The 57,536-nt window shown below is 59.4% G+C and carries 51 protein-coding genes and 2 pseudogenes (1 of these 53 running past the window's edge); 29 read left to right on the top strand and 24 right to left on the bottom strand.

Features of this window, described 5'->3' with window-relative positions; all coding sequences use genetic code 11:
- From ACCC96_RS05370 to ACCC96_RS05400, 7 genes and pseudogenes are all read left to right on the top strand, one after another.
- A pseudogene (locus ACCC96_RS05370) lies at positions 1-441 on the top strand (type IV secretion protein Rhs); the annotation flags it as partial.
- Positions 442-1,596 (top strand): ankyrin repeat domain-containing protein, encoded by a 1,155-nt coding sequence (locus ACCC96_RS05375; protein ID WP_018927406.1) that lies wholly within the window; start codon positions 442-444, stop codon positions 1,594-1,596. It abuts the pseudogene before it with no gap.
- A 77-nt stretch (positions 1,597-1,673) separates the two neighbouring features.
- On the top strand, positions 1,674-2,147 hold the full coding sequence (locus ACCC96_RS05380; RefSeq protein WP_258671677.1) for an SMI1/KNR4 family protein: 474 nt from the start codon (positions 1,674-1,676) through the stop codon (positions 2,145-2,147).
- A 195-nt stretch (positions 2,148-2,342) separates the two neighbouring features.
- Positions 2,343-2,599, top strand: a pseudogene (locus ACCC96_RS05385) (hypothetical protein); the annotation flags it as partial.
- A gap of 35 nt (positions 2,600-2,634) precedes the next feature.
- Positions 2,635-3,069, top strand: a complete 435-nt coding sequence (locus tag ACCC96_RS05390; protein WP_018927403.1) for a hypothetical protein — start codon at positions 2,635-2,637, stop codon at positions 3,067-3,069.
- Positions 3,070-3,136: 67 nt separating this feature from the next.
- Positions 3,137-3,616: a competence protein ComJ gene (gene comJ / locus ACCC96_RS05395; RefSeq protein WP_018927402.1), complete on the top strand. Its 480-nt coding sequence runs from the start codon at positions 3,137-3,139 to the stop codon at positions 3,614-3,616.
- A 611-nt stretch (positions 3,617-4,227) separates the two neighbouring features.
- Positions 4,228-4,623, top strand: coding sequence for a DUF6124 family protein (locus ACCC96_RS05400; RefSeq protein WP_413695157.1), 396 nt, complete (start codon positions 4,228-4,230; stop codon positions 4,621-4,623).
- An 88-nt stretch (positions 4,624-4,711) separates the two neighbouring features.
- Here the strand turns inward: ACCC96_RS05400 and ACCC96_RS05405 are convergent, their stop codons facing one another.
- From ACCC96_RS05405 to ACCC96_RS05415, 3 genes are all read right to left on the bottom strand, one after another.
- Positions 4,712-4,987, bottom strand: coding sequence for an HU family DNA-binding protein (locus ACCC96_RS05405; protein ID WP_003213368.1), 276 nt, complete (start codon positions 4,985-4,987; stop codon positions 4,712-4,714).
- Positions 4,988-5,179: 192 nt separating this feature from the next.
- Positions 5,180-6,328, bottom strand: a complete 1,149-nt coding sequence (locus ACCC96_RS05410) for an NAD(P)/FAD-dependent oxidoreductase (protein ID WP_007934519.1) — start codon at positions 6,326-6,328, stop codon at positions 5,180-5,182.
- 18 nt (positions 6,329-6,346) lie between these two features.
- On the bottom strand, positions 6,347-6,514 hold the full coding sequence (locus ACCC96_RS05415; protein WP_007896465.1) for a rubredoxin: 168 nt from the start codon (positions 6,512-6,514) through the stop codon (positions 6,347-6,349).
- Positions 6,515-6,714: 200 nt separating this feature from the next.
- Between ACCC96_RS05415 and ACCC96_RS05420 the strand changes: the two genes are divergently transcribed.
- Together ACCC96_RS05420 and ubiA are read left to right on the top strand one after the other, a co-directional pair.
- Complete coding sequence (locus ACCC96_RS05420) at positions 6,715-7,278, top strand: chorismate--pyruvate lyase family protein (RefSeq protein WP_064621149.1); 564 nt, start codon at positions 6,715-6,717, stop codon at positions 7,276-7,278.
- Complete coding sequence (gene ubiA, locus ACCC96_RS05425; protein WP_258671683.1) at positions 7,278-8,168, top strand: 4-hydroxybenzoate octaprenyltransferase; 891 nt, start codon at positions 7,278-7,280, stop codon at positions 8,166-8,168. The genes ACCC96_RS05420 and ubiA overlap by 1 nt, the downstream gene beginning before the upstream one ends.
- An 89-nt stretch (positions 8,169-8,257) precedes the next feature.
- Here ubiA and ACCC96_RS05430 read toward each other — a convergent pair whose 3' ends face one another.
- Entirely contained in the window at positions 8,258-8,641 is a 384-nt protein-coding gene (locus ACCC96_RS05430; protein WP_019651310.1) for a hypothetical protein, read from the bottom strand.
- Positions 8,642-8,793: 152 nt separating this feature from the next.
- On the opposite strand from ACCC96_RS05430, the gene phoB reads away from it, so the two are divergent.
- The 3 genes from phoB (at position 8,794) to ACCC96_RS05445 (ending at position 12,309) form a co-directional block, all read left to right on the top strand.
- Positions 8,794-9,483 (top strand): phosphate regulon transcriptional regulator PhoB, encoded by a 690-nt coding sequence (gene phoB, locus ACCC96_RS05435; RefSeq protein ID WP_003229608.1) that lies wholly within the window; start codon positions 8,794-8,796, stop codon positions 9,481-9,483.
- Between the two features lie 75 nt (positions 9,484-9,558).
- Complete coding sequence (gene phoR / locus ACCC96_RS05440; protein ID WP_258674233.1) at positions 9,559-10,845, top strand: phosphate regulon sensor histidine kinase PhoR; 1,287 nt, start codon at positions 9,559-9,561, stop codon at positions 10,843-10,845.
- A gap of 123 nt (positions 10,846-10,968) precedes the next feature.
- Positions 10,969-12,309, top strand: coding sequence for a hemolysin family protein (locus ACCC96_RS05445; protein WP_007934513.1), 1,341 nt, complete (start codon positions 10,969-10,971; stop codon positions 12,307-12,309).
- A 159-nt stretch (positions 12,310-12,468) separates the two neighbouring features.
- Here ACCC96_RS05445 and ACCC96_RS05450 read toward each other — a convergent pair whose 3' ends face one another.
- From ACCC96_RS05450 to ACCC96_RS05480, 7 genes are all read right to left on the bottom strand, one after another.
- Positions 12,469-13,365: a peptidoglycan DD-metalloendopeptidase family protein gene (locus tag ACCC96_RS05450; protein WP_413695158.1), complete on the bottom strand. Its 897-nt coding sequence runs from the start codon at positions 13,363-13,365 to the stop codon at positions 12,469-12,471.
- Between the two features lie 121 nt (positions 13,366-13,486).
- Positions 13,487-14,431 carry a response regulator gene (locus tag ACCC96_RS05455; RefSeq protein ID WP_413695159.1) on the bottom strand — a complete coding sequence of 315 codons (945 nt, stop codon included), beginning with the start codon at positions 14,429-14,431 and terminating at the stop codon, positions 13,487-13,489.
- Between the two features lie 181 nt (positions 14,432-14,612).
- Positions 14,613-15,374 (bottom strand): phosphate signaling complex protein PhoU, encoded by a 762-nt coding sequence (phoU, locus tag ACCC96_RS05460; protein ID WP_007934507.1) that lies wholly within the window; start codon positions 15,372-15,374, stop codon positions 14,613-14,615.
- 71 nt (positions 15,375-15,445) lie between these two features.
- Complete coding sequence (gene pstB / locus ACCC96_RS05465) at positions 15,446-16,279, bottom strand: phosphate ABC transporter ATP-binding protein PstB (protein WP_008150054.1); 834 nt, start codon at positions 16,277-16,279, stop codon at positions 15,446-15,448.
- Positions 16,280-16,372: 93 nt separating this feature from the next.
- Positions 16,373-18,043, bottom strand: coding sequence for a phosphate ABC transporter permease PstA (pstA, locus tag ACCC96_RS05470; protein WP_413695160.1), 1,671 nt, complete (start codon positions 18,041-18,043; stop codon positions 16,373-16,375).
- Between the two features lie 15 nt (positions 18,044-18,058).
- Positions 18,059-20,092 (bottom strand): ABC transporter permease subunit, encoded by a 2,034-nt coding sequence (locus ACCC96_RS05475; protein WP_413695245.1) that lies wholly within the window; start codon positions 20,090-20,092, stop codon positions 18,059-18,061.
- Positions 20,093-20,542: 450 nt separating this feature from the next.
- Positions 20,543-21,544, bottom strand: a complete 1,002-nt coding sequence (locus tag ACCC96_RS05480; protein ID WP_019580399.1) for a phosphate ABC transporter substrate-binding protein PstS — start codon at positions 21,542-21,544, stop codon at positions 20,543-20,545.
- Between the two features lie 187 nt (positions 21,545-21,731).
- Between ACCC96_RS05480 and ACCC96_RS05485 the strand changes: the two genes are divergently transcribed.
- Positions 21,732-22,790 carry a helix-turn-helix domain-containing protein gene (locus tag ACCC96_RS05485; protein WP_413695161.1) on the top strand — a complete coding sequence of 353 codons (1,059 nt, stop codon included), beginning with the start codon at positions 21,732-21,734 and terminating at the stop codon, positions 22,788-22,790.
- Entirely contained in the window at positions 22,787-23,278 is a 492-nt protein-coding gene (locus ACCC96_RS05490; RefSeq protein ID WP_413695162.1) for a type II toxin-antitoxin system VapC family toxin, read from the top strand. The genes ACCC96_RS05485 and ACCC96_RS05490 overlap by 4 nt, the downstream gene beginning before the upstream one ends.
- Positions 23,279-23,291: 13 nt before the next feature.
- Here ACCC96_RS05490 and ACCC96_RS05495 read toward each other — a convergent pair whose 3' ends face one another.
- Positions 23,292-24,590: an MFS transporter gene (locus tag ACCC96_RS05495; protein WP_413695163.1), complete on the bottom strand. Its 1,299-nt coding sequence runs from the start codon at positions 24,588-24,590 to the stop codon at positions 23,292-23,294.
- A gap of 522 nt (positions 24,591-25,112) precedes the next feature.
- Here ACCC96_RS05495 and ACCC96_RS05500 point away from each other — a divergent pair.
- Both ACCC96_RS05500 and ACCC96_RS05505 read left to right on the top strand, forming a co-directional pair.
- Positions 25,113-25,517 (top strand): acyl-CoA thioesterase, encoded by a 405-nt coding sequence (locus tag ACCC96_RS05500; protein ID WP_007896491.1) that lies wholly within the window; start codon positions 25,113-25,115, stop codon positions 25,515-25,517.
- A 73-nt stretch (positions 25,518-25,590) separates the two neighbouring features.
- Positions 25,591-26,490: a D-hexose-6-phosphate mutarotase gene (locus tag ACCC96_RS05505; protein WP_413695164.1), complete on the top strand. Its 900-nt coding sequence runs from the start codon at positions 25,591-25,593 to the stop codon at positions 26,488-26,490.
- Between the two features lie 87 nt (positions 26,491-26,577).
- On the opposite strand, the gene ACCC96_RS05510 is transcribed toward ACCC96_RS05505, so the two are convergent.
- From ACCC96_RS05510 to ACCC96_RS05530, 5 genes are all read right to left on the bottom strand, one after another.
- Complete coding sequence (locus ACCC96_RS05510; RefSeq protein ID WP_413695165.1) at positions 26,578-27,114, bottom strand: DUF3299 domain-containing protein; 537 nt, start codon at positions 27,112-27,114, stop codon at positions 26,578-26,580.
- 88 nt (positions 27,115-27,202) lie between these two features.
- Positions 27,203-27,448 (bottom strand): GlsB/YeaQ/YmgE family stress response membrane protein, encoded by a 246-nt coding sequence (locus ACCC96_RS05515; protein ID WP_007934492.1) that lies wholly within the window; start codon positions 27,446-27,448, stop codon positions 27,203-27,205.
- Positions 27,449-27,554: 106 nt separating this feature from the next.
- Positions 27,555-28,637 (bottom strand): 5-(carboxyamino)imidazole ribonucleotide synthase, encoded by a 1,083-nt coding sequence (locus ACCC96_RS05520; RefSeq protein WP_258671690.1) that lies wholly within the window; start codon positions 28,635-28,637, stop codon positions 27,555-27,557.
- Positions 28,638-28,648: 11 nt separating this feature from the next.
- Complete coding sequence (gene purE, locus ACCC96_RS05525; RefSeq protein WP_003196369.1) at positions 28,649-29,140, bottom strand: 5-(carboxyamino)imidazole ribonucleotide mutase; 492 nt, start codon at positions 29,138-29,140, stop codon at positions 28,649-28,651.
- 303 nt (positions 29,141-29,443) lie between these two features.
- Positions 29,444-30,352 carry a LysR substrate-binding domain-containing protein gene (locus ACCC96_RS05530; RefSeq protein ID WP_413695166.1) on the bottom strand — a complete coding sequence of 303 codons (909 nt, stop codon included), beginning with the start codon at positions 30,350-30,352 and terminating at the stop codon, positions 29,444-29,446.
- Positions 30,353-30,532: 180 nt separating this feature from the next.
- Between ACCC96_RS05530 and aspA the strand changes: the two genes are divergently transcribed.
- The 6 genes from aspA (at position 30,533) to ACCC96_RS05560 (ending at position 38,709) form a co-directional block, all read left to right on the top strand.
- Complete coding sequence (aspA, locus tag ACCC96_RS05535) at positions 30,533-31,957, top strand: aspartate ammonia-lyase (RefSeq protein ID WP_007934488.1); 1,425 nt, start codon at positions 30,533-30,535, stop codon at positions 31,955-31,957.
- A 489-nt stretch (positions 31,958-32,446) separates the two neighbouring features.
- Entirely contained in the window at positions 32,447-33,898 is a 1,452-nt protein-coding gene (locus ACCC96_RS05540; protein ID WP_028940109.1) for an alanine/glycine:cation symporter family protein, read from the top strand.
- A 179-nt stretch (positions 33,899-34,077) separates the two neighbouring features.
- A complete protein-coding gene (locus ACCC96_RS05545; protein WP_413695167.1) occupies positions 34,078-35,082 on the top strand; it encodes an asparaginase in 1,005 nt (334 codons plus the stop codon).
- A gap of 226 nt (positions 35,083-35,308) precedes the next feature.
- Positions 35,309-36,301 carry an AraC family transcriptional regulator gene (locus tag ACCC96_RS05550; protein ID WP_413695168.1) on the top strand — a complete coding sequence of 331 codons (993 nt, stop codon included), beginning with the start codon at positions 35,309-35,311 and terminating at the stop codon, positions 36,299-36,301.
- A 263-nt stretch (positions 36,302-36,564) separates the two neighbouring features.
- Positions 36,565-37,596 carry a histone deacetylase family protein gene (locus tag ACCC96_RS05555; protein WP_413695169.1) on the top strand — a complete coding sequence of 344 codons (1,032 nt, stop codon included), beginning with the start codon at positions 36,565-36,567 and terminating at the stop codon, positions 37,594-37,596.
- 12 nt (positions 37,597-37,608) lie between these two features.
- Entirely contained in the window at positions 37,609-38,709 is a 1,101-nt protein-coding gene (locus tag ACCC96_RS05560) for a polyamine ABC transporter substrate-binding protein (RefSeq protein WP_258671694.1), read from the top strand.
- A 194-nt stretch (positions 38,710-38,903) separates the two neighbouring features.
- Here the strand turns inward: ACCC96_RS05560 and ACCC96_RS05565 are convergent, their stop codons facing one another.
- A complete protein-coding gene (locus tag ACCC96_RS05565) occupies positions 38,904-40,454 on the bottom strand; it encodes a PLP-dependent aminotransferase family protein (protein WP_413695170.1) in 1,551 nt (516 codons plus the stop codon).
- A gap of 125 nt (positions 40,455-40,579) precedes the next feature.
- Between ACCC96_RS05565 and ACCC96_RS05570 the strand changes: the two genes are divergently transcribed.
- Complete coding sequence (locus ACCC96_RS05570) at positions 40,580-41,026, top strand: N-acetyltransferase family protein (protein WP_413695171.1); 447 nt, start codon at positions 40,580-40,582, stop codon at positions 41,024-41,026.
- A 17-nt stretch (positions 41,027-41,043) separates the two neighbouring features.
- A complete protein-coding gene (locus tag ACCC96_RS05575) occupies positions 41,044-41,715 on the top strand; it encodes a GNAT family N-acetyltransferase (protein WP_413695172.1) in 672 nt (223 codons plus the stop codon).
- Positions 41,716-41,816: 101 nt separating this feature from the next.
- Here the strand turns inward: ACCC96_RS05575 and ACCC96_RS05580 are convergent, their stop codons facing one another.
- A complete protein-coding gene (locus tag ACCC96_RS05580; protein ID WP_413695173.1) occupies positions 41,817-42,716 on the bottom strand; it encodes a homocysteine S-methyltransferase family protein in 900 nt (299 codons plus the stop codon).
- A 110-nt stretch (positions 42,717-42,826) separates the two neighbouring features.
- On the opposite strand from ACCC96_RS05580, the gene ACCC96_RS05585 reads away from it, so the two are divergent.
- From ACCC96_RS05585 to ACCC96_RS05595, 3 genes are all read left to right on the top strand, one after another.
- On the top strand, positions 42,827-43,648 hold the full coding sequence (locus ACCC96_RS05585) for an ABC transporter substrate-binding protein (protein ID WP_019651293.1): 822 nt from the start codon (positions 42,827-42,829) through the stop codon (positions 43,646-43,648).
- The gene (locus tag ACCC96_RS05590; RefSeq protein WP_413695174.1) at positions 43,645-44,481 is read left to right on the top strand and encodes an amino acid ABC transporter permease; all 837 of its coding nucleotides are present in this window, start codon (positions 43,645-43,647) and stop codon (positions 44,479-44,481) included. Before ACCC96_RS05585 ends, ACCC96_RS05590 begins: the two co-directional genes overlap by 4 nt.
- Before the next feature lie 298 nt (positions 44,482-44,779).
- A complete protein-coding gene (locus tag ACCC96_RS05595; RefSeq protein WP_413695175.1) occupies positions 44,780-46,933 on the top strand; it encodes an autotransporter domain-containing protein in 2,154 nt (717 codons plus the stop codon).
- Positions 46,934-47,062: 129 nt separating this feature from the next.
- Here the strand turns inward: ACCC96_RS05595 and oadA are convergent, their stop codons facing one another.
- A complete protein-coding gene (oadA, locus tag ACCC96_RS05600) occupies positions 47,063-48,871 on the bottom strand; it encodes a sodium-extruding oxaloacetate decarboxylase subunit alpha (protein WP_413695176.1) in 1,809 nt (602 codons plus the stop codon).
- An 11-nt stretch (positions 48,872-48,882) separates the two neighbouring features.
- A complete protein-coding gene (locus ACCC96_RS05605; RefSeq protein WP_007896523.1) occupies positions 48,883-50,298 on the bottom strand; it encodes an acetyl-CoA carboxylase biotin carboxylase subunit in 1,416 nt (471 codons plus the stop codon).
- A 190-nt stretch (positions 50,299-50,488) separates the two neighbouring features.
- Here ACCC96_RS05605 and ACCC96_RS05610 point away from each other — a divergent pair, with 190 nt between their 5' ends.
- Positions 50,489-51,451 (top strand): LysR family transcriptional regulator, encoded by a 963-nt coding sequence (locus tag ACCC96_RS05610; protein ID WP_413695177.1) that lies wholly within the window; start codon positions 50,489-50,491, stop codon positions 51,449-51,451.
- Here ACCC96_RS05610 and ACCC96_RS05615 read toward each other — a convergent pair.
- The 3 genes from ACCC96_RS05615 to ACCC96_RS05625 all read right to left on the bottom strand — a co-directional run bounded on the left by ACCC96_RS05615 (position 51,393) and on the right by ACCC96_RS05625 (position 55,696).
- Entirely contained in the window at positions 51,393-51,605 is a 213-nt protein-coding gene (locus ACCC96_RS05615) for a PA3496 family putative envelope integrity protein (protein WP_026346042.1), read from the bottom strand. The two genes, ACCC96_RS05610 and ACCC96_RS05615, sit on opposite strands and share 59 nt — an antisense overlap.
- A gap of 215 nt (positions 51,606-51,820) precedes the next feature.
- Positions 51,821-52,687, bottom strand: a complete 867-nt coding sequence (gene hexR, locus ACCC96_RS05620) for a transcriptional regulator HexR (RefSeq protein ID WP_003187110.1) — start codon at positions 52,685-52,687, stop codon at positions 51,821-51,823.
- A 135-nt stretch (positions 52,688-52,822) separates the two neighbouring features.
- The gene (locus ACCC96_RS05625; RefSeq protein ID WP_413695178.1) at positions 52,823-55,696 is read right to left on the bottom strand and encodes an EAL domain-containing protein; all 2,874 of its coding nucleotides are present in this window, start codon (positions 55,694-55,696) and stop codon (positions 52,823-52,825) included.
- Positions 55,697-55,955: 259 nt separating this feature from the next.
- Between ACCC96_RS05625 and uvrD the strand changes: the two genes are divergently transcribed.
- Positions 55,956-57,536 carry the 5' portion of a DNA helicase II gene (gene uvrD, locus ACCC96_RS05630; RefSeq protein ID WP_007934438.1) on the top strand. 603 nt of this gene lie beyond the right edge of the window, so the window shows 1,581 of its 2,184 coding nt (coding positions 1-1,581); its start codon is at positions 55,956-55,958; its stop codon lies off the right edge, out of view.

The following is a 57,536-nucleotide window of genomic DNA, read 5'->3' on the forward strand; positions in this document are numbered from 1 at the left end:
TTTTCGTCGCCGTTTCTGTTTGGGTTGGCGGGGGTATTAAACCTCTATAAATACGCACCTATTCGGTTTGGGTGGGTGGTTCCGTGGGGGTGGGAAGTTTGTCGACTCAGCGCCTCACAGAAGAGAGCAATGGGGCCTGCACCTAAGGGTATGGTAAAGCCGCATTACCATCATATCGTCCGCGAAAAAGCTCCGAAAAGCTGGAAAGCTCAAAATCAAAAGTACATTACCGACTCGCAAAAAATTCTGGCCAAACACAAAATTGGCCTAAACAACGACCCGCGCAACTTCACCTGGGCCCAAAATGGTGGAGGGAATCACTCGATAGCCAGCGCCAAAAAAGTCTATGAAATACTACAGAAAGCAGACGTCGGCGGGCTGGCCAGTGTCCAAAACGCATTAAAAAACATGGGTGCTCAAATGACAAAAGGTATTTTTTAAATGAACAACCCAGAAGAAATTTATGAAAAGAACATTAAAACTTTATTAGCCATTCACGCAGACATCGCGTCGGGAAATGCAGCCTCACTAAAAAAGTGCCTAGAGAAAAATTCCGTTCTATTGCACTTGCCCATGTATGGTCTTGATGGGCATGAAACCCTGCTGCACATGGCCGCTGAACAGGGGCAAACCGAAATTTGCCGCTTATTGGTGTCTTTAGGTATTGCGCTGGACCAGCCTGCCGCCAGTTCCGGCAATAGCACGCCACTTGCCGCAGCCGCTGGCAATGGACACTTACAAACATGCCAATGGTTTCTTGAGGCCGGTGCTTTGGTGGATGGGTGGCCTAACAGCATAACCACCCCGCTGATTGACGCGATTACCTTTGGGCATCAGGACGTCGTCAATCTTCTTGTAGAACACCATGCCAACATCAATCGACTGCACACCAGGCTGAATACTGCGCCATTGGACATCGCCAACACCTGGGGATTTACAGAGATTGCGTCCACCTTAAGAAAATCCGGGGCGGTCAGTATCATGGACGTTGAAAGCCAGCCTGAGGAATTTGGTGGTTCTATAGTCACTTTCGTCCACAACACCGCTGGCTGGGTTCTACCCGCGCAACTGAGTCCCATCACTAATGAAGAGGGGCTGGAGCTGCGTATCAGCTGTATTGATGGCAAAAGCAAGTTCAAGTTACTCTTCACCATCGGACTTTTTGCCAAAAGTCCTCATACCGAATTATTCGTATGCTTACCTGGCGACTGGCCTCTTACGCAGCATGGTTTTCCCCCCCACAGTCCTTGGGTTTTTCCGGTTGAGTTGCTGTCTCTGCTCGCTCGCCACACGTTCGATAATGGCCCCTTGTCGGAAGGCTTCTTGATTCGTCGTTCCGATGCCATGTATGCCAACCTGGCCTGGCCAGACGAAGTGGATGCTTTCGTGGCCGTGGATAAAGCCTGGGATACGAAAACTGAAAAAGAGATCATCCCCGACGATGAAAAGGTGATGCTCTATGTTTTGGTGCCTGTCAAATTCACGAAAAAAGGCGAACCCGACGCAGCAGCATTGCGTGTTCTGACACAACGCAAACGTACAGCCAGTTGGGCGAGCGTGGTCATTCCGGCTCCGGATCCAGGGATAATGCAGTAGAAAAGTGGAACGGCAAAGAATCAGCCAAATACCTGCTGGCCCCAAACTTGGACGCTGCTCATGACCGGAGATAACGAGTGCTTGAAAACACATTCTCAAATGACGAAGCGACCATTACGCCAGCGGATCTGGATCATCTGGAATCCGCAATTGGTAAGAAGCTACCGACGCCCTTTAGAAACCATTACCTCAAGTACAACGGCGGCGTACCGGAGCGGACCTATTGGGTCAGCGAAGATTTTGACGAGCCACTGGAAGTGGCTGCATTCAAGCCGATTACCGGTGGCGACTCCACGCTGCTGTCCACCTACCAGTTGATGCTAAAAAAACAGGTACTTCCTGCACACCTCCTGCCTTTCGCGAACGACTGGGGTGGCAACTTCTTTTGCTTGAATCTTGATACGGAGGCCGTTAGTTATTTTACGACTGATAGCTTTGATAGCGACCTAAGCCCTGAAGAAAATCAGGCTGAATCCGAAAAGCTGGTCTGCTCGAATTTCCTTCGGTTTGTTCAAGGGCTGATCGATGAGGAAGATCTGGACGAAGAGTGAATGAGCCAATGCCGCACAAGTAGCGGACTTGATTAGAAACGCAGATCCCCTGTGGCGAGGGAGCTTGCTCCCGTTGGGTGGCGCAGCCGCCCCAAAAGGGTTGATACATTCTTACAGGTAGACCGCATCAGCCGGTTTACGACGGCTGCGCCGCCGAGCGGGAGCAAGCTCCCTCGCCACGAACTGCAGGGCAGCCCGAAGCATGGCGCCGGGCTGGTGGTGCACAACAAACTGCTGACCTACCGGGATAAGCATTACCGCTATGACGCGTCTGGCCGGATGATCGAAAAACGCAGCGCTAAACGGGGCCTGTAGCGCTTAGGTTACGACGCCGAGAGTCGATTGATTGAAGTGCGCAACAAAAACGGCAGCGTGGTCAGGATGACCTACGACCCGCTGGGCCGGCGCATCGAAAAAACGAGCACGACACCAACGGCTACTCACTCGGCGAGGTTGAAAACCCCATATATCAGGAAAGGATTGTTATATGAAAGATTTAGCAGATAAAAACCCCACGTTGGCAGATGAGATAATGGCCATCATGGCCTCGGGCAATGAGCTCGATGAGCAAAACAAAAAAAATGAAGCCCAGGCCTTGTACCAAAAAGCATGGGACTTGCTTCCTGAGCCAAAACTTGAATGGACACCTTTGTCGTCATGGGTCACAGGTTCTTTTTTCAACCTGCACTTCGACAACGGTGACTTCGAGGCCGCTAAAGATTGGGCACAAAAGACCCTGGATGGCCGAGAGTCAGATATCGATACAGGTCCGTTGATCAACTTGGGAATGGTCTACTTTGAACTGGAAGATTATTCACAGGCTTATAAATACTTTGACGATGCTTATAGCTTCGGTAAGGCGCGAGCCTTTCAAGAAAGACCAAAAAAATATCTGAAATTCTATTTAGAGAAAAAAGCTTGAGCAAGGCCGGGGACTCTAGGACCAATGCGTCGGAGAAACCGAGCAGGATACCGATCGAGGTTTATGGATGAAAAAGACAGCTCAAGTTATGGACCTATTAATCTCCCACAGCCAGATTCAATTCCGCTCACGGCCCTTCGACGAAGCCTCAAGCCAATGGGGCAAGATTAACCTAGAGCAGGGTGCGGTCCTCCATAGTGACTATGTTGTGTTTGACCCTCTACCTGAAGACGCATTCGGGGCAAACGTACACCTGAAACTGGAAGACAGTTTCAACCTCGACCCCACTGCCCAGCGCTGCATCGTCGTGCCGTTTCATGTCACGGATCCCAGTCATGTGGAAATTGCATCCGCTGCTGAAAAATTCAGGGTCGAGCTCGATCTAGATAAACGCGACTATGCGTTGTACTTCGAGGTTTGCGAGGGTGAAGAAATCTTTTACAAAATCACTCTGGTCCCATCAGACAGCAAAGTTTCAGCCAAGTACCTGCTGGACGATCCTTGGGGCGGCGAGAAAGACAAGGTACTGGTAGAGGGACTTCGTTAGAAACTCATCTCTGCGTCCAACAAAAATGGGCACCTGATCCAGTCGGTGTGCCCATTTTTCCAGCTCGGGCTCATCATGTTCCCTCGCTATCCGGTCAGTCGAATCCATCGCTTCTTTACCTACGACGCCCTCGGTCAGTTGCTGCCGATCACAGTGCGGCCAGCAGCCTGCACCATCATTACGACGAACTCGGCAACCTGATTCAGCCCCCCCAATCCTGATCAAAAATGGTTTTCCAATCGGTCCCACGCCAATGCCTGACAGTGCTTGTTTAAAAGCCTTGTAGGTAACGTCGTGAAAGCTACAACACCTTGCGTCGTTGCCTACGGCTACGCCAGAATCCGCCGGCTTGTGCGCTTTGGGGTCGGTCGGTAACTTGATTCGTGTCACTGATCGTCAGTGGTCGGGTTTAGTCGCCCGCTGGTAATTGAAGTTGTACAAGCGTCCGTCAGACAGGTACTTGCTACCTGCATTTTGATGGTGGCTGTGCGTAGGGCACCTTTGGGTGCGCCGGCTTCTTCAATTCCCCGGTCCGACTAACCTGCGTACAGCCGCCACCCCTTCGTTTAGTCGGCGAAGGGGTGTCAGCATCACTCATGGAATTGAAGATCATGTTCAAAGTTACACCTAACCCACCGGACACCGATCCGGTCTCCCCATACGAAAGCCCCGATTCAAAAAAACTCAACGACGCCGCCGAACGCGCCCTCGACCATCACTTCCCGCCAGCCGAACCAAAGCCACCGAAACGCAAAGGCCAGCTCTTCAGCGTCTGCCCGGGCATCAACACTGAAGCCCTCCTCGCCAATGCCTCGGAAGATATCTTGTCCATCAGCGCCATCGCCGCCGACCTCGCCGACGACGTGGACGGTTCACGCCGCTCCGTAGCCCTGGCGCTCAGCCGCCTGGCCGACGGGGTGCATTTGTTGGTAGAGCGCGCGCTGGATCACCTGAATGAGCCGGAAATAGCAGCGATTCTCGCCAGGAAACAAAGCCGAGTCGGCTGATCCGCCAGACAGAAAAAATGGGCACCCAACCTCGTTGGCGTGCCCATTTTTTATCCCGCTCGCCCGCTGTGCGGGAAGTCGGTGCGTGTTACGGATTAACGCTGTCTTTCAACGACTTGCCTGGCTTGAACGCAACAGTATTGCTGGCCTTGATCTTCACCGGCTCACCGGTTTGCGGGTTTTTGCCGGTGCGGGCACCGCGATGGCGTTGCAGGAAGGTGCCGAAGCCCACCAGCGTGACGCTATCCTTGCGATGCAGAGCGCCGGTGATTTCTTCGAGAACGGCGTTGAGAACGCGATTGGCCTGTTCTTTGGTGAGATCTGCTTTTTCCGCGATGGCAGCGGCGAGTTCTGGTTTACGCATGAGTGAAGCCCCTTTGACGGTTTTTTGTTGTTATGTCCGTGCTGTTCTCGTTGGAACAGCGCCCAAGGCGCCGCAGGTGCTCTACTCTGCGGCAGACGGGAATGAGGATGGCATGCGCGCAAGAGCGGCGCCAGTCTCCCCGCGACCTTTGTGGGGGCAAAAACGGGGTGATTCCGACAGAACGACCGGCATTTACGCCAACAGGGCCGGAAGTTCTTTGTTCAGGGCGAGTTTTTCCATCACCGCCGCGCCGGTCAGCGCATAGCCCAGCAATTTGCCGGCGCTGTCGCGGCACAGCACCTTGATGTCCGCGCCCTGCCCTTCGACCGTCCAGACGCCCTCCGCGCCCCGTGGCGGCGGCGAAACCACCAATGGGCAGACCGGGGTTTTCACAGTGATCGGCATCGGGCCATAACTCACCGCCGTAGGGTTTCCGGCGAGGGTCTGGGCCAGCGCTCTCGCACAGCTCATGAGGGGCATGACGTACAACAGATTCAGCCCGTCGACCTCGGCGCAATCGCCCAGGGCGTAGATGTTGGCGTGAGAGGTTTTCAGGTGGCGGTCGACCACCACACCACGATTGACCTGCACCCCTGCCGCAGCCGCCAGGTCGATGCGCGGACGCAGGCCGATGGCCGACACCACTACGTCGCAAGGGATGACCTGGCCGTCAGACAGATGCGCTTCCAGGCCGTCAGCCACTCGCTGCAAGCGATTGAGCACCGGCCCGAGGTGGAAGCGCGCGCCCAAGCTTTCCAGGCCGGCCTGGACCGCAGCGGCCGCCGCCGGGTGGAGCAAGGTCGGCATGACTTGTTCGCAGGGGGCAACCAGTTGCACTTCGTAGCCACCGAGAATCAGGTCGTTGGCAAATTCGCAGCCAATCAAACCGGCGCCCAGCAGCAGCACCCGACGCTTGCCGGCCGCGGCTGCGCGAAAACGTGCGTAGTCTTCAAGGTCGTTGATCGGGAAAACCGCGTCGGCCGCGTCGCCTTCAATCGGCACCCGCACGGTTTCCGCACCCCAGGCCAGGATCAGGTCACGGTAGATCACTGATTCTTCGCCGATCCACAGGCGCTTGTGGCCCGGATCGATGCCGCTGATGCGCGTGTGGGTGCGCACTTCGGCCTTCAATTGCTCGGCCATGGCGCCCGGTTCGGCCATGCTCAGGCCATCGGCGTCTTTATTCTTGCCAAAGCCGGTGGAAAGCATCGGCTTGGAGTAGGAGCGTCCGTCATCTGCGGTAATCAACAGCAGCGGGGTTTCGCCATCGAGTTTGCGAAACTCCCGGGCCAGGTTGTAGCCAGCCAGCCCAGTGCCGACGATCACGACAGGTGCGTTCATTCCTAGCTCCTTGGATGCTTAGTTGATTTCAATCATTTCAAAATCCATTTTGCCCACTCCGCAGTCCGGGCACAGCCAGTCTTCCGGCACGTCCTGCCACGGTGTGCCCGCCGCAATACCGTCGTCCGGCCAGCCTTCGGCTTCGTTATAGATCAGGCCGCAGACCACACATTGCCACTTTTTCATTCAGGTACTTCCTCGGGATTCAGGCTTTTGCCGGCGCGAACGGTCGATAGATGAAGCGTTGCCGTCCGGCTCAGGGCGTTTTGTACTGATCGGGCCCGACAGATGCAAGCCTGTTCGGCGCAACGGCAGGCCGGATCAATCAAACTCGCCGCCTGACATGGTAAGCTCGCCGCCTCATTTGCTGCCAATAATGACTCACTGTGCCGCACTCAAAAGCCCCCTCCCCGACGCCGCTCTGGCTTTCTCAAAGCCAACTGATGCCCCGCCCCGACACGTCTACGCTCGATTGGTTGTTCGATGAAGGGTCACTGACCCGACGCCTGACCCGTTTGTCGAATGACGGTTTCAGCGTCACGCCGCTGTTCGAAGGCTGGCAATCGCTGCGCGCCGACGAATGTGCCGCGCTGGAGCTGGCCGAAGGCAGCGAAGGCTGGGTGCGCGAGGTGTATCTGCGCGGCCACGGTGAAGCTTGGGTGTTTGCCCGCAGCGTGGCGGCGCGTAGCGCGCTGCAGGGCGACGGATTGCATATGGATGAGCTGGGTAGCCGCTCCCTGGGCGAACTGCTGTTTTGCGATCGGGCGTTTCAGCGCCGGGCCATCGAGGTTTGTCACTATCCCCAAGCGTGGTTGCCGATGGAGGCTCAGGCGCCTGAACTGTGGGGCCGGCGCTCGCGTTTCGACCGTGGCGCCCTGAGCGTGCTGGTGGCCGAGGTTTTCCTGCCGACCCTGTGGAGCGCCGCCCGCGCGCATCCGGAGAACTGCTGATGTACCAGAACCTGCTCAAGTCTCTGAACCGCGTGAATCCTCGGGCCTGGGATTTCATTCAGCTGACCCGCATGGACAAGCCGATCGGCATTTACCTGCTGCTGTGGCCGACATTGTGGGCACTGTGGATTGCCGGTGAAGGTTCGCCATCACTGGCCAATATCGTGATTTTCGTGCTCGGCGTGGTGCTGACCCGTGCCGGCGGTTGTGTGATCAACGATTGGGCGGACCGCAAGGTCGATGGCCATGTGAAACGCACCGAGCAACGGCCGCTGGTGAGCGGCAAGATCAGCTCAAAAGAAGCCCTGGTGTTCTTCGCGGTGCTGATGGGCGTGAGCTTCCTGCTGGTGCTGTGCACCAACGCGGCGACTGTCGGGTTGTCGCTGGGCGGTTTGGCCCTGGCCTTCACGTATCCGTTCATGAAGCGTTACACCTATTACCCGCAAGTGGTGCTGGGCGCGGCGTTCTCCTGGGGCATGCCGATGGCGTTCACTGCCGAGACCGGTGAGTTGCCGGCGACAGCCTGGTTGCTGTGGATCGCCAACTTGCTGTGGACCGTGGGCTACGACACCTATTACGCCATGACCGACCGCGACGATGACCTGAAGATCGGGGTGAAATCCACCGCGATCCTGTTTGGCGATGCCGACCGGGTGATCATTCTGACCTTGCAAGGCCTGGCGCTGGGCTGCCTGTTGCTGGCTGGCTCGAAATTCCATCTCGGTGGCTGGTTCCACCTTGGGTTGCTGGTGGCGGCAGGCTGCTTTGCGTGGGAGTTCTGGTACACCCGCAGCAAGGACCGGATGCGCTGCTTCCAGGCTTTTTTGCATAACCACTGGGCGGGGTTGGCGATTTTCGTGGGGATTGTGCTGGATTACGCGTTGCGTTGACCGTTGGAAAAGATCGCAGCCTGTGCCAGCTCCAACAGGGGGATGGAGCGACTGCAGGCCGCGAACTGTTTACGGCGCAGGCGAATCGCTTATTTATGCTCGCGCATGATGTGCCAGACGTTCTTCATATTGTCGCCCGCCATGTCACCGGGTTTTTTGTCCTTCATGAAGGTGTAAAGCGGCTTGCCATCATAGGCCCACTGCATCTTACCGTCGTCACGCTTGATCGTGCTCCACTTGCCTTCGGGCTTGGCGCCCGCCGGCGCCATCATTGGCGGCCAGTATTCAGCGCACTCGCCGTTGCACATCGACTTACCGCCTGAGTCCTTGTCGTAGGTGTAAACCGTCATGCCCTTGTGATCGACCATCATCCCGTCTTTCATCATGGCCGGTTCTGCCGCGAAGGCCAGGGACGGCAGCGTTAGCGCGGCGGTGACCAGCAGGACCTTCCAGGATTGAACAATGTGATTCATGGAAACCTTCCTTTTGTGGTTGTCAGGATTCGGAATTAAAGCTTAGTTCAGGATCGCGACAATCGCAGGCTGGCTAAAATACTGTCACACGACTGCAATAATTCCGTTATCTAATGCGGCGCAAGACAGTTAAATGACAAGAGGATTAAGGCATGGTTGGCAGGAGCATTCTGATCGTCGACGACGAAGCGCCCATTCGCGAAATGATCGCCGTTGCGTTGGAAATGGCCGGCTATGACTGCCTGGAGGCGGAGAACTCCCAGCAGGCCCATGCCATTATCGTCGATCGCAAACCGGACCTGATTCTGCTCGACTGGATGCTGCCCGGCACCTCCGGCATCGAGTTGGCCCGCCGCCTCAAGCGCGATGAGCTGACCGGGGACATCCCGATCATCATGCTCACCGCCAAGGGCGAGGAAGACAACAAGATCCAGGGCCTGGAAGTCGGCGCCGACGACTACATCACCAAACCGTTTTCCCCCCGTGAGCTGGTTGCGCGCCTCAAAGCCGTGCTACGCCGCGCCGGCCCGACCGATGGCGAAGCGCCGATTGAAGTCGGCGGCCTGCTGCTGGACCCGATCAGCCACCGCGTGACCATCGACGGCAGACCCGCCGAGATGGGCCCGACCGAGTACCGCTTGCTGCAATTCTTCATGACCCACCAGGAACGCGCCTACACCCGCGGCCAGTTGCTGGATCAGGTCTGGGGCGGCAATGTCTACGTCGAAGAGCGCACTGTCGACGTGCACATCCGTCGCCTGCGCAAAGCCCTCGGCGATGCCTACGAAAATCTGGTACAAACCGTGCGCGGCACCGGCTACCGGTTTTCCACCAAGGCCTGAACAGACCGCCAGCCTCGCTGACAAGGACGCATATTTTCCGTGAACCAAAACTGGCATGGCACCCTGATTCGCCACATGCTGTTGCTGGTCACCGCCTGCCTGGTGATCGGCCTGATTTCCGGCTACTACGGCTGGAGTCTCGCCGTGGGCCTGGGTGTTTACCTGGCCTGGACCCTCAAACAGCTGCTGCGCCTGCACGAATGGCTGCGCCTGCACCAACCCGATGAAGCACCGCCCGACGGCTATGGCCTGTGGGGCGAAGTGTTCGACAGCATCTATCACCTGCAACGCCGCGACCAACGGGTACGCGGGCGCCTGCAAGCGGTGATCGACCGGGTCCAGGAATCCACTGCCGCGCTGAAAGACGCAGTGATCATGCTCGACAGCGACGGCAACCTCGAGTGGTGGAACCGCGCCGCCGAAACCCTGCTCGGCCTCAAGACTCCTCAGGACAGCGGCCAGCCGGTGACCAACCTGGTGCGCCATCCGCGCTTCAAGGAATACTTCGAGCAGGACAGTTACGCCGAGCCGTTGGAAATTCCGTCGCCGATCAACGATCGCCTGCGCATTCAGCTATACATCACCCGCTACGGCAACAACGAACACTTGATGCTGGTGCGCGATGTGACGCGTATCCATCAGCTGGAGCAGATGCGCAAAGACTTTATCGCCAACGTGTCCCACGAGCTGCGCACGCCCCTGACAGTGATTTGCGGCTACCTGGAAACCCTGCTCGATAACGTCGAGGACGTGAATCCACGCTGGACCCGTGCCCTGCAGCAAATGCAGCAGCAAGGCGGGCGCATGCAGACCTTGCTTAACGATTTGCTGCTGCTGGCCAAACTGGAAGCCACCGATTACCCGTCGGACAACCAACCAGTGTCCATCGACAGCCTGCTGCAATCGATCAAGAGCGATGCTCAGCAGCTGTCGGGGCAGAAAAATCAGCGCATCACCCTCGAAGCCGATCCGACGATTCTGCTCAAGGGCAGTGAAGCCGAACTGCGCAGTGCGTTTTCCAATCTGGTGTTCAACGCGGTGAAATACACCCCGGCCGAAGGCAATATCCGCATTCGCTGGTGGGGTGACGAGCAAGGTGCACACCTGAGCGTGCAGGATTCGGGAATCGGCATCGACAGCAAACACCTGCCGCGCCTGACCGAACGCTTCTATCGCGTCGATTCCAGCCGCAATTCCAACACCGGCGGCACCGGGCTGGGGCTGGCCATCGTCAAGCACGTGTTGCTGCGCCACCGGGCACGCATGGAAATCAGCAGTGTGCCGGGGCATGGCAGCACGTTTACCTGCCATTTCGCGCCGGCCCAGGTCACCAAATCCCGCGTGATCAGCGCCGCGGACTGATACCGACTAGCACTCGCCACTAGGCAATCGATCAGTCAGCCGCTACATTGGCTGACTTGTGCCTGCCCTTCAGGCACTGCATTTCCCCCTTTTTTGAATACACGGAACCCGCAAAACTCCATCATGGACCCTTCCCCTGGCTTGACCCTCGCAACAATATTCGCCGACTTCGGCATGATTCTTTTTGCTTTGATCCTGGTTTTGCTCAACGGCTTTTTCGTTGCGGCAGAATTTGCCATGGTCAAACTGCGCTCGACCCGGGTCGAAGCCATCGCTGAACAGCACGGCTGGCGCGGACATATCCTGCGCACCGTACACAGTCAGCTCGATGCTTACCTGTCAGCGTGCCAATTGGGTATCACCCTCGCTTCTCTCGGCCTGGGTTGGGTCGGTGAACCGGCGTTCGCGCACCTTCTGGAGCCTGTGCTGAGTGCCGTGGGCGTAGATTCCGCTGAAGTGGTCAAGGCGGTTTCGTTCTTCACGGCGTTCTTCATCATTTCGTACCTGCACATCGTGGTCGGTGAGCTGGCGCCGAAATCCTGGGCCATCCGCAAACCCGAGTTGCTGTCGCTGTGGACGGCGGTGCCGCTGTACTTGTTCTACTGGGCCATGTACCCGGCCATCTACCTGCTCAACGCCAGCGCCAACCAGATCCTGCGCATTGCCGGGCAAGGTGAGCCCGGCCCGCACCACGAGCACCATTACAGCCGTGAAGAACTGAAACTGATCCTGCACTCCAGCCGTGGCCAGGACCCGAGCGACCAAGGCATGCGCGTACTGGCCTCGGCGGTGGAAATGGGCGAGCTGGAAGTGGTCGACTGGGCCAACTCCCGGGAAGACCTGGTCACACTTGAGTTCAACGCTCCGCTCAAGGAAATCCTGGCGTTGTTCCGTCGCCACAAGTTCAGCCGCTACCCGGTGTACGACAGCGAGCGCCAAGAGTTCGTCGGCCTGCTGCACATCAAGGATCTGCTGCTGGAACTGGCTGCCCTTGATCACATTCCCGAGTCGTTCAACCTCGCCGAACTGACCCGGCCGCTGGAGCGCGTGTCGCGGCACATGCCGCTGTCGCAACTCCTGGAACAGTTCCGCAAGGGCGGCTCGCACTTCGCCGTGGTCGAGGAAGCCGACGGCAACATCATCGGCTACCTGACCATGGAAGATGTGCTGGAAGTGCTGGTGGGCGACATTCAGGACGAACACCGCAAGGCTGAACGCGGGATCCTCGCGTATCAGCCGGGCAAGCTGCTGGTGCGCGGCGATACGCCGCTGTTCAAGGTGGAACGCCTGTTGGGCATCGACCTGGACCACATCGAAGCCGAAACCCTCGCCGGGCTGGTCTACGAAACCCTGAAACGGGTGCCCGAAGAGGAAGAAGTGCTGGAAGTCGAAGGTTTGCGGATCATCATCAAAAAGATGAAAGGGCCGAAGATCATATTGGCCAAGGTGTTGATGCTCGATTAAGCGTGCTTTCGGTGGTGAGGGGGCTTGCCCCCGTTGGGCTGCGGAGCGGCCCCAAAACCGGCTGCCGCGTTTACTCAGGCAGACCGCGTTGGCTGAATGGCGACTGCTGCGCAGCCGAGCGGGAGCAAGCTCCCTCGCCACAGTAGATCTCCATCGCCTTCACTTCTTGCCCAACGCAAAGTTGGGCAACGCCCCCACCGGTTGATTGAACTGGTACGGAATCGACACCAGCCCCAATCCGGTATTGCGCTGCACCACGAAGTGCAGGTGCGGGCCGCTGCTGTTGCCGGTGTTGCCCGACAGCGCCAGCGCACTGCCCACCACCACCCGCTGACCTTCCCGTACGCAGACTGAACCCTTCTTGAGGTGCAGGTACACGCCCATGGTCCCGTCATCGTGCAACACCCGCACGAAATTGCCCGACGGATCGTTGCCGCGCCCGGTCTGGCCATTCTCGGTTTTCACCACCACCCCGCCGCGCGCAGCGATGATCGGCGTGCCTTCGGGCATGGCGATGTCCATCGCGTAACGGTTCTTCGGCCCATAATGGCTGTATTGACCGTTGGCGCCCTGGGTCAGCCGAAACGGACCGCCACGCCAGGGCAATGGATATCGATAGGCCATGGCAGCCCCTGAGGGGTCGCCCAGGGAATATTCGAACCTTGGGTTATACACGATCGGCCTTCCAGCCTTCGTCGGCGTGAGCAGGGCCAGACGAAGGTTACTGCGCGCCGGCATCACCCGCCGGATCGGTCGGCTCGGCGCACCGCTTACGTTCTGCAGCCCGTCGAAACTCAGCTCGATCTCGACCGGCGCATACAGGTCATTGCGCACGAACACGCTGTCGATGCCATTCATCCTCTTGATGTCGAGGTACACCTGCCGCTCAAGGTGTTCGACCATTCGGTCGCGAAAAACGAACACCTTCGCACCTTTGGTGGGGCGGTCACTGTAAGAGACCACGCCACTGGCATCAGTGGACCTGTAGATCGTCATGGCCACAGCCGAGGTGGAGGCCATGAAAAGACCACAGAAAAACAGCAGGCGCGCGAGCATGGGCAAAATTCTGTTGAGTAGGCCTGGGAAGGAGCCTAGCAGCAGAAATGGACCTGCGTAGTCGACAGATGTTTCAAATGATCATTCCCACGCTCTGCGTGGGAATGATCAGCGGTACACGTTACGCACCCGGTACGAAGTGCTTCTGCGCGGTGCCACGGGCGATCAGGCGGGAGATGTAGTCGAGCTTCTGTGCATCCTGGTCGACAAAGCGGAACGTCAGTTGCAGCCACTCGCTGTCCGGCTTCGGCTCGTGGGCGACGATGGCGTGCAAGTAGCCGTTAAGACGGGCAGTTTCGGCGTTGTCGCCCTGCTCCAGGTCGAGTACGGCGTTGTCGAGGACTTGCGGCAAGGTCTCGGTGCGTTTCACCACCAGCAGCGCTTCCTTGATGCTCAAGGCCTTGATCACGCATTGCTGTGTGCCGCTCGACAGGCGCAGTTGGCCTTGGCCACGACCGCCAGCGGAGGCAGCGGCTGGCGCCTTGACCGGTGGATTGTTGAGCAGGCCGCGAGACGGCGCCGCAGCCGGGGCTGGCGCGGCGGCGGCAGGTTTGGCAAACGGGTTGACCGCAGCAGCCGCGGGTGCGACTACCGCCGCTTTGCCACCGGTCAATGCGCTCAGGGAATCGTTGCCGAACGCCGAGTTCATTTTGGTCGGCGCGCTGTTCATCAAGGTATCGAGCTTGCCGACCTTGTTCAGGGCCTGCTTGACCTTGGTCAACAGCTGCTCGTTGGTGAATGGCTTGCTGACGTAGCCGGAAACCCCGGCCTGGATCGCCTGGACCACGTTCTCTTTATCGCCACGGCTGGTCACCATCACGAACGGCATGGTCTTGAGGTTGTCCTGCTCGCGGCACCAGGTCAGCAACTCCAGACCGGACATTTCCGGCATTTCCCAGTCACACAGGACCAGGTCGAACGCTTCCTTGGCCAGCATGGCCTGGGCCTTTTTACCGTTGACTGCATCTTCGGTCCGGATCCCCGGGAAGTAGTTGCGCAGGCACTTTTTTACCAGGTCACGAATGAACGACGCATCGTCCACGACCAACACACTGATCTTGCTCATCCAACACCCCTTTAAATATCCCGGCAAGCATAACGCTGGCTGATGGCACTTTGCCAAAACTCTTCAGTCACGCCGGGACTTTTCGTTCGCGGGTGCTGCTTTTCAATTCGGCTTTTCAGTTCAAAAGCCACACAAACAAAAACGCCCGGCCAAGGGGCCGGGCGCTTTTTCTTGGGCAACCTTACTTATCGTCAGCTTTGTCCGGAACATTAGCGGTTTCGGCACTTGTGCCTTCCACTTCTTCCTTCATGCGCTTGAGGCCCAGGTGACGCACGTCGGTGCCGCGCACCAGGTAAATCACCAGTTCCGAGATATTGCGCGCGTGGTCGCCGATTCGTTCAAGGGAACGCAGCACCCAGATAATGCTCAAGACACGCGAGATAGAGCGCGGGTCTTCCATCATGTAGGTGGCGAGTTCGCGCAGCGCGGTCTTGTATTCGCGGTCGATGATCTTATCGTACTGCGCCACCGACAGTGCCAGGTCGGCGTCGAAGCGGGCAAACGCGTCCAGGGCATCGCGAACCATGTTGCGCACCTGGTCGCCGATGTGGCGAACCTCGACATAACCGCGCGGCGCTTCGCCTTCTTCGCACAACTGAATGGCGCGACGGGCGATCTTGGTGGCTTCGTCGCCGATACGCTCGAGGTCGATCACCGATTTGGAGATGCTGATGATCAGCCGCAAGTCCGACGCCGCCGGCTGACGACGGGCCAGAATGCGCAGGCATTCTTCGTCGATATTGCGTTCCATCTGGTTGATCTGGTCGTCGACCTCGCGCACTTGCTGGGCCAGGCCGGAGTCGGCCTCGATCAGCGCGGTGACCGCGTCGTTGACCTGCTTCTCGACCAGCCCGCCCATGGCCAGGAGGTGGCTGCGCACTTCCTCGAGCTCAGCGTTGAACTGCTGGGAGATGTGATGGGTAAGGCCTTCTTTACTAATCATGTTGGCGTCCTTGGAGCGTCCGGTAAGGTGCGGTGGGCCGCAGCGTCAGTTCAGTGAGCAACAACAGCTTCCTAGCCGTAACGACCGGTGATGTAGTCTTCGGTCTGCTTCTTCGCCGGATTGGTGAACAGGGTGTCGGTGTCGCCGAACTCCACCAGTTTGCCCATATACATGAACGCCGTGTAGTCGGAAACCCGCGCGGCCTGTTGCATGTTGTGGGTCACGATAACAATGGTGAACTTGGATTTCAGTTCGTAGATCAGCTCTTCGACTTTCAGCGTGGAGATCGGGTCGAGGGCCGAGCACGGTTCGTCGAGCAGCAGCACTTCCGGCTCCACGGCGATGGTGCGGGCAATCACCAGACGTTGCTGCTGACCGCCGGACAAACCGAGTGCCGACTCGTGCAGACGATCCTTGACTTCATCCCACAGCGCCGCGCCTTTCAACGCCCACTCGACGGCTTCGTCGAGGATGCGCTTTTTGTTGATGCCCTGGATGCGCAAGCCGTAAACCACGTTTTCATAGATGGTTTTCGGGAACGGGTTGGGCTTCTGGAACACCATGCCGACGCGACGACGCAGCTCGGCCACGTCCTCGCCCTTGCGGTAGATGTTGTTGCCGTAGAGGTTGATCGCGCCTTCGACGCGGCAGCCATCCACCAGGTCGTTCATGCGGTTGAAAGTGCGCAACAGCGTGGACTTGCCACAGCCGGACGGCCCGATGAAGGCGGTCACGCGCTGTTTCGGGATGTTCATGCTGACGTCATACAGCGCTTGTTTGTCGCCGTAGAACAGGCTCAACCCCGGCACTTCGATGGCCACGGTTTCCTGCTCGAGACTCAGGCTCTGTTTGTCGCGGCCCAGGGCCGACATGTTGATGCCGTGAGTGTGTGCTTCGTGCTGCATGGGAGGCTCCCTGTGCTAACAAATTCGGTTCAGTGAGCCGCTGGCCTCACAAGATGGGCCAGCGGTGTCGCCGCTCTGCAAGAGCGACGGTGATCAGCTATCCAGCGCCTTGTACTTCTCGCGCAGATGGTTACGGATATAAACGGCCGACAGGTTCAATGTCGCGATCACCAGCACCAGCAGCAGCGCCGTGGCATACACCAACGGTCGCGCGGCTTCGACGTTCGGGCTCTGGAAGCCGACGTCATAAATATGGAAGCCCAGGTGCATGATCTTCTGGTCCAGGTGCAGGTACGGGTAGTTGCCATCCAGCGGCAGCGACGGTGCCAGTTTCACCACGCCCACCAGCATCAGCGGCGCCACTTCACCGGCGGCGCGGGCCACGGCGAGGATCATGCCGGTCATCATTGCCGGGCTGGCCATCGGCAGCACGATCTTCCACAAGGTCTCGGCCTTGGTCGCACCGAGGGCCAACGAGCCTTCGCGCACGGTGCGAGGAATCCGCGCCAGGCCTTCTTCGGTGGCCACGATCACCACCGGCACAGCCAGCAGGGCCAAGGTCAACGAAGCCCACAACAGACCCGGCGTACCGAAGGTCGGCGCCGGCAAGGCTTCGGGGAAGAACAACCGGTCGATCGAGCCGCCCAGCACATAAACGAAGAAGCCCAGGCCGAACACGCCGTAAACGATCGCCGGTACGCCCGCCAGGTTGTTCACCGCAATACGGATCACTCGGGTCAGAGTGTTCTGCTTGGCGTATTCACGCAGGTAGACCGCCGCCAGCACTCCGAACGGAGTGACGATCATCGCCATGATCAAGGTCATCATCACGGTGCCGAAAATCGCCGGGAAGATCCCGCCTTCGGTGTTGGCTTCGCGCGGGTCATCACTGAGGAATTCCCAGACCTTGCTGAAGTAGAAGCCAACCTTGGTAAAGGTGCTCATGGCGTTCGGCTGATAGGCGTGAACCACTTTGCCGATGCCGATCTCGACCTCTTTACCGTTCGCGTCACGAGCCGTCAGGCTGTCACGGTTGAACTGCTTGTGCAGGTCGTTCAGACGCGCTTCGATTTCCTGATAACGGGCATTCAGCTCGGCGCGCTCAGACTCCAGGTCCGCCTGTGCGGTAGCGTCGAGACGGCCGGCCAATTCCAGCTTGCGACCGTGCAGACGAACACGTTCGAGACCGGCGTTGATCGCGCCGATGTCGGTTTTTTCCAGGCTCTTGAGCTGCCCAGCCAACTGGTTGACGCGATCGACACGGGCCTGCAACTCAGGCCATGCGGCTTCGCCTTCAGCGACGACCTTGCCGTCCTCTTTAACGTTGACCAGATAGCCGTAGAAGTTGCCCCACTCGCGACGCTCGATGGTCATCAGCTCTGGCGGAGTCTTCTGGTTGGTCAGCCACTCGCCGACAGTCCAGGTGAAGTCCGTGCCGTTCAGATCACGGTTGCCGACCTTGATCAGCTCGCGGGTCATGAACTCCGGGCCCTGATCGGGCACCGGCAGGCCAGCGCTTTTCAGGCGCTCGCGTGGCACTTCTTCCTTCTGCACCACTTCGCCGATGACCAGGTGATTGGCCTGGCCCGGCACGTCATAACTGGCGTGGACCAGGTCCGCCGGCCAGAAGTGACCCAGACCGCGCACGGCAATCACCGCCAGCAGGCCAATGGTCATGATGACCGCAATGGACACCGCGCCACCGCTGATCCAGACGCCTGGGGCGCCGCTCTTGAACCATCCATTCAGGGAGTTCTGTTTCACAGACTTCTACCTTTCTTAAAGCGACGAGTATTTCTTGCGCAGACGCTGACGAATCAGTTCCGCGAGGGTGTTCATGATGAAGGTGAACAACAGCAGCACCAGCGCCGAGAGGAACAGCACGCGGTAGTGGCTGCCGCCGACTTCCGATTCGGGCATTTCCACCGCGACGTTGGCTGCCAATGTACGCAGGCCTTCGAACAGGTTCATTTCCATGACCGGGGTGTTACCGGTGGCCATCAGCACGATCATGGTTTCACCGACCGCGCGGCCCATGCCGATCATCAGCGCCGAGAAGATGCCCGGGCTGGCGGTGAGGATCACCACGCGAGTCATGGTCTGCCACGGCGTGGCGCCGAGGGCCAGGGAACCAAGAGTCAGGCCGCGCGGCACGCTGAACACGGCGTCTTCGGCAATGGAGTAGATGTTCGGGATGACCGCAAAACCCATGGCCAGGCCGACCACCAGAGCGTTGCGCTGGTCGTAGGTGATGCCCAGGTCGTGGGAGATCCACATGCGCATGTCGCCGCCGAAGAACCAGGTTTCCATGTACGGGCTCATGTACAGCGACAGCCAACCCACGAACAGAATCACTGGAATCAGGATCGCGCTTTCCCAACCGTCCGGCACTTTCAGGCGGATCGACTCAGGCAGGCGACTGAAGACGAAACCCGCCACCAGAATGCCGATCGGCAGGAGCATCAGCAGGCTGAAGATGCCCGGCAAATGCCCTTCTACATACGGTGCGAGGAACAGGCCGGCGAAGAAGCCGAGGATCACCGTCGGCATCGCTTCCATCAGTTCGATCACCGGCTTGACCTTGCGACGCATGCCCGGTGCCATGAAGTACGCGGTGTAGATCGCTGCGGCGACGGCCAGGGGCGCGGCCAGCAGCATGGCGTAGAACGCGGCTTTCAGGGTACCGAAGGTCAGCGGCGACAGACTCAGCTTGGGTTCGAAGTCAGTGTTGGCGGCAGTCGATTGCCAGACGTATTTAGGCTCGTCGTAGTTCTCGTACCAGACCTTGCTCCACAATGCGCTCCACGAGACTTCCGGGTGCGGGTTGTCGAGCAGCAACGGTTGCAGCTTGCCGCCCTGCTCCACGATCACGCGGTTGGCCCGTGGCGACAGGCCGAACAGGCCTTGGCCGTCGACCACCTGATCCACCAGCAAAGTGCGGTGCGCGGTGCTGTGAAACACGCCGAGCTTGCCGGACGCATCAAGGGCAACGAAGCCTTTTCGACGTTCTTCGGCGGTAATTTCAACAATCGGCGCAGCGCCCATCTGGAAGGTGCGGATTTGCTTCAGGCGCAGTTCGCCATCGTGATCGCGAGCCATGAACCACTGGGCGAGACCGCCCTTGGAGTCGCCGAGGATCAGTGAGATACCGCCCACCAGCTGGGTGCTGGCGGTAATCTCGGCATCGCCGTCTTCGAGCAATTTGTAGCGACCGTTAAGACTCTTGTCGCGCAGGCTGAACACATCGGCTTGAGCGCGACCGTTGACCACGTACAGCCACTGCTGACGCGGGTCGACGAAGATGTTCTTCACTGGCTCGGTCATTTGCGGCAGGTCGATACGTTTCTGCTCGTTGGTGACTTCGCCGGTCATCATGTTTTCTTCGCTGGTCAGCGACATGACATGCAGTTGCGCACCGGTGGAGCCAGCCAGCAGCAGGGTCGAATCGGTGGCGTTGAGGCTGACGTGCTCCAGAGCGCCGCCCGCCTCGTTCAGCACGATTGGCGTTTCGCCGTACGGGTATTCGATAGCCGGCGAGATGGTTTTCTTGCCGTCCGGGTAGCTGACTTTATAGGTGTGGCGGAACACCAGCACCTGACCGTTGGACAACCCCACTGCGACCAATGGATGGCCGGGTTGATCTTCACCGATGGAGGTCACGCTGGTACCGGCTGTGATCGGCAGGTCGACGCGGCGCAGTTCGGCGCCGCTGTCGATATCAAAAAACAACGCCTGGCCCTTGTCGGAAACCCGCATGGCGACCTGGTTCTGTTCTTCGAGGGAGATCATCAAAGGCTTGCCGGCGTCTTGCATCCAGGCGGGCGTGATGGCGTCTTTGGCGGTCAGGTCGGCACCCTGGAACAGCGGCGCGACAACATAACCAAGGAAGAAGAAGATCAGGGTGATCGCGCCGAGGACGGCGAGGCCGCCGACGAGGACGTACCAGCGGGTCAGGCGATCTTTCAGCGCACGGATGCGGCGCTTGCGGTGCAGCTCAGGCGTATTGAAGTCAATTCGCTTGGGGGGATTTGTAGTCATGGTGGAGTTGGCCAGATCATTCATGCGCACACCCTAGCGATCCTGTATGACAGAAAGATGACAATGCAGTGACGCAACAAATCCGCCGCCGGTGGAAACTGGCAGTGGATCAGAAATTTGGGGAGGGCCGGGTTGCCATCATGGCAACCCTGGGCCTTTGTAGCAGCGAAGCTTGCTCGCGAAGCCTCGCTCCTACAGGTCCGGGTTTACCCCGGACCTAGGGTTTTACTTTTTTGCGACTTCAGCGCCGCCTTCCGCCAGACCCAGGTCAGCCAGTGCTTTTGCAGCAACCTTGGCTGGCAGTGGGATGTAGCCGTCTTTCACTACAACTTCCTGGCCCTGCTTGGACAGAACCAGTTTCACGAACTCGGCTTCCAGCGGGGCCAGAGGCTTGTTCGGGGCCTTGTTGACGTAAACGTAGAGGAAACGCGACAGCGGATACTTACCGTTCAGGGCGTTTTCTTCGGTGTCTTCGATGAATTCAGTGCTGCCTTTCTTGGACAGGGCCACGGTCTTCACGCTGGCGGTCTTGTAGCCGATGCCCGAGTAACCGATGCCGTTCAGCGAGGAGCTGATCGACTGCACAACCGACGCCGAGCCTGGTTGTTCGTTGACGTTTGGCTTGTAGTCGCCTTTGCACAGGGCTTCTTCTTTGAAGTAGCCATAAGTGCCGGATACCGAGTTACGACCGAACAGTTGTACTGGCTTGTTGGCCAAGTCGCCGGTCACACCCAGGTCGCCCCAGGTTTTCACATCAGCTTTGGCGCCGCACAGACGAGTCGAGGAGAAGATCGCGTCGACTTGTTCCATGGTCAGGTGCTGGATCGGGTTGTCTTTGTGTACGAAGACCGCCAGGGCGTCCACGGCCACCGGGATAGCGGTTGGCTTGTAGCCATACTTCTGCTCGAAGGCCGCCAGTTCGGTGTCCTTCATCTTGCGGCTCATCGGGCCCAGGTTGGAGGTGCCTTCAGTCAGCGCAGGTGGCGCGGTGGCGGAGCCAGCGGCCTGAATCTGGATGTTTACGTTCGGGTATTCTTTTTTGTAGTTCTCAGCCCACAGGGTCATGAGGTTGGCCAGGGTATCGGAGCCGACGCTGGACAGGTTGCCCGACACACCAGTGGTCTTGGTGTAGCTCGGGATAGCAGGGTCAACAGCGGCAACCGCGTTGGCAGTCGCAACGCCAGCAGCGACAAAAGTCATTGCCGCCATCAAACGCTTCAGTTTCATGCCTTACTCCTAGCAGATAGGTGTGTTAAGTCGGGGCCAAGTATCAGCAGGCCGTGTGAACACTCTATGGCTGAAATATGACAATTGGATGAAAGGCCAGTATTCAATTGCCGGATACATTCTGACTCTCTGAGCAGGTTGACAAATAAGAACTAAAATATAGTCTTGTCAACCACGAGAGGAACTCATGATTAATGACCGAATCCGCCGCGCTCGCCTTCTGCGTGGCATATCCTTGGAGGCGCTGGCGCTCCAGCTTGGCGACATTACCAAGCAAGCCCTCAGCAAATACGAAAAAGGGTTAAGCACCCCGAACTCCTCGCGCCTGCTGCAAATGGCAAAAGTATTGGAGGTCAATCCTGAGTACTTTTTCCGCGCGGACGCCATCCCGCTTGCGCCGTTGGAGTTTCGCAAGCTTGCGAAAATGCCCAGATACCGTCAGGTGCAAGTCGAAGAGCAGATTCGTGAACACCTTGAGCGCTACATGGCTCTGGAGGAATGTTTCGACCCAGCGGACATCCAGACTCCAAGCACTCCGGCTCAAATGCTGCCCGTTTCCTCTATTGAAGAGGCCGAACGCGCCGCCGAGCTACTTCGGGATTTCTGGGGAATTGGTAGCGACCCCATCGCTAATCTGACCGAGCAGTTAGAAGAGCACAGCATCAAGGTAGCGATGCTCATGGGGCCGGATGATTTCGATGGGGCCTGCGCAGCTACCGGAGACGGGCGCCATGTCTTGATCGCGTTAAATGCCGAGCGTCCAGGTGAACGTATACGCTTCACCGCTGCCCACGAGCTTGGCCATTGGGTCATGCAGTTACCCGACGATATGCCTGAGAGAGACAAGGAAAACTGCTGTCATCGATTTGCAGGTGCATTCCTCTACCCGGCAAAAGGCGTCACCAGCGACTTTGGCAGCCATCCACGTTCACGGGTTCATCCGCGCGAGTTACTCATCGCCAAGCGCCAATACGGGATTTCGATGCACGCAGCACTACGGCGCCTCAAGGATCTGAACCTGCTTAGCGATGCGGGTTACAAATCTCTAACCATCCAATTCAGCGCGAACGGCTGGCGCAAGGCTGAGCCAGAACCCATGCCCTGTAAGCCACCACAACGTTTTGAATCGTTGGTGTTTTGGGGATTGGCAGAGGGGCTTATCACCAAATCCCGCGCAGCCGAACTTTTACGTAAGCCAGTGAGCGCCCTTGACCCAAACTTCCTAGGCTCATTGGAGAGTGCATGAGTCTGATCTACATCAGCGATACAAATATCTGGATCGATTTCAGAAACGCTGGATTGCTGGAACAGATGTTCAGACTTCCGTTCACACTTTGCTGCACCGATTTCGTGATGGATGAACTGGAGGACTTTCCCCATGACGAATTGCTCGCCCATGGGTTGATTGTCGAATCTTTCGATGGCCCCGGAGTGGCTCGACTTTTCAGCCTCAAGGTAGAGCACAACAACAGTTCACTGGCGGATGTCTCCTGTTATTTGCTCGCGCAGGAGACAGGCCGACCGTTACTGACCGGAGACGGCAAGCTCAGACGCCAGGCTCAACGAGATGGCTTGCAGGTCCACGGGGCCCTCTGGCTACTCGACCTAATGGTCGAGCACCAAGTTGTTCCACCAGCACACGCTGCGGATGCCTTGGATAACATGCTCGAACATGGAGCACGTTTACCGCCTGGAGAATGTGATGCAAGGCTTTCGCACTGGCGAAAGCATTAACATCCAACCGTTGTTACCGTCCTTTTTTCCAAAGATACGCCCCCACCAGAATCCCGACCCCACAAATGATCGCTACGTAATAGGCCGGCCCCATCGGGCTTTCCTTGAGCAGCAAGGTGACGACCATTGGGGTCAGGCCGCCGAAGATGGCGTAGGCCAGGTTGTAGGAAAACGACAGACCGCTGAAACGCACCACCGCCGGGAAGGCTTTGACCATCACGTACGGCACCGCACCGATGGTGCCGACCAGCAAACCGGTCAGGGCGTACATCGGGAACAGCCAGTCGGGATGATTGAACAGGCTGTGATAGAAGGTCCACGAGGTCAGCAGCAGCAACGCGCTACCGAACACGAACACCCGCCCGGCGCCAAAACGGTCAGCCAGTGCACCGGAGGCCACACAGCCCAGGCTCAGGAATACGATGGCCAGGCTGTTGGCCTGCAACGCGGTAGTCGGCGGGAAGTGGTAGACGGTCTGCAGCACGGTCGGGGTCATCAGGATGACCACAATGATCCCGGCGGACAGCAACCAGGTCAGCAGCATGGAAATCAGAATCGCACCGCGATGGTCACGCAGCACAGCGCGCAGCGGCACTTCTTCGGCCAGGGCTTTACGCAATTGCAGTTCGGCAAACACCGGGGTTTCGTGCAGCCAGCGGCGCAGGTAGACCGAGAACAGGCCAAACACACCGCCCAGCAAGAACGGGATACGCCAGGCGTAATCCGACACTTCCACCGGCGTATAAATGCTGTTGATCGCGGTGGCGACCAATGAGCCCAACAGAATGCCGGCAGTCAGACCGCTGGTCAGCGTGCCGCAGGCATAACCGATGTGCCGCTGCGGTACGTGTTCGGAAACGAATACCCAGGCGCCCGGCACTTCGCCGCCAATCGCCGCGCCCTGAATCACCCGCATCAGCAGCAACAGGATCGGCGCCCACATACCTATCTGCGCATAAGTCGGCAGCAAGCCCATAATCAGGGTCGGCACCGCCATCATGAAAATGCTCAGAGTGAACATCTTCTTGCGTCCCAGCAGGTCACCGAAGTGCGCCATGACGATGCCGCCCAACGGCCGAGCCAGGTAACCGGCGGCGAAGATGCCGAATGTCTGCATCAGGCGCAGCCACTCGGGCATGTCGGCGGGGAAGAACAGTTTGCCGACCACCGTGGCGAAGAACACAAAAATGATGAAGTCGTAAAATTCCAGCGCGCCGCCCAAGGCAGACAGTGACAAGGTCTTGTAGTCGTTGCGGGTCAGCGGACGTGCAGGTTGGGCTGGTTGCGCGATGCTCGAGGGCGCTGTGGTCATGGCAAGGGCTTCTCTTATAGTCGGATCTGCAACCTCAACAACGCTGGCGGAGGCTTGGGCAGGTTCGGCACGATAGCAAATTGTTCGAAAAAGCACATAGAGGTGCGTATTTGACGGTCGAAATGAGAACCGGACGGTCGTCTCGGAGTCTATCGACCGATATACTCACAACGTTGCAACGGTTTGTAAGGGGTTGCTGTGCGAAACCGTCGTTGGCACCCGTCAGCCGATTTCGCAGAGTTTCCCTTTAGGCGCCTTACGAAAAACGTGACGAACGTAGTATGTTCGGGGCTGAATCGTTTTTCCAAGGCTCCAGTGCGCAAAGTCGCCGAGCGAAGGTCAGGCAAGGCAAAAACAGGCGAGGAACGGCTGGGGTCGCACCCGACTTTACTGCTGTAAATGAGCGTCCGAGCCTGTTTTTAACGCAGCATGACCGAGCGCAGGCACTTTGCGCGCGGAGCCGTAAGACGGCTACTCACCCGCTATACCTACGAAGAGTCACGGGTCAGAGGCACCCCCGGCATGATAGAGCTCGAACAAGAAGATCCAATCCCGCAAGGCGACCTGGCCCTGCAAATTACCGCGCTTCCGCGTGAAACCAATGGCTTTGGCGATATTTTCGGCGGCTGGTTGGTGGCGCAGATGGATTTGGCGGGCACCGCAATGGCCAGCAAGGTTGCCGGTGGTCGCGTGGCCACCGTTGCGATCGATCGCATGGCGTTTCTGGTGCCGGTGGCGGTGGGCGCTCAGCTCTCCTTCTATACCCAGGCCCTGGAAATCGGTCGCAGCTCAATTCAGATGATGGTTGAAGTCTGGAGCGACGATCCGCTGTCCAGCGAATGGCGTAAAGTCACCGAAGCCGTATTTGTGTTCGTCGCCATCGACGGCAGCGGCCGCACTCGTTCGGTTCCGCCCAGAGCTCGTTAAACAAGGCGCTCGTTAAACGCGGTGACCGTTTTGCGGTCCATAGCAGTCATTGTTCCTGATTGAGAGTCGCCCCATGAGCACGCCCACCGTCGAAGCCGTGAAACTGGATGAACTGAACTGCTGGCGCATCCGCCACGGTCAGGCCGAATTGCTGGTGGCCCAGCAAGGCGCGCACATCCTCAGTTATCAACTGGCCGGCCAACCGCCGCTGATCTGGCTCAACGACGAGGCCGTGTTCAAGACCGGCAAAGCTATTCGTGCCGGTGTGCCGGTGTGCTGGCCGTGGTTCGGCAATCTGTCGCGCAACCCGCAGAGTGTCCAGGCCATGCGCATCAGCCAGGAGCCGCCGACCGCTCACGGGCTGGTGCGAGCGATGGACTGGGAACTGGGCAGCATCGAAACCGAGGGCGAAAGCCTGAAGGTGGAGTTCGTCCTGCCCTACCCTGAAGGCGGACTGCCAGGCTGGCCGCATCAGGTGGGCTTGAAGCTGAGCATTCGTCTGGATGAGCAGTTGCACATCAGCCTGACGAGCGAAAACAACGGCGCTGAACCCGTCACGATCAGCCAGGCGCTGCACAGCTATTTCGCGGTCAGCGATGTGCACAACGTGCACGTTGAAGGGCTTGATGGCTTGAGTTACATCGAGACGCTGGACGACTGGAAAACCGTCACTCAGACCGGTGATCTGCGTTTTAGCGGTGAGACCGACCGCATCTATTTGAATACCCCGCCGACGCTGAGCATCGTTGACCCGCACTGGGAACGACGCATTGAACTGACCAGCAGCGGTTCGCGCTCGGCGGTGATCTGGAACCCATGGATCGACCGCGCCGCGGCGTTCAGCGACATGGCTGACGATGGCTGGCAGCGCATGTTGTGCATTGAAACGGCGAATGTGATGGATGATGTGGTGACGCTGGCGCCGGGTGCTAGCCATACCCTGGGCGTGAGCATCGCCAGCAAACCGCTTTAAGATCAAAAGATCGCAGCCTGCGGCAGCTCCTACGCTGATCTATGTAGGAGTTGCCGCAGGCTGCGATCTTTTTTGCGGTAACCGCGCTTACAAATCCGATTCCTTGACCACCCGTACTTGCGCCGCATCCAGCGCATACGCCGCATCCGCCAGGTCGTTGTTAACCGTCTCGATCTTCAGCGTGCCGGTCACCCAGAGCGGCGTATAGATGTCATTCAGCTTCAGGCCTTTGGGATAACGCACCAGCACCAGTTGGTTAGGCGGCGGCGGTGGCACGTGGATGCAAGCGCCCGGGTACGGCACGAGGAAGAACAACGTGCTGCGGCCCTTGGCATCGGATTCCAGCGGCACCGGATAACCGCCGATGCGGATGTGCTTGTCGTTCATCGACGGCACGGTCTTGGTCGAATACATCACCGTCGGCAAGCCCTTGCTCTGCTTCATGCCACCCTTTTGGGTAAAGGTGCCATTGGCTTCCGGGGAGTTGTGATCGATTTCGGGCATGGCCTCGAGGGCCTTCTGGTCCGACTTGGGCATCAGTTCGAGCCAGTCGGTTTCCGGCAGTTCGCCGGCATGGGCCAAACCACTGCCCAGGAAGAGAAGAGTCAACAGAAGACGGCGCATGGAGGTGCTCGGCAAAGGAAAGGACGTTGGAACGCCAAGCATTCTAGCCCTCTCCGGTGTTGGCGCAGAGAGGGCTTTGTCGCTTGAATCAGTTCTTTTTGATCAGGCCGTAGATCACCAGCAATATCACCGCGCCCACCAGCGCACCGATGAAACCTGCGCCCTGACCCGCATGGTAAATGCCCAGGGCCTGGCCGCCATAGGTGGCTGCCAGCGAACCGCCGATACCGAGCAGGATGGTCATGATCCAGCCCATGCTGTCATCGCCCGGTTTCAGAAACCGAGCCAGCAGGCCGACGATCAAGCCGATAAAGATGGTTCCGATAATTCCCATGGCATTTCCCTCTGATTAAGTTGGCTATGTCAAAGCCTAGACAGACTTTGGCATCCTGCCATCAGAGAACGGCGGCCACTGAAGGTTCCCCCGCTGCTACATGAAACTATTCGGCAATCAGCGCTTCGACTTTGAGGATCTGCGCGGCAAGGGTCGCACGGTCAGCACAACGCAGGTTGGCGTGACCAACCTTGCGGCCGACCTTGAAGGCCTTGCCGTAGTGATGCAGATGGCAATCGGCGATGGCCAGGACTTTCTCGGTGTCCGGTACTTTGCCGATGAAGTTGAGCATCGCACTCTCACCGACCTTGGCCGTCGAACCCAGCGGCAGACCGGCAACGGCCCGCAGGTGGTTTTCGAACTGACTGCACTCGGCACCTTCGGTGGTCCAGTGCCCGGAGTTGTGCACACGCGGGGCGATCTCGTTGGCCTTGAGGCCACCGTCGACTTCGAAGAACTCGAATGCCATCACGCCGACGTAGTCCAGTTGCTTGAGTACCCGGCTGGAGTAGTCTTCAGCCAACGCTTGCAACGGGTGATCGGTGCTGGCCACGGACAGCTTGAGGATGCCGCTGTCGTGGGTGTTGTGCACCAGGGGATAGAACTTCGTTTCGCCATCGCGGGCACGCACGGCGATCAGCGAGACTTCGCCGGTGAACGGCACGAAGCCTTCCAGCAGGCACGCAACGCTGCCCAGTTCGGCGAAGGTGCCGACCACGTCTTCAGGCTTGCGCAGGACTTTCTGGCCCTTGCCGTCGTAACCCAGGGTGCGGGTTTTCAGCACGGCCGGCAGGCCGATGGCAGCCACGGCGGCGTCCAGGTCAGCCTGGGACTGGATGTCGGCGAACGCAGGGGTCGGAATCCCCAGGTCCTTGAACATGCTCTTCTCGAACCAGCGATCGCGGGCGATGCGCAGCGCTTCGGCGCTCGGGTACACCGGAACGAATTGCGACAGGAAGGCCACGGTTTCGGCCGGGACGCTTTCGAACTCGAAGGTCACCAGATCGACTTCATCGGCCAACTGACGCAGGTGATCCTGATCGCCGTAATCGGCCCGCAGGTGTTCGCCCAATGCGGCTGCGCAAGCATCCGGCGCCGGGTCCAGGAAAGCGAAGTTCATGCCCAGCGGAGTGCCCGCCAGCGCCAACATGCGACCCAACTGGCCGCCACCGATTACACCGATCTTCATCGTCAACAACCTCAGGCGATGCGTGGGTCTGGATTGTCCAGGACGCTGTCTGTCTGCTCAGCGCGGAATTTTTTCAGCACGGTATGAAACTGCGGATGCTTGGCGCCCAGGATGCTCGCCGAGAGCAAGGCTGCATTGATCGCACCGGCCTTGCCGATGGCCAGGGTGGCGACCGGAATGCCGGCTGGCATCTGCACGATAGAAAGCAGCGAATCGACGCCCGAGAGCATCGACGACTGCACCGGCACGCCCAGCACCGGCAGGTGAGTCTTGGCCGCACACATGCCTGGCAGGTGGGCCGCGCCACCGGCACCGGCGATGATCACCTCGATGCCACGGGCCTCAGCCTCTTCGGCATACTGGAACAGCAGGTCCGGGGTGCGGTGGGCAGAGACCACTTTCACCTCGTAAGGGATGCCGAGCTTTTCCAGCATATCGGCGGTGTGGCTAAGGGTGGACCAATCGGACTTGGAGCCCATGATCACGCCAACCAGTGCGCTCATCGTCGTGCCTCTTCTCTCTGGGCGCCCGCAGGCGCGTCAAAAAACAACAAGCCACGCAAAATGCGTGGCTTGATTGTACGAATTATGGCCAGTCAAACCGGCCGAAGGCCGCGCAGTATACCTCAATGAGGCAGATAAACAGCCCCCCATACGACCATCTGTCATACGGCTCAAAGTACCGGTTTTATTGACTTCAGGGTCAGCCAAAAAGATCAAAAGATCGCAGCCTTCGGCAGCTCCTACGCCGAACATTATAGGAGCTGCCGAAGGCTGCGATTTTGGTGGCTGTGCAGACGCCGTATTTTATGCAGTCTGCGCTGCACCACCCTCGAGTTTGCGCCAGAGCAACCGCACATTCGCCTTGCGCACCAGCGCGCAGCGATACAGCCGAATCTCCAGCGGCACATGCCATTGCGGGCCACCGCAGATGACCAACTCGCCGCGAGCCAATTCGGCGCGCGCGCTCAAGCGCGGCACCCAGGCGATGCCCAGGCCTTCCAGCGCCATGCTTTTCAGGCTGTCGGCCATGGCGGTCTCGTAAATAGTGGTGAACCTCAGGGCACGCTGGCGCAACAGCATGTTCACCGAGCGCCCGAGAAATGCCCCGGCGCTGTAGGCCAGCAAAGGCACGCTGGTCTCGCCTTCCAGGTCGAACAACGGTTTGCCGTCAGCGTCCGCGGCGCACACCGGGAGCATTTCGGTGTCCCCCAGATGCAATGACGGAAAAATCTCCGAGTCCATTTGCATCGCTGCGTCCGGATCATAAAACGCCAACATCAGATCACAACCGCCTTCACGCAACGCGTGCACTGCATCGCCAACGTTTGTGGCCACCAGCCGCGTGGCAATGTTCAACCCTTCGTTGCGCAATTGTGCGATCCAGCGCGGAAAGAAACCCAGCGCCAGGGAGTGGGCGGCGGCGACCTGGATCACCTCGCCCTGCCCGCCTTCCAGGTGATGAAGATGACGTAATACTTCACCCAGCTGTTCGACCACGGTTCGCGCGGTCACGAGAAACAACTGCCCCGCCGCCGTCAGCTCGATCGGGGTGCGGGAACGGTTGACCAGCGTCAGCCCCAGCGCGGCTTCGAGGCTGCGGATCCGTCGGCTGAATGCAGGCTGGGTCACGAAGCGTCTTTCAGCCGCTTGGGAGAAGCTGCGGGTGGCGGCCAAGGCACTAAAGTCCTCAAGCCATTTGCTTTCCAGATTCATCACGCCCTCCCGGACATGCACCAATTTAGGTCACACGTTCGCCGCGCACGCGGCGTCACACGGGCATTATGCCGAATGTGCATAGGCTAGTGTTTAACAGCATTGGCTCAAAATTCTCCACAAGCCTAGCATTTGCGCTGTTCCGGCATAGACCGGGTCCATATCGAGATGATTTCTATCATGTCTTCCGCTGCATCTTTCCGCACAGAAAAAGACCTGCTTGGCGTACTCGAAGTACCTGCTCAAGCGTATTACGGCATCCAGACCCTGCGAGCGGTGAACAACTTCCGTCTCTCCGGCGTTCCGATTTCGCATTACCCAAAACTGGTTGTTGGTCTGGCGATGGTTAAACAGGCCGCCGCTGACGCCAACCGCGAGCTGGGTCACCTGAGCGAAGCCAAGCACGCTGCCATCAGCGAAGCCTGTGCCCGATTGATCCGCGGCGATTTCCACGAAGAATTCGTGGTGGACATGATTCAAGGCGGCGCTGGCACTTCAACCAACATGAATGCCAACGAAGTCATCGCCAACATCGCGCTGGAGGCCATGGGCCACAGCAAGGGCGAATACCAGTACCTGCACCCGAACAACGACGTGAACATGGCGCAGTCGACCAACGACGCCTACCCGACGGCCATCCGCCTGGGTCTGCTGTTGGGTCACGACGCGCTGCTGGCCAGCCTCGACAGCCTGATCCAGTCGTTCGCCGCCAAAGGTGAAGAATTCAGCCACGTCCTGAAGATGGGCCGTACCCAGCTGCAAGACGCCGTGCCGATGACCCTCGGCCAGGAATTCCGCGCCTTCGCCACCACCCTGAGCGAAGACCTGGCGCGCCTCAAATCCCTGGCGCCTGAACTGCTGACCGAAGTGAACCTGGGCGGCACCGCGATTGGTACCGGCATCAACGCCGACCCGCGTTACCAGGCCCTGGCCGTTCAGCGTCTGGCCCTGATCAGCGGTCAACCGCTGGTGCCAGCCGCCGACCTGATCGAAGCCACCTCCGACATGGGCGCCTTCGTGCTGTTCTCCGGCATGCTCAAGCGCACCGCGGTCAAGCTGTCGAAGATCTGCAACGACCTGCGTCTGCTGTCCAGCGGCCCACGCACCGGCATCAACGAAATCAACCTGCCGGCGCGCCAGCCAGGCAGCTCGATCATGCCAGGCAAGGTCAACCCGGTTATCCCTGAAGCCGTGAACCAGGTGGCGTTCCAGATCATCGGCAACGACCTGGCCCTGACCATCGCGGCCGAAGGCGGCCAGCTGCAGCTGAACGTGATGGAGCCGCTGATCGCCTTCAAGATCTTCGACTCGATCCGCCTGCTGCAACGTGCCATGGACATGCTGCGCGAGCACTGCATCGTCGGCATCACCGCCAACGAAGAACGCTGCCGTGAACTGGTCGAACACTCGATCGGCCTGGTTACCGCGCTGAACCCGTACATCGGCTATGAAAACGCCACCCGCATTGCCCGTGTTGCCCTCGAAAGCGGCCGCGGCGTGCTGGAACTGGTGCGCGAGGAACGCTTGCTCGACGAAGAAATGCTCGCCGACATCCTGCGCCCGGAAAACATGATTGCTCCGCGTCTGGTGCCTTTGAAGGCTTAACCAAACGCAGGCTCTTTTGAAGAGCACGCTCACCAGGTCGAGGGACTAGACACCTCTCACCTTTTGAGGGCTTGGGGATTTACTCCCTCAAGCCCTTTTTTTTCAACACTTTTGCGGATTTTACGAACATGTTGAATGTTTTCAGTACCGCAAAGATCGCAGCCTTCGGCAGCTCCTACCGGGTTTGACAGAGACCCGTAGAGGCTACCGAAGGCTGCGATTTTTTGATTTTGCAGCGCTTTCGTTTCGTCGCACGCACCACAACTGTGCAGACGGACGGCACTCTCCTATGTATAGTGCCGGCCCTCTTCGCATGAGCGGTCGTCGATAACGAGGCCTAAACCCATGCGAACCCCGAACTAATAACAACCCGCGAAATGGAACAGGGACGAACCTTCGACCCACCAGTTGTGCCACGCACAATCCGGTGTAACGCGATGTGTCTACCACCCAGTATTCGCACACACAAAAAATAGCGAGGAATAATCCATGCTCGAAGTCATCAACGACTTCCTCTCAGGGAAAGTACTGATCGCGCTCATTGTCGGGCTCGGTAGCTACTTCACGATCCGCTCGCGTTTCGTCCAATTGCGCCACTTCTTCCACATGTTCGCGGTGTTCCGCGACAGCCTGCGCAGCAGCGCCGGCCAACTCAGCTCGTTCCAGGCCCTGATGCTCAGCCTCGCGGGTCGCGTTGGTGCGGGCAACATTGCCGGTGTCGGTATCGCCGTGACCCTCGGTGGCCCCGGTGCCGTGTTCTGGATGTGGGTGACCGCGCTGGTCGGCATGTCCAGCAGCTTCTTCGAATGCTCCCTCGGCCAGCTCTACAAGCGCTGCGACTCCGAAGGCCAGTTCCGTGGCGGCCCGTCCTACTACATCCAGCACGGCCTGCAGAAACGCTGGCTGGGCATGGTCATGGCCGTGCTGCTGCTGGTGACCTTCGGCTTCGCCTTCAACGGTCTGCAATCCCACGCCGTGACTCACTCGCTGAATAGCGCCTTCGGCCTCGACACCACTTACACCGGGCTGGCCCTGGCGGTATTGCTGGGTCTGGTGTTCATCGGCGGTATCAAGCGGATCGCCAAGGTCGCTGACCTGCTGGTACCGGTGAAAACCCTGGTGTACATCGGCGTGACCATCTACGTGATCGTGCTGCAGTTCGACCACGTTCCAGGGATGTTGATGACCATCGTCAAAAGCGCCTTCGGTCTGGACCAGGCGTTCGGCGGTCTGATCGGCAGCGCTATCGTCATGGGCGTGAAGCGTGGCGTGTTCGCCAACGAAGCAGGCCTGGGCAGTGCGCCGAACGTGGCCGCCGTGGCCGCGGTCGAGCACCCGGTTGCACAAGGCGTGGTTCAGGCGTTCAGCGTGTTCCTCGACACCTTCGTGATCTGCACCTGCACCGCGTTGCTGATCCTGCTGTCGGGCTTCTACACCCCGGGCTTTGAAGGCGACGGCATTGCCCTGACCCAGAACTCCCTGGCCGCCGTGGTCGGTGACTGGGGCCGGATGTTCATCTCCGTGGCCCTGGCGTTGTTCGTGTTCACCTCGATCCTCTACAACTACTACTTGGGCGAGAACAGCCTGCGCTTCCTGGTCGGTGAAAACCGCAAGGCGCTGATGGGCTACCGCGCGCTGGTACTGGCGTTGATCTTCTGGGGTGCCATCGAGAACCTGGGCACGGTGTTCGCATTCGCCGACATCACCATGACCCTGCTGGCCTTCGTGAACCTGATCGCGCTGTTCCTGCTGTTCAAGGTCGGCATGCGGATCCTGCGTGACTACGATGACCAGCGTGCCGCCGGCATCAAGACCCCAGTGTTCGATTCGAGCAAGTTCGCGGATCTGGACCTGGACCTGAAAGCCTGGCCGGCCAATCCGCCAGCCGTCACCTCTCAGCCACAGGCCCAGCCTGCAGGCGTGACCGCAGCGCAACGCTGATCGGTAAAAAACCGGGCGCATCCCCTGCGCCCGGCGTGACACAACGTATGACCGGCGTCATGCTCGGTTGTACGTTGTGGCAGCTTTTTTGATGCTGCCGTTTTGATTCGGGCTTCAAGTCGCATCGCTGCCATCGCGAGCAGGCTCGCTCCCACAGTCATCGTTTTCGGAGAGTCTCCATGAATTCCTCGACCTATCCTGCCGCCCAAACCGTCATGGTGCTCTACACCGGTGGCACCATCGGCATGCAAGCCAGTGCCCACGGCCTGGCCCCGGCGTCCGGTTTCGAAACGCGGATGCGCGACTACCTGCACAGCCAGCCTGAGCTGGTAGTGCCGCAGTGGCGCTTTCGCGAGATGTCGCCACTGATCGACAGCGCCAACATGACACCCGCGTACTGGCAGCAACTGCGTGAAGCGGTGGTCGACGCCGTTGATGTCCAGGGCTGCGACAGCGTGCTGATCCTGCATGGCACCGACACCCTGGCCTACAGTGCCGCGGCCATGAGCTTTCAGTTGCTCGGCCTGAACGCCCGCGTATGTTTCACCGGCTCGATGCTGCCGGCCGGCGTGACCGACAGCGATGCCTGGGAAAACATCAGCGGCACACTGGTTGCCCTTGGCCAAGGCCTCGCGCCGGGTGTTCATCTGTACTTCCACGGTGAACTGCTCGACCCGACCCGTTGCGCCAAGGTTCGCAGTTTCGGTCGTCATCCGTTCAAGCGGCTGGAGCGTCAGGGTGGCGGCGTGAAAGCTTCCTCGATACCTGCCCAACTGAACTACAACCAGCCAAGGCAACTGGCGAAGGTCGCGGTGCTGCCGCTGTTCCCCGGCATCGGCGCCGAACAACTGGATGGCCTGCTCAACAGCGGTATTCAGGGTCTGGTGCTGGAATGTTATGGCAGCGGCACCGGGCCCAGCGACAACCCCGGGTTTCTCGCCAGCCTGGAACGGGCGCGAGACAACGGCGTGGTGGTGGTCGCGGTCACGCAATGTCATGAAGGTGGCGTGAAGCTCGACGTGTATGAGGCGGGCAGCCGCTTGCGCGATGCCGGTCTGTTGTCCGGTGGTGGCATGACCCGCGAGGCGGCATTCGGCAAGTTGCATGGATTGCTAGGTGCAGGGCTTGAAACCGCTGAAGTTCGGCGGCTGGTCGAACTCGACCTGTGTGGCGAACTGAGCTGACACAACACATAACCTTGTGGGAGCGGTCCGTGGCGAGGGGCTTGTCGGAACGCCGCATCGCCCCGTTGGGCTGCGAAGCTGCCCCAAAATCTCTGATGTACCAAAGATCTTGTGAGTGCTACGCACTCAAACGGGGGCAAGCCCCCTCGCCACAGCCCGCTCCCACAAGATCGTTGTTGGGCACATAACTTGCTCCCGTTCCAGCATCTCGACGCTGGAAGACTCCATGCTCCACTCCCACCTCACCACCCTCAACGCCGTCTCCCTGGTGCTCAACACCTTCAAGGCCGAAGGCCTGTCCAGCGAGGCGTTATTGGCTGGCAGCGGCATCAGCGCGGCGGATCTGAGCCGGGCGGACACGCGCATCACCACCAATCAGGAGATGCTGGTGTGCGCCAACGCCGTCGCGCTGCGCCGCGATATCGGTCTGGAGTTGGGCCGGCGGATGCACGTTTCGTCCTATGGCATGCTCGGGTACGCCTTACTCACCAGCGCCACTTTAGGTGACGCCTTGCAGTTGGCGCTGCACTATCCGGCGCTATTGGGAACACTGTTCGAGTTGAGCCTGGAGGAGGATGGCGAGCGCATCTGGCTCACCGCAGGCGACTATCGGGAAAACCCCGCGCTGGCACCGTTCAATGTCGAGTTTTGCCTGGTCTCGATGAAAGTCACCTGCGAAGACCTGCTCGGCCACCCTCTGCCTTTGCTCGGCGCTCGCTTCGATTACCCGGCACCGGACTATCAGACGCGCTACAGCGAGCGTTTCGACTGCCCGTTGCAGTTTGATGCAGCATCCAACGGATTTGCCTTCGACAAGCGTTGGCTCGAACACCCCCTGCCGCTGGCCGACGCCATCACCCACCAGGCCATGGCCGAACGCTGCCGCAAGCAAAACACCGAGTTCACCGGGCGTCAGGCCTGGCTGGGGCGCATCCGCCAATTGCTCGCCGCGCAACTGAGCGCGGCACCGGGCCTGGACGGGCTGGCCGAACAGTTGAACTGCTCGTCGCGCACCCTGCGCCGACATCTGAAGGACCTGGGATGCAGCTATCAGGAACTGCTCGATGAACTGCGATTTGAACAGGCCAAACGCATGCTCTGCGAGGATCAACTACCGATCTACCAGATTGCCGAAGCATTGGGGTTCAGCGAGACTGCGAGTTTCCGGCATGCGTTTGTGCGCTGGAGTGGGGTGGCGCCGAGCCAGTTCCGGCCTTGAGCCGCCCCTGTGGCGAGGGAGCTTGCTCCCGCTCGGCTGCGCAGTAGTCGTTACCCGGCAACTGCTATCTGAAGGGAGGAATACGGTGTTCGGTTTGGGTCTGCTGCGCAGACCAACAGGAGCAAGCTCCCTCGCCTCAGAGGGGCGAATTTCGGTCAAATGTTTTGGCCATATCGATCCCCTTTTGGCCTTTCCTGCCGTTCTCCCAAACGTCGCCTGCCGCAAGACTGTGTTCAAACCGAATCAGCCTGCGGAGAACAAGAATGCTGACGATCTACTCGGACGACCACCACCTGCATCATGGCCGTTGTGAATTGATGGACGGGCAATTGATGCCCTGCTTCGAAATGCCCTCGCGCGCCGATCACGTATTGCAACGGGTCAAGAATCAGAACCTCGGGCCGGTCGAAGCGCCGAAAGACTTCGGCCTTGATCCGATCGCGCGCATCCACAGCCGCGATTACCTCGACTTCTTCAAAGGTGCCTGGGCGCGCTGGACCGCATTCAATACCGACGGGGATTTACTGCCCTATACCTGGCCGGCCCGCACCCTGCGCCGAATCATGCCCACCAGCCTGCACGGCCAACTCGGCTATTACAGCTTCGACGGCGGCGCACCGATCACCGCCGGCACCTGGCAAGCGGCGTACAGCGCAGCGCAAGTTGCCCTCACGGCCCAAGCGGCGATCCAGCGCGGCGCCCGCAGTGCCTTCGCCCTGTGCCGTCCACCGGGACACCATGCCGCCAGCGATTTGATGGGCGGTTATTGCTACCTCAACAACGCCGCCATCGCCGCTCAAGCGTTCCTCGATCAAGGCCACAAAAAGGTTGCGATCCTCGATGTCGATTACCACCACGGCAACGGTACTCAATCGATTTTCTACGAACGCAGCGACGTGCTGTTCACCTCGATCCACGGTCATCCAGAAGCCGAGTTTCCGTTCTTCCTCGGCTACGAAGACGAACGCGGTGAAGGCGCAGGCGAAGGGTTCAACTTCAACTACCCATTGCCCGCCGGCAGTGCTTGGGACCGTTGGAGCGCCGCGCTGGAACAAGCCTGCAAAGAGATCGAAACGTACGGCGCCGACATCGTTGTCGTGTCCCTGGGCGTCGATACGTTCAAGGACGACCCCATCTCCCAATTCAAACTCGACAGCCCGGATTACCTGGCGATGGGCACGCGCATCGCCAGCCTCGGCAAGCCGACACTGTTCGTGATGGAAGGCGGTTACGCAGTAGAAGAAATCGGCATCAATGCCGTGAACGTTCTCGAAGGTTTTGAAAGCGCCCAATGAGGAATTAGAACAATGAACCGACTCAAGCGTCTTATCGCTCCAGCTCTATGCGCCACGCTGCTCAGTGGCGCCGTTCATGCTGAAGAACGCACTTTGCGGGTCTACAACTGGTTCGACTACATCACCCCCAAAGCACTGGAAGATTTCAAGGCTCAGAACACCCAGACCAAACTGGTCTACGACATTTTCGACACCAACGAAGCACTGGAAGCCAAGCTGCTGACCGGCAACTCCGGCTATGACGTGGTGGTGCCGTCCAACGTGTTCCTCGCCAAGCAGATCGAAGCCGGCGTATTCCAGCCAGTGGATCGCAGCAAACTGCCGAACTGGAACCACCTCGATCCCAAGCTGATGAAGCTGATCGAAGCCAACGACCCGGGCAACAAATTCGCCGTGCCGTACATGTACGGCACCATCCTGATTGGCTTCAACCCGGACAAGGTCAAGGCGGCTTTGGGCGACAACGCACCGGTGAACAGCTGGGACCTGATCTTCAAGGAAGAGAACATCAGCAAGCTCAAGCAATGCGGCGTGGCCCTGCTCGACTCACCTTCGGAGATCCTGCCGCTGGCCCTGCAACACCTCGGCCTGGACCCCAACAGCAAGAAGCCCGCGGACTACGCCAAGGCTGAAGCGCTGCTGATGAAGATCCGCCCGTACGTCACCTACTTCCACTCCTCCAAGTACATGGCCGACATCGCCAACGGTGACATCTGCGTCGCAGTCGGTTACTCCGGCAGCTTCTCCCAGGCCGCCAACCGCGCCAAGGAAGCCAAGAACGGTGTGATCGTCGACATGCGCCTGCCCAAGGAAGGCGCGCCGATCTGGTTCGACATGCTCGCGATCCCCAAAGGCGCGAAAAACCCGGAAGACGCCTACACCTTCATCAACTACCTGCTGCAACCCCAGGTCATCGCACCGGTCAGCGACTTCGTCGGCTACCCGAACCCGAACAAGGACGCCACGGAAATGGTTGACCCGGCGATTCGCAACAACCCGAACCTGTACCCGACCGAAACGGCAATGAGCACGCTTTACACCCTGCAACCCTTGCCTCGCGATGCCGAACGGGCGCGGACCCGGGCCTGGACCAAGATTAAGTCCGGGACCTGAAACACCCGGTGAATCAAAGACCCGCGCCATCGCGGGTCTTTTTTTGTCAGCGCCTACTGGGGGGCTTTGATCTGCCCGGTGGCAGCAATCAGGAGCTCATCGCCATTTATCGCGGCGAGATCAGTCGCACACTCGCCGTCCCAGTGTTTTATTCGTAGGTCAGCGGTTCATTAGAAAAAACGGGAGGCCATCGTTCAATCCCGCCAGACCTGTCGCAACCGTGCCAGCGCCGACTCTATCGCTGGCTCTGGCACCGCCGCAAAACCCAATACCAGACCGGCGCGCTGATCGACTGGAGTCCTGGAGTCCGATAGCCAATAGTTGCTCAAGCCATTGATCTCCACACCCACGCTTTCCGCTTGTTCGATCAGCTGCCGTTCGCGGGCCAGGCTGTCCACTGAAACCGTCAGGTGCAGCCCGGCGGAGACGGTGGGCAGGCTACCCACACCGGCAATCCCGGTCGGCCAACCGTCCAGCAAACAGTTGCGACGGCTGAGGGCGGCACGCCGCATCCGGCGAATGTGCCGCTGAAAATGCCCGGTAGCCATGAACTCGGCCATCACCGCCTGAGTGCTCACCTCGGAATGGCGCATATCCACCGCCCGACGTTGCGCGAACGCCTCCACCAGACCCGGGGGCAACACCAGATACCCCAGACGCAACGCCGGAAAGGCGACCTTGCCGAAGGTGCCGACATACAGCACCCGCCCATGGCGATCGAGTGCCGCCAGCGGCGCCAGTGGCGCGCCGCTGTAACGGTACTCGCCATCGTAGTCGTCCTCGATGATCCAGCCCTGGTTGCCCTCGGCCCAGGCGAGCAGTTCCAGACGCCGGGCCAGACTCATGACCACACCGGTCGGGTATTGATGGGAAGGCGTAACGTAAGCCAGCCGGCAATCGCTCAACCCCGCCAGCGTGCTGCAGTCGATCCCTTCGTCATCCACCGGCACACCGTGCAACCGTGCACCGGCTACCGCAAAGGCATGACCGGCGGCGCGATAACCTGGGTTTTCGATGCCCACCCCATCGCCAGGCCCCACCAGCAACTGTGCACAAAGGCTGATCCCCTGCTGCGCACCACTGGTGATCACAATTTGCTCAGCGGTGCACTGCATGCCGCGCGAACTGCGCAAGTAAGCAGCAATCAGCCCACGCAATCGCGAATCGCCCGCAGGGTCGCCATAACACAGCTGCTGCAAATCCGGCTTACGCCAGAAAGCCGCATTCAGCTTGGCCCAAACCTCGAAAGGGAACAGATCGAACGCAGGCACGCCGACCCTGAATGCGCGCGGCGGACCACTGGGCGGCACGGCCAAATGATTCTTTTCAACGCGCCCCAAAGCGCCGCTGTGGATAACTTTACTGGATGAATCAACAGGCAAATCCAGCCAGTCTGTGGATAAGGCTGTGGGTAACCCTGTTGAAAATCCTGTGGATACTTTTGTGGATAATTTTTTCACCGGCAACGCCGCCTGAGGCAATTGCGCAACGTAAGTCCCGTCGCCAACACGCCCCTCGATGAAGCCTTCAGCGTAAAGCTGATCGTAGGCACGGACCACGCTGTTGCGGGAAATCGATAAGGCCGCCGCCAGATCGCGACTGGCCGGCAGTCGTGTGCCGCTGGCCAATCGTCCGTCGAGTACGCGTACCCGCAGCGCTTGATAGAGCTGCCGACTCAGGCCCTGGCGGCGGTCGAGTTCGATACCCGCCGGGTTGAACGACGAGGGAAGCGGCGTATTCGACATGACAATGGACCTATGAAATTGGTCATTAATGGCTCTTACAACAGACCATTAGCCTGCCTAGGATGAGGGCATTCGCCAAGGAAATTTTCCCTGTACCTGCCACTTTGACGCGTTAAGGAATAAACATGAGTCAGATCGACATCCGCCAGGTCACCGCCGACGATCACGCTGCCTGGCTGCCGTTATGGCAAGCCTACTTGCGCTTCTACAACACCGAACTGCCCGATGTCGTGACCCAAAGCACCTGGCAACGCCTGCTCGACCCGAGCGAACCGACCCACGGGGCGCTGGCCTGGGCCGATGGCAAAGCAGTGGGCATGGTGCACTTCATCTATCACCGCTCGAACTGGAGCATCGAAAACTCCTGTTACCTGCAAGACTTGCTGGTAACGCCCGAAACCCGTGGCACCGGCGTCGGTCGGCAACTGATCGAATTCGTCTACAGCACAGCCAAGGCCGACGGTTGCTGCAAGGTCCACTGGCTGACCCACGAAACCAACGCCACCGCGATCCAGCTCTATGAGCGCATCGCCGAACGTCCCGGTTTCATCCAGTTTCGCAAAGCCCTTTAAGGTTCAAGGAGAACACCATGTCGACTTCACTCGCAGACTGGAAAGGCGTTCCGGCGCCTTCGGTCCAACTGATCGAAGGGCGTTTCATTCGCCTGGAAAAACTCGACCCGGCGCGTCACGCCGACGGTTTGTGGAAAGCCCTGGAAGGCCCGGGCTCGGACCCGAAGCTTTGGGACTATTTGCCTTATGGTCCTTTCCCGGAGCGCAGCGCATTCAACGACTGGCTGAACAATCACGCGGCCAACAGCGATCCGTATTTTTTCACGGTGATCGACCGCGCTAGCGGCGATGTGCAAGGCATCCTCAGCCTAATGTCGATTGTCCCTTCGCAGGGTCGCATCGAGATCGGCCATGTGACCTTCGGCGCACCGATGCAGCGCTCACCGAAAAGCACCGAGGCGGTTTACCTGCTGGCCAGGGAAGCGTTTGCGCTGGGTTACCGGCGTCTGGAATGGAAGTGCAACAACGGCAACGCTCGCTCCAAGTACGCAGCAGAACGGTTGGGGTTCAGTTTTGAGGGGGTGTTCCGCCAGCACATGGTGGTCAAGGGTCAGAACCGCGACACGGCGTGGTATTCGATTCTGGACTCGGAATGGCCGACGATTCAGGCGGGGTTCGAGCGGTGGTTGAGCGATGAAAACCAGACGGAATCGGGGCAGGTGAAAACGTTGGCGGAGTGCCGGAGCTAAAAGCCTTAACGACAAAAGATCGCAGCCTTCGGCAGCTTCTACAGGTATACACAAAACCCTGTCGGAGCTGCCGAAGGCTGCGATCTTTTGATCTTTCTTTTTTACACCAACTTCCGCGCCAACACCGCAATATGCTCCGGCCCGATCCCGCAGCATCCGCCCAAATGGCTGGCCCCCCTCTTCCGCCAGTCAGCCGCCCAAACCAGATAACCCGGCGGATCGAGATCATCACGTAGCGGGTCCAGACCGTCGTTGGCCGTGGCTTCTTTCGGTTGAGGCGGGAAGGCATTGGCGTAAGCGCCGATATGAATCTTCACCCCCAGGCGCTCGAAGGTTTCCCGCGCCGCATCAATCGCCGCGCCGATCACTTCCGGCTGGCTGCAGTTGAACAGCAAAGTCTCGACACCCAACTCAGCCGCCACCGCGGCGGCCTCAGCCACTGGCTCACCGGAGCGCAAACGCGGCACTTCGTCGGTGTCTTCATCCTTCAAGGTAAACGACAGCCACAACGGTTTGCCGTCCTTCGGCAGCCCGGCATGGATCGCCCGTGCTTCGACAATCGAACTCTGGGTTTCGGCCAGCCACAGATCAACATGAGGCGCCAGGCCATTGACCAGAGGGCTCAACAGTTCAGTCACTCGAGCAGCATCGAACAAGTCCGGGCGGTAGGAGCCAAACAACGGCGGCAATGAGCCGGCCACACGCACCGCTTGGCCCGACGCATCGACTGCACGCCGAGCCAGCTCGCCGGCCAACGCCGCAAGGGCCTGGCCTTCAGCGGCAAAACGCTCCTCGCCAATGTGGAACGGCACCACCGCGTAACTGTTGCTGGTGATCACGTTGGCACCGCTCTCGATATAAGCCGCGTGCACTGCCTCCACGGCTTGTGGCGCCTCGCTCAAGGCCAGCGCCGACCACTCGGGTTGCCTGAACGGCGCCCCTCGGCGTTGCAGTTCACGACCCATGCCGCCATCCAGAATTACCGTGCTGTCTGCGCCCATATGCTTTTCACTCATAAGCTTATGAAAATAACTCACTATCAGAGTCGTTCTTATAACTATTTAATGCGCACCATACGGTTAATAACAACCTCTTTTTTCAGGGATCAACTGTGAAACTTCAACCGCTGCTGGCCCTGGGCCTGACGATTCTGGCTGCCTCCACCCAAGCCTTTGCCGGCGCCACTCTGGATCGCATCGAACAAAAGAAAGAACTGGTCGGCGTGTTGATGGAAAGCTATCCACCCTTCTCGTTCCTCAACGATCAAAACCAGCTCGACGGTTTCGACGTCGACGTGGCCAAGGCCGTGGCGAACAAACTGGGCGTCAAGCTGCGTCTGGAAACGCCGTCCTGGGATGTGATCGCCGCCGGCCGCTGGAGCGGGCGTTACGACATCTGCATCTGCTCCATGACCCCGAGCAAGGCCCGCGCCGAAGTCTTCGACTTCCCGGTCGAGTACTACGCCTCCCCCGCCGTGATCGTGGTCAATGCCAAGGACGATAGCATTCACAGCGCCAAGGACCTGAGCGGCAAGAAAGTCGGCCTCACCAGCGCCTCCAGCTATGAAAGCTACCTGAACAAAAACCTGGTGATCGAAGGCGCCGAAGACACCCAACTGCAGTATCCGTTCGAGAACGTGCAGATCGCCCCGTATGACACTGACAACGTCGCATTCCAGGATCTGGGCCTGGGCGCTGGCGTGCGTCTGGACGCGATCCTCACCAACCTCGTCACCGCGCAACCGCGCCTGAACGAAGACAAGCGCTTCAAGCTCGCTGGCCAGCCGCTGTACTCGGAGCCGAACTCGGTGGCCATCGAAAAAGGCGACGCCCAGTGGGACGCCAAAGTGCGTGAAGTGTTCGCTCAGTTGAAACAGGACGGCACCTTGAGCAAGCTGTCGCAAAAATGGATCGGCGCCGACATCAGCAAATGACTTCTTTCCCCAAACCTCCTCAGCCACCGCAACCGGTGGTTGAGTCATTACTGCGACGGGTCTTCGGCTTCCGTACCCGGCTGTACCTGACCTGGGCGGCGATGTTCGGCTTGTTCGCCAGTTTCTTCCTGAGCTTCGACCTGAAGTTCTCGATCATCCTCGACAAACTGCCGAACCTGATCGGCCTGCACCTGGCGCCCAACGGCTTTCTGCAAGGCGCGGCGCTGACGCTGTTCTTGTGCCTGTGCTCGATTGTGGCTTCGTCGCTGCTGGGCTTCATCACGGCCCTGGCTCGACTGTCGAAAAGCGCCGTGGCGTTCGGCATCGCAAGTTTCTATGCCTCGTTCTTTCGCGGCACGCCGCTGCTCATCCAGATATTGCTGATCTACCTCGGCTTGCCGCAATTGGGCGTCGTGCCCGGCGCGATTGCCGCCGGCATCATCGCCCTGTCGCTGAACTACGGCGCCTACCTGAGCGAAATCTTCCGCGCTGGCATCCTTGGCGTCCCCCATGGCCAACGCGAAGCGTCGCTGGCCCTGGGCATGCGCGAAACCGTGATCTTCTGGCGCGTCACCCTGCCCCAGGCCATGCGCACCATCATCCCGCCCACCACCAACCAGTTCATCTCCATGCTCAAGGACTCATCACTGATCTCGGTGATGGGGGTTTGGGAAGTGATGTTCCTGGCACAATCGTACGGGCGCTCGAGCTATCGCTATATCGAAATGCTGACGACGGCGGCGATTATTTATTGGCTGATGTCGATTGGACTGGAGCTGATTCAGGCGCGGATGGAACGGCATTATGGGAAGGCGTATTTAAGTCGTAGTTAGCAACGAACAGCCTCGCCAATTTCAAGCGTGCCAGCGGCGAGATCGGCAACAACAGCCGTAATCATGGATTGATCGGGCATTGGTAGATGAGTTTCTAAGTTTTCGCCAATGGAAGCTTCCGGGATTGCTGTAAGGAAAAACATCAAATGGTCGGGTGAAAACGGACGTCGTCGAAGACCACCATTGCTTCGGCTACAACCGACGTCTCTACGCCTTTCGATGCGCCGGGAAACGCCCGGCATCCTGAAACCGGATCGACTTTTAGAGTTTGGCCTCCCTTCAAAAGAGGCTGAACCCGATGTCCAGCAGACACACTTTTCGACCGCAATGCATGGCTCTGACGATTTCCCTCACCCTTGCCCATGCAGGTTCCGCGCATGCTCAACAGCCAACCGCCATCCTGCCGTCATTCGCTAATCAAATGACACTGTTCGAGGCATTCATCAACGGTTCAGACACGGTTAAAACGCCGGTAACCAAAACAGAAAAAGGTGCTGATGGCATCGCATTGAAACTGAGCGATGCCAACGATCTGATAACCGTCAGCCGACGCGGCCGTTTCGACGGGATCGTTGATGGAGGCGGCGGCACCAACGCTCTGCAACTCGATATCGTGAGCGGTGGCGAACTAGGGGAAAGCCGGAATTTTAACTACCTGCACGTCAATCGAGGTGAGTGGACGCTGACGGGGACTGGTGACTTCTCCGAAGGCGCCATAGTGAAGGAAAAAGCTGCGCTAACTAATCGCGGGCACATTGTCGGCCAAGTTTCGGTTGATAAAAAAGCGACCTTTCGCGGCAATGGGCAAGTTGGCCACTTGTTGGTAGCAGGTCGGCTTGAGGTCAATGCGATGCACGGTGCACCGCGGGTAAGCGGCAACCTTGAGCTGCACGACACTGGCGAACTGGCCTATGAGGTAAATGCCGATGGCCGCAGCGAAACCATTCAGGTTGATGGCACCGCCAACCTTGGCAACGCCACGCTGAACATTGTCGCCGTGCCGGGCGACTATGCGTTGAGCAACCAGTACACCGTTATGAACGCCAGCAACGTCGAAGGTGAGTTCGGCAAGGTTCTCAACAACCTGGCTTTCATGACCCCTGCCATTCAGTACAACGAAAAATCTGTTGGCCTGACTTATGCGCGGAATGAGGTGACTATCGAAAGCCTCGCGAGCAGCGACAATGGACGCGAGTTGGCTAACAGCATCGAAGAACCAATAGAGTCCCCCTCTGCTCAGATGCCATCTGACACGACGAACAACACGATCGCCGCCGTGACTCCAACCGCCACCTCCGAACCCTCCATCAGCGCACTGACTCCACCTCTTGCCACAAAAAATGAGGCCTTCGAAGTAGCGTCATCGCCCACTCCCCATCCGACGGTCGTCGCTGCGAAGTCATCCACCACAACCAACGCCGCCATCTCCGCCCTGCTCGGCTCCAACAAAGCCACCGCCATCCTGGCGATCGAACAATTGGCCGGTGGCAGCAATGCCAACCTGGCCAGTGCAACCTTGAGTAGCGCCAATTCGGTGAACAGCAGCCTGCTCTCGGCCATGCGCCAGACGGACAATACCGACTTCAACGGGCAGCACAGAACGCCGAGTTTGGCGGCGGGCAGCGAAGCCACTGGCAGGGTCTGGCTACAAGCACTGGGCAACGGCGGCACACTCGATCGCGGCCATGCCAGCAGCGCGCTGCAACATTCCACGGAAGGTCTGGTGCTGGGTGCGGATTGGGCGCTCGATGAGCAATGGCGTGTGGGCGCCATCGGCGCAAAATCGCAGACACGCCTGGACGGAAATCATCTGGACGGAGATCTGGACAGTTGGCACTTGGGCGCCTATGCCCTGCGCCAAAGCGGCCCGTTGGCGTTACGTCTGGGCGCAAGTTACGGCAACCACGATGGCAGCACCAAACGGCGAGTGGCGTTCAACAGTTTCAGCGATCGCCTGAAAGGCCGCTACGACGCCCACACTCAGCAAGCCTTTGCAGAGCTGGGTTACAACCTCGGCAGCGGTAGTTTCCACGCCGAGCCCTTTGCCAATCTCGGCTATCAGCGCTACCAGCGTGACAGCTATACCGAGAAAGGTGGAGCGGCGGCATTACAGGTCCATGGGCAAACGCAGGGCAATTTCAGTAGCACATTCGGTCTGCGCCTCGCACAGCTCAATACGCTGGATAACGGCATGCAACTGACGCCACGATTCGGCGCCGGCTGGAAACACACCTACGGTGATGTCGACAGCAGGACTCATCAACGACTGGTAACCGGCGGCAGGACTTACACCGTCAAAGGCGCTGCGCTGGATCGCAACAGCCTGCTGGTCGATGCGGGTCTGGATCTTGGGGTTTCGGCAAACCATACATTGGGTGTTGGCTTCACTGGCGAAATCTCCAGTGATAGCCGCAATCATGGCGTGACGGGACAGTGGCGGATGGCGTTCTGACGAAATCACCTCGCCCTTACTGATTCAGCACAGTTCCTCCTGGTGGGAGCGAAGGCCCAAACTCCGGGCGAAAAAAAAGGGGAGCACATGCCCCCCCGAGGTTTAAAGCGGTATATCGAGGCTGTTAACTCAGCCTTCGATCTCGATCAGGATCTCGCCCGGGTTCACCCGGTCGCCCTTGGCCACGTGGATGGCGGTGACTTTACCGGCGATGGCCGACTGGACTTCGGTTTCCATCTTCATCGCCTCGGTGATCAGCACGGCCTGGCCGGCTTTCACGGTGTCGCCTTCCTTGACCAGCACGTCGACGATGTTGCCCGGCATGGTGGTGCTGACGTGGCCCGGTGCAGTGGCTTGCTTGCGCTTGCTGCTGCCGCCGCTGACGAATTCGTTGAGCGGTTCGAACACCACTTCTTCCGGCATGCCGTCGATGGACAGGTAGAAGTGGCGTTTGCCTTCAGCCTTGACGCCCACACCAGTGATGTCGACGCGGTAGGTTTCGCCGTGAACGTCGATGACGAACTCGGTCGGCACGCCTTCACCGCCCACCGAAGCCACCTTTCCGGCTTCCGGAATCGGCAACAGCACTTCTGGCGTCAGGGTGCCGGCCGCGCGTTCTTCGAGGAACTTGCGGCCGATGTCCGGGAACATGGCGTAGGTCAGCACGTCTTCTTCAGACTTGGCCACGGCGCCGATTTCGGCACGCAGCTTGGTCATCTCCGGCTTGAGCAGGTCGGCCGGACGAACGTCGATAACCTCTTCGCTGCCGATGGCCTGGCGACGCAGTTGCTCGTTCACAGTGCCCGGCGCCTTGCCGTAGCCGCCTTGCAGGTAAAGCTTCACTTCGTTGGTGATGGTCTTGTAGCGCTCGCCGGCCAGCACGTTGAAGAACGCCTGGGTGCCGACGATTTGCGAGGTCGGGGTCACCAGCGGCGGGAAGCCGAGGTCTTCGCGAACGCGCGGGATTTCCGCCAGCACTTCGCTCATGCGGTTCAGGGCGCCCTGCTCTTTCAACTGGTTGGCCAGGTTGGAAATCATCCCGCCCGGCACCTGGTTGACTTGAACACGGGTGTCGACCGCCGTGAATTCGCTTTCGAACTGGTGGTACTTCTTGCGCACGGCGTAGAAGTACAGGCCGATCTCTTGCAGCAGTTCCAGGTTCAGGCCGGTGTCGAACTCGCTGCCTTTAAGGGCGGCGACCATCGATTCGGTGCCCGGGTGGCTGGTGCCCCAGGCGAAGCTGGAGATCGCGGTGTCGATATGGTCGGCGCCGTTTTCGATGGCCTTGAGTTGGCACATCGCAGCCAGGCCGGCGGTGTCGTGGGAGTGGATGAACACCGGCAGCGATTGCTCGGCCTTCAGAGCCTTGACCAGTTCACCCGTGGCGTACGGGGTCAGCAGACCGGCCATGTCCTTGATCGCCACCGAGTCGCAACCCATGGCTTCCATTTGCTTGGCTTGCGCCACGAAAGCCTCGATGGTGTGCACCGGGCTGGTGGTGTAGGCGATGGTGCCCTGGGCGTGTTTGCCGGCAGCTTTCACCGCTTCGATGGCGACTCGCAGGTTACGCACATCGTTCATGGCGTCGAAGATGCGGAACACGTCGATGCCGTTGACCGCGGCCTTGGCGACGAAGGCTTTGACCACGTCGTCGCTGTAATGGCGATAGCCCAGCAGGTTCTGGCCACGCAGGAGCATTTGCAGGCGCGTGTTAGGCAACGCGGCGCGCAGTTGGCGCAGACGCTCCCACGGGTCTTCTTTCAGGAAGCGTACGCAGGCGTCGAAGGTCGCGCCGCCCCAGACTTCCAGCGACCAGTAGCCGACTTTGTCGAGCTTGTCGCAGATCGGCAGCATGTCTTCGGTGCGCATGCGGGTGGCGAGCAGCGATTGGTGGGCGTCGCGCAGGATTGTGTCAGTTACATGGATCTTCTTGGACATTGTCATATTCCTCACAGGCCTGCGTGGGCGGCGATGGCGGCGGCGATGGCCAGGGCCAGCTCTTCGGGTTTGCGCTTGATCGAGTAGTTGGTCAGTTCAGGGTGGCTTTCAACGAAGCTGGTGTTGAACTGGCCGCTACGGAATTCCGGGTTACGCAGGATTTCCTGGTAGTACGCGGCGGTGGTCTTGACCCCTTGCAGACGCATGTCGTCGAGGGCTCGCAAGCCACGGTCCATCGCCTCTTCCCAGGTCAGCGCCCAGACCACCAGTTTCAGGCACATCGAATCGTAGAACGGCGGAATGGTGTAGCCGGTATAGATCGCTGTGTCGGTGCGCACGCCGGGACCGCCGGGCGCGTAGTAACGGGTGATCTTGCCGAAGCTCGGGAGGAAGTTGTTTTTCGGGTCTTCGGCGTTGATCCGGAACTGCAGCGCGAAACCGCGGTGCTGGATGTCTTCCTGTTTCACCGAAAGCGGCAAACCGGAGGCGATGCGGATCTGCTCGCGAACGATGTCGATGCCGGTGATTTCTTCGGTGATGGTGTGTTCCACCTGCACCCGGGTGTTCATCTCCATGAAGTACACCTCGCCCTCGGCGAGCAGGAACTCCACGGTACCGGCGTTCTCGTAACCCACGGCCTTGGCTGCACGCACCGACAGGTCACCGATGTAGGCGCGCTGTTCCGGGGTCAGTTGCGGGCTCGGAGCGATCTCGATCAGCTTCTGGTTGCGACGCTGGATCGAGCAGTCACGCTCGAACAGGTGCACCACGTTGCCGAAGCTGTCGCCGAGGATCTGCGCTTCGATGTGTTTCGGGTTTACGATACATTTTTCCAGGAACACTTCCGCCGAACCGAAAGCCTTGGTGGCTTCGGAGATCACTCGCGGAAAGGCTTGTTCGAGTTCTTCGCGACTGTTGCAACGACGAATACCACGGCCGCCACCACCGGAGGTAGCCTTGAGCATCACCGGGTAACCGATGCGGTCGCCTTCGGTCAGGGCTTCTTCGATGCCCGACACGTTGCCTTCGGTGCCCGGTGTGACCGGCACGCCGGCCTTGATCATGCTGCGGCGCGCTTCGGTCTTGTCGCCCATGCGGCGAATGACTTCCGCCGACGGGCCGATGAATTTGATTCCGCGCTCGGCGCAGATGTCCGCCAGCTCGGCATTTTCCGAAAGGAAGCCGTAGCCGGGGTGCAACGCATCGCATCCGGTTTCCACCGCCAGGTTCACCAGCTTGCGCGGGTTCAGGTAGCCGGCCAGTGGCTCGGCACCGATGCTGTGGGCCTCGTCCGCACGCTTCACATGCAAGGCATGACGGTCGGCGTCGGAATAGATCGCGACCGAGCGAATGCCCATCTCGGCGCAGGCACGCACGATTCGTACGGCAATCTCACCACGGTTGGCAATCAGGATCTTTTTTATCACTTGGAGGTTCCCTTGAGCCGGTGGCACCCACGACCCGATTAGACAGGTCGACGCGTGACCAAATGTTTCAATTCAGTCGCAGCTCCACACTAGCGCTCGCAAGGGATTAACAAAAATGAATAATAATTGGGTCAGGCATAAGCAAAGACTTATAGTTGAGTCATCGGCCTTCGCTCAGGATTTATAGAAAATGCGTAAGTCATTGATGCGTATGACATTGCGTCAATTGCAGATCTTCAATGAGGTGTGCGATTTAAGGTCCTACAGCCGCGCTGCCGACGAAATGTCTCTCACACAACCTGCCGTGAGCCTACAGATTCGTCAACTCGAAGAGCTGATCGGCCAGCCCCTGTTCGATTATGTCGGCAAAAAACTCTACATGACCGAGGCGGCCGAAGCACTGCAGCGCGCCAGCCGGGACATTTTCGGGCGCCTGGAAAACCTCGATATGCAGCTGTCGGACATGCAAGGCTCATTGCAAGGTCAGTTGAAACTGGCGGTGGAGTCCAGCGCCAAGTACTTCGTGCCGCACCTGTTTGCCGCGTTCAAACGCCAGCACCCGGAAGTGAACCTGCACCTGACGGTGGTCAACCGCGGCCAGGTTATCCGGCGCCTGTCGGATAACCGTGACGATCTGGTGATCATGTCGATGGTCCCACAGGACATGGGGCTGGAATTCCTGCCGTTCCTCAATAACCCGATTGTAGCCGTGGCGCCGCCGGATCATCCGCTGTGCCACATGGGGCCGCTGCGCCTGCAGGATCTGGAGCCCTACACGCTGCTGTTGCGCGAACCCGGTTCCGGCACGCGACTGGCCTGTGAGGAGTATTTCAAAGAGAAGCGCGTGCACTTCACCCAGACCCAGGAGGTCGCGTCGGCGGAAGCTCAGCGTGAATGCGTGCTGGCGGGTCTGGGCCTGGCGCTGTTGACGCGCCATGCCCTGAACCTTGAGTTGGCGACCGGTGGCCTGATTGAGCTGCCGGTCGAAGAGCTGCCGCTGCTGCGTAGTTGGTGCCTGGTGCAGGCGAAGGCCAAACGGCTATCGCCGGTAGCTCACGCATTCCTTGCGTTTATCCGCAGCGAACGGGCGCAAATCAGCGCGCTGGTTGAGCGTTTCGGCGGGAAGTTACCGGCGCTGCCTGCCAGTAGTTGAGTTCGAGGTCGTCGGGAAATTCGCCGATTTCGGCCAGAAGCTGGCGGCGTTCGCAACGATCTTCGATGGCGCGGCGAAATTCCATGCGGCGCTGGTCTTCTTGCTGACGACGGGTTTTGACGGCGCTGTTGCGTTCTTCGTAGGGCTGGGCCATTTCGAGTCTCCCAAGGCGAGTACGGGAGTTTCAAGATAGGCGCGAGGGATGACGGTTTGGCGGCGGGAGGGTTACAGAACGATGAAACTCACTGGCTGACCGCGAACCTGTGGCGAGGGAGCTTGCTCCCGCTGGGTCGCAAAGCAGCCCTAAGATTTTACGACTGCTGCGCAGCCGAGCGGGAGCAAGCTCCCTCGCCACAATTCCAGCCAGAATCAATCGTCCAGCGCTTTTACTGACTTTGGCGACAGCCGCAAGCTGCGAAGGCTGCGTTTGACGCTTTTCAGGTGATTGACCAGGCTCGGCCCACGAGCCATGGCCACGCCCATCGCCAACACATCGATCACTACCAGATGCGCAATACGCGACGTCAGCGGCGTGTAGATTTCAGTGTCTTCGTGCACATCGATCGCCAGGTTGACGGTCGACAGCTCGGCCAACGGTGTCTGGCTCGGGCACAGAGTGATCAGCGAGGCGCCGCTTTCGCGCACCAGGTTGGCGGTGATCAAAAGGTCTTTTGAACGACCGGACTGGGAAATGCAGATCGCCACATCGGTCGGCTTCAAGGTCACTGCCGACATCGCCTGCATATGCGGGTCAGAATACGCCGCCGCGGTCAGCAGCAAACGGAAGAATTTGTGCTGGGCATCCGCCGCTACCGCACCGGACGCGCCGAAGCCGTAGAACTCGACACGCTGGGCCTGGGACATCGCGGTCACGGCTTTCTGCAACGCTACCGGGTCAAGTTTCTCGCGAACTTCCATCAGGGTGTGCAGGGTAGTGTCGAAGATTTTCAGGCTGTAATCGGCAACCGAATCGTCTTCATGGATCGCGAATTGCCCGAAGCTCGCGCCAGCCGCCAGGCTCTGCGCCAGCTTCAGTTTCAAATCCTGGAACCCGGAGCAACCGATGGCGCGGCAAAACCGCACGATGGTCGGCTCGCTGATGCCTACGCTGTGGGCCAGGTCGGCCATGGAACTGTGCATCACCGCCGCAGGATCAAGCAGCACGTGGTCGGCGACCTTGAGCTCCGACTTGCGTAACAGGTGGCGTGACTGGGCGATGTGTTGCAGCAGATTCAAGGGGCAGGACTCTTTGTTATTGGCAGGTGCCGGGGATGTAGCACGCTTGTAGTTATACTACATGAATCGGCTTTTTGCCTGCTCAATGCGTAACTCAATGTCCCCGTATCACGCGACATATGCTCCATGTAGCACCTACGAGGTTTTTTCGTCCGCGCGCAACAGCTCAGCCAGGTCAGTAGCCTCAACCGGACGACTGATCCAATAACCCTGCACTTCATCGCAACGCTCGACCTTCAGAAACTCCAACTGCTCCGGCCGCTCGACCCCTTCAGCCACCACTTTCAACGACAGACCATGGGCCATGGCAATGATCGCCCGGGTGATCGCCGCATCTTCACTGCTCTCCCCCAGCCCGCGAATAAATGCCTGATCGATCTTCACGTAGTCCACCGGAATCCGTTTCAGATAACTCAGAGACGAATAACCGGTACCAAAATCGTCGATCGCCAGCTTCACCCCCAGATCGCGCAATTGCTGGAAGGTCGCGATGATGTGCTCGACGCTGTCCAGCAACTGGCTCTCGGTAAGTTCCAGTTCCAGGTAGTGCGGCGCCAGACCGGTTTCCTCCAGCACCTGGCGCACCAGGCTGACCAGTTTCCCCTGACGCAGTTGATGCACCGACAGATTGACCGACACCCGAATCGGCTCAAGCCCCTGACGCTGCCATTCGCAGGCTTGCCAGCAGGCCTGACGCAATACGAACTCGCCGATAGCGTTGATCAGGCCGGTTTCCTCGGCCAGACCGATGAAATCCCCCGGCGGTACCTGGCCAAGGGTCGGGTGATTCCAGCGCACCAGCGCTTCGGCGGCATTCAACCGGCCGGTGGCGAGGCAGAGTTTCGGTTGATAAAACACCTTCAACTGCTTTTCTTCGATGGCTTTGCGCAATTGGTTCTCAAGCTGCAAACGCTCGAGCGTGCTGGCCTGCAGGCTGTCGGTGTAGAACTGGAAGTTGTTGCCGCCCAAGTGTTTGGCATGCTGCATGGCCATGTTCGACTGGCTGACCAGCGCGGAAATCTCCCGCGCGGTGTCCGGCAACAGGCTGATGCCCATGGACGCGCTCATCACCAGTTCATGCCCCTCGACGGTGATCGGCAAACGCAGCTTGGTCGACAATCGGGTCGCCACGCGCGCCAGGCTCGACAGGTTGCCGTAGGCGTCGAACAGCACCGCAAATTCATCGCCGGACAACCGGGCGATGGTGTCCGCTTCCGGCAACGCATTGACCAACCGCCGGGCCATTTTCTGTAACAGCTGATCGGCGATTTCGTGGCCGAGGCTGTCGTTGAGCAGCTTGAAGCGATCCAGATTGATGTGCAGCAACGCCAGGCTGCGCCGACCGCCCTGGCGCACCCGCTGATGAGCCTCGCTCAGTCGTTCACGGAACAACGAACGGTTGGCCAGCCCCGTGAGCTCGTCGTAATGGGTCAGGTAGCGCATACGCTCTTCGGATTCACGCCGAGCGGACAGATCAGCGAAGAAGCCAACAATATGACTGACATTTCCCCGCATATCGCGCACGGCATTCAGTTGCAGCCACTGCGGATACAACTCGCCATTCTTGCGGGTCTCGACCAATTCGCCCTGCCAACTACCGTGCTGCTCCAGCGCCTGACGAATCGCCGCGTAATGCCGACGGGCATCGCGGCTGCAGGGTAAATCGACCACGTTGCGCCCAAGCATGTCGCCGATTTCATAGCCAGTTACCCGACTGAAGGCTTGATTGACGGCGATCAGCGCGTAATTCGGGTCGAAAATCACAATGCCTTCGCTGGCCGCCTCGAATACGGTCGCCGCCAGTTGGCGCTGTTCTTCCAGGTGCTTGCTGGCGCTGATATCGCGGCGGGTGCCGACCATGCGGATCACCCGGCCGTTTTCGCTACGCTCGACCGCTCGACCACGGTCCTCGATCCAGACCCAATGGCCATCCCCATGTCGCACCCGGTACTCGATCTGATAATCCTCGGTGCGGCCCTTCAAATGCTCGACCAGCGCCCGCCGCAGCGCTGGCAAGTCGTCGGGGTGCAGCCTCGGCTTGAGGTGGCGGAGCATCGCCGTCACGTATTCCGGCTCCAGCCCGAACAACTCCTGGAGCTGGGTGTGATGGACTTCGTCGGTCTGCAGGTTCCAGTCCCACAAACCGAGTTCGCTCGCCTTCAACGCCAGCGCCAGCCGCGCTTCGCTCTTGCTCAACGCCTGGTTGGCCGCATCCAGTTCCAGGCTGCGTTGGGCGACCCGGTTTTCAAGGTCGACCTGGGTTTCGCGCAATTCTTCTTCGGCGCGACGACGCTGGTCGATTTCCTTGGCCAGTTCGTGATTGAGTTGCTCGCTGCGACTTTGCGCCTGCTGCAAGTGCTCGATCAGCGCCTGATTTTGAAAGCGCCGTAGCAACCCCTGATCGATCAGTCGATTGACCTGCCAGGCGACCACGCTCAACGAGCCCAGCAGAATCAGCCCGAACCAGCCCCAGCCCTGCTCCTGTTCATCGCCGCCCCAGAACAGATAGCCGATGGCGGGCAACAGACAGGGCAAGGTAAAGGATAGAAATGCTGGCAGGCTGACCGCATAAGCGACGCTGGCCGAGAGGGCTGCGGCGCCGATCAGGCCAAACACCCAGGCTTGCTGGATGAAATTGTCAGCGGGCACCAGTGCAATGCCGGCACCGGCCAGGGTCAAACCGGTCATCGCCGAACCGAGCAGAAACATGCGACGCCAGATCGGATGGGCCTGACGGTTGGGAATCGCCGAATCGAAGGCCGCGACCTGAATCACCCGCAACGCCACCAGCGACAATAACCAGACCAGCCAGACACTGACCACGAAGTAGCGTTGCGGGCTCCAGAGCAACCCGGCGCAGACCAGACCGTTGATCAACATGAAAAGCGTCGGCAAGAGCGAGCCTTGGTACAGCAGACGCGTGCGTTCGACCGCCATCTCCATGGCGTACTGTTTGCGGATAGCCCGAGGCTCCACGGAGGGGCCCGACAGGTCGGAGCTGAGGGTCATAGGCGATGTTCTTGTTCTTATAGTTGAGCATGCGAGCCCGAATTGTGGACGGAGCATACACAAGCAAATGCCCGGACCAAACTGCCTCAGGTCATAAAATAGACAAAAGTTTTAGTCGCCCGCATCCGGCGTAAAAGCCGCCAGGCGAGCCCCGCCCCTGCTCGCAGCCAGTGACCGACCGGTCGTCATCGGTGCTTCTTTCATCGGCTAATGCAAAGCTCGGTTTGCCCGGTGTGACGGCGCACCCTAGAATGCCCCGATGCGCGATGATCTCTCCCTTCTGCTGAACTCCCTCAACGATGCCCAACGCCAGGCCGTAGCTGCCTCCGTGGGTCGTCAGTTGGTCCTGGCCGGTGCTGGCTCCGGCAAAACCCGAGTGCTGGTGCACCGTATCGCCTGGTTGATCCAGGTCGAAAACGCCTCGCCCCACTCCATCCTGTCGGTGACCTTCACCAACAAGGCCGCTGCCGAGATGCGTCATCGCATCGAGCAGCTGATGGGTATCAACCCGGCCGGCATGTGGGTCGGCACCTTCCACGGCCTGGCGCACCGCTTATTGCGGGCGCACTGGCAAGAGGCGGGCCTGAGCCAGACCTTCCAGATTCTCGACAGCGACGACCAGCAACGGCTGGTCAAGCGGGTGATCCGCGAGTTGGGCCTGGACGAGCAACGCTGGCCGGCCCGGCAGGCCCAGTGGTTCATCAACGGGCAGAAAGACGAAGGTCTGCGTCCACAACATATTCAAGCCAGCGGCGATCTGTTCCTGGCGACCATGCGCAGCATTTATGAAGCCTACGAGGCTGCGTGCCTGCGCGCCGGCGTCATCGACTTCTCCGAACTGCTGCTGCGCGCCCTCGATCTGTGGCGCGACCACCCGGGCCTGCTCGCCCATTACCAGAAGCGCTTCCGGCACATTCTGGTGGACGAGTTCCAGGACACCAACGCCGTGCAGTACGCCTGGCTGCGTCTGCTGGCCAAGGGTGGCGACAGCCTGATGGTGGTCGGCGACGACGACCAGTCGATCTATGGCTGGCGCGGCGCGAAAATCGAGAACATCTATCAGTATTCCGACGACTTCCCGGATGCCGAAATCATTCGTCTGGAGCAGAACTACCGCTCCACCGCCGGGATCCTCAAGGCCGCCAACGCCCTGATCGCCAACAATACCGGGCGCATGGGCAAAGAGCTGTGGACCGATGGTGGCGAAGGCGAAGCAATCAATCTGTACGCCGCGTTCAACGAACACGATGAAGCACGCTACGTGGTTGAAACTATTGAAAGCGCGCTGAAAACCGGCTTGGCTCGCAGTGATATCGCGATTCTGTACCGCTCCAACGCCCAATCGCGCGTTTTGGAAGAAGCCTTGCTGCGCGAGCGCATCCCGTACCGCATTTATGGTGGTCAGCGCTTCTTCGAACGAGCAGAAATCAAGAACGCCATGGCGTATCTGCGTTTGTTGGAAGGCCGTGGCAACGATGCGGCCCTTGAGCGGGTGATCAACGTTCCGGCCCGTGGCATCGGCGAAAAAACCGTCGAAGCGATTCGCGATCATGCGCGCCACAGCGACGTGTCGATGTGGGAGGCCATGCGTCAGCTGGTGGCCAACAAGGGCCTGACCGGTCGCGCTGCCGGCGCCCTTGGGGCGTTCATGGAGCTGATCGAGAACCTCGCCGCCAAGTGCATGGAAATGCCGCTGCACCTGATGACCCAGACCGTCATCGAGCAGTCGGGGCTGATCGCCTACCACCAGGCGGAAAAAGGCGAGAAAGGCCAGGCCCGGGTAGAAAACCTTGAGGAACTGGTCAGCGCCGCGCGCAACTTCGAAAACCCGGAAGAGGAC

The sequence above is a fragment of the Pseudomonas sp. Pseusp11 genome, assembly GCF_047304405.1.
Lineage (GTDB): Bacteria > Pseudomonadota > Gammaproteobacteria > Pseudomonadales > Pseudomonadaceae > Aquipseudomonas.

Bases quoted from the DNA above. Each gene is read 5' to 3' on its own strand.
- ACCC96_RS05375 (WP_018927406.1), top strand. From the start codon at position 442: ATGAACAACCCAGAAGAAATTTATGAAAAGAACATTAAAACTTTATTA.
- ACCC96_RS05390 (WP_018927403.1), top strand. From the start codon at position 2,635: ATGAAAGATTTAGCAGATAAAAACCCCACGTTGGCAGATGAGATAATG.
- comJ (WP_018927402.1), top strand. From the start codon at position 3,137: ATGAAAAAGACAGCTCAAGTTATGGACCTATTAATCTCCCACAGCCAG.
- ACCC96_RS05400 (WP_413695157.1), top strand. From the start codon at position 4,228: ATGTTCAAAGTTACACCTAACCCACCGGACACCGATCCGGTCTCCCCA.
- ACCC96_RS05405 (WP_003213368.1), bottom strand. From the start codon at position 4,987: ATGCGTAAACCAGAACTCGCCGCTGCCATCGCGGAAAAAGCAGATCTC.
- ACCC96_RS05410 (WP_007934519.1), bottom strand. From the start codon at position 6,328: ATGAACGCACCTGTCGTGATCGTCGGCACTGGGCTGGCTGGCTACAAC.
- ACCC96_RS05415 (WP_007896465.1), bottom strand. From the start codon at position 6,514: ATGAAAAAGTGGCAATGTGTGGTCTGCGGCCTGATCTATAACGAAGCC.
- ubiA (WP_258671683.1), top strand. From the start codon at position 7,278: ATGTACCAGAACCTGCTCAAGTCTCTGAACCGCGTGAATCCTCGGGCC.
- ACCC96_RS05430 (WP_019651310.1), bottom strand. From the start codon at position 8,641: ATGAATCACATTGTTCAATCCTGGAAGGTCCTGCTGGTCACCGCCGCG.
- phoB (WP_003229608.1), top strand. From the start codon at position 8,794: ATGGTTGGCAGGAGCATTCTGATCGTCGACGACGAAGCGCCCATTCGC.
- phoR (WP_258674233.1), top strand. From the start codon at position 9,559: ATGCTGTTGCTGGTCACCGCCTGCCTGGTGATCGGCCTGATTTCCGGC.
- ACCC96_RS05445 (WP_007934513.1), top strand. From the start codon at position 10,969: ATGGACCCTTCCCCTGGCTTGACCCTCGCAACAATATTCGCCGACTTC.
- ACCC96_RS05450 (WP_413695158.1), bottom strand. From the start codon at position 13,365: ATGCTCGCGCGCCTGCTGTTTTTCTGTGGTCTTTTCATGGCCTCCACC.
- ACCC96_RS05455 (WP_413695159.1), bottom strand. From the start codon at position 14,431: ATGAGCAAGATCAGTGTGTTGGTCGTGGACGATGCGTCGTTCATTCGT.
- phoU (WP_007934507.1), bottom strand. From the start codon at position 15,374: ATGATTAGTAAAGAAGGCCTTACCCATCACATCTCCCAGCAGTTCAAC.
- pstB (WP_008150054.1), bottom strand. From the start codon at position 16,279: ATGCAGCACGAAGCACACACTCACGGCATCAACATGTCGGCCCTGGGC.
- ACCC96_RS05475 (WP_413695245.1), bottom strand. From the start codon at position 20,092: ATGCAAGACGCCGGCAAGCCTTTGATGATCTCCCTCGAAGAACAGAAC.
- ACCC96_RS05480 (WP_019580399.1), bottom strand. From the start codon at position 21,544: ATGAAACTGAAGCGTTTGATGGCGGCAATGACTTTTGTCGCTGCTGGC.
- ACCC96_RS05485 (WP_413695161.1), top strand. From the start codon at position 21,732: ATGATTAATGACCGAATCCGCCGCGCTCGCCTTCTGCGTGGCATATCC.
- ACCC96_RS05490 (WP_413695162.1), top strand. From the start codon at position 22,787: ATGAGTCTGATCTACATCAGCGATACAAATATCTGGATCGATTTCAGA.
- ACCC96_RS05495 (WP_413695163.1), bottom strand. From the start codon at position 24,590: ATGACCACAGCGCCCTCGAGCATCGCGCAACCAGCCCAACCTGCACGT.
- ACCC96_RS05500 (WP_007896491.1), top strand. From the start codon at position 25,113: ATGATAGAGCTCGAACAAGAAGATCCAATCCCGCAAGGCGACCTGGCC.
- ACCC96_RS05505 (WP_413695164.1), top strand. From the start codon at position 25,591: ATGAGCACGCCCACCGTCGAAGCCGTGAAACTGGATGAACTGAACTGC.
- ACCC96_RS05510 (WP_413695165.1), bottom strand. From the start codon at position 27,114: ATGCGCCGTCTTCTGTTGACTCTTCTCTTCCTGGGCAGTGGTTTGGCC.
- ACCC96_RS05515 (WP_007934492.1), bottom strand. From the start codon at position 27,448: ATGGGAATTATCGGAACCATCTTTATCGGCTTGATCGTCGGCCTGCTG.
- ACCC96_RS05520 (WP_258671690.1), bottom strand. From the start codon at position 28,637: ATGAAGATCGGTGTAATCGGTGGCGGCCAGTTGGGTCGCATGTTGGCG.
- purE (WP_003196369.1), bottom strand. From the start codon at position 29,140: ATGAGCGCACTGGTTGGCGTGATCATGGGCTCCAAGTCCGATTGGTCC.
- ACCC96_RS05530 (WP_413695166.1), bottom strand. From the start codon at position 30,352: ATGAATCTGGAAAGCAAATGGCTTGAGGACTTTAGTGCCTTGGCCGCC.
- aspA (WP_007934488.1), top strand. From the start codon at position 30,533: ATGTCTTCCGCTGCATCTTTCCGCACAGAAAAAGACCTGCTTGGCGTA.
- ACCC96_RS05540 (WP_028940109.1), top strand. From the start codon at position 32,447: ATGCTCGAAGTCATCAACGACTTCCTCTCAGGGAAAGTACTGATCGCG.
- ACCC96_RS05545 (WP_413695167.1), top strand. From the start codon at position 34,078: ATGAATTCCTCGACCTATCCTGCCGCCCAAACCGTCATGGTGCTCTAC.
- ACCC96_RS05550 (WP_413695168.1), top strand. From the start codon at position 35,309: ATGCTCCACTCCCACCTCACCACCCTCAACGCCGTCTCCCTGGTGCTC.
- ACCC96_RS05555 (WP_413695169.1), top strand. From the start codon at position 36,565: ATGCTGACGATCTACTCGGACGACCACCACCTGCATCATGGCCGTTGT.
- ACCC96_RS05560 (WP_258671694.1), top strand. From the start codon at position 37,609: ATGAACCGACTCAAGCGTCTTATCGCTCCAGCTCTATGCGCCACGCTG.
- ACCC96_RS05565 (WP_413695170.1), bottom strand. From the start codon at position 40,454: ATGTCGAATACGCCGCTTCCCTCGTCGTTCAACCCGGCGGGTATCGAA.
- ACCC96_RS05570 (WP_413695171.1), top strand. From the start codon at position 40,580: ATGAGTCAGATCGACATCCGCCAGGTCACCGCCGACGATCACGCTGCC.
- ACCC96_RS05575 (WP_413695172.1), top strand. From the start codon at position 41,044: ATGTCGACTTCACTCGCAGACTGGAAAGGCGTTCCGGCGCCTTCGGTC.
- ACCC96_RS05580 (WP_413695173.1), bottom strand. From the start codon at position 42,716: ATGGGCGCAGACAGCACGGTAATTCTGGATGGCGGCATGGGTCGTGAA.
- ACCC96_RS05590 (WP_413695174.1), top strand. From the start codon at position 43,645: ATGACTTCTTTCCCCAAACCTCCTCAGCCACCGCAACCGGTGGTTGAG.
- ACCC96_RS05595 (WP_413695175.1), top strand. From the start codon at position 44,780: ATGTCCAGCAGACACACTTTTCGACCGCAATGCATGGCTCTGACGATT.
- oadA (WP_413695176.1), bottom strand. From the start codon at position 48,871: ATGTCCAAGAAGATCCATGTAACTGACACAATCCTGCGCGACGCCCAC.
- ACCC96_RS05610 (WP_413695177.1), top strand. From the start codon at position 50,489: ATGCGTAAGTCATTGATGCGTATGACATTGCGTCAATTGCAGATCTTC.
- ACCC96_RS05615 (WP_026346042.1), bottom strand. From the start codon at position 51,605: ATGGCCCAGCCCTACGAAGAACGCAACAGCGCCGTCAAAACCCGTCGT.
- ACCC96_RS05625 (WP_413695178.1), bottom strand. From the start codon at position 55,696: ATGACCCTCAGCTCCGACCTGTCGGGCCCCTCCGTGGAGCCTCGGGCT.